The 45,320-nt window shown below is 41.1% G+C and carries 39 protein-coding genes and 1 tRNA gene (1 of these 40 only partly in view); 4 read left to right on the top strand and 36 right to left on the bottom strand.

Annotated elements, in window-relative coordinates; genetic code table 11:
• Window positions 1-444: 444 nt before the first annotated feature.
• The 21 genes from BMW61_RS11550 to BMW61_RS11450 form a co-directional block, all read right to left on the bottom strand.
• A tRNA-Ser gene (locus BMW61_RS11550) sits at window positions 445-532 on the bottom strand.
• A 111-nt stretch (window positions 533-643) separates the two neighbouring features.
• The gene (locus tag BMW61_RS11545; protein WP_022763028.1) at window positions 644-1,195 is read right to left on the bottom strand and encodes a Fe-S-containing hydro-lyase; all 552 of its coding nucleotides are present in this window, start codon (window positions 1,193-1,195) and stop codon (window positions 644-646) included.
• Between the two features lie 74 nt (window positions 1,196-1,269).
• The gene (locus BMW61_RS11540; RefSeq protein WP_091822041.1) at window positions 1,270-2,112 is read right to left on the bottom strand and encodes a fumarate hydratase; all 843 of its coding nucleotides are present in this window, start codon (window positions 2,110-2,112) and stop codon (window positions 1,270-1,272) included.
• A 46-nt stretch (window positions 2,113-2,158) separates the two neighbouring features.
• Window positions 2,159-2,569, bottom strand: a complete 411-nt coding sequence (locus BMW61_RS11535; RefSeq protein ID WP_022763026.1) for an HIT family protein — start codon at window positions 2,567-2,569, stop codon at window positions 2,159-2,161.
• 23 nt (window positions 2,570-2,592) lie between these two features.
• Window positions 2,593-3,594 carry an SCP2 sterol-binding domain-containing protein gene (locus tag BMW61_RS11530; protein ID WP_091822038.1) on the bottom strand — a complete coding sequence of 334 codons (1,002 nt, stop codon included), beginning with the start codon at window positions 3,592-3,594 and terminating at the stop codon, window positions 2,593-2,595.
• Window positions 3,595-3,674: 80 nt separating this feature from the next.
• Complete coding sequence (locus tag BMW61_RS11525) at window positions 3,675-5,099, bottom strand: DUF6382 domain-containing protein (protein WP_175475174.1); 1,425 nt, start codon at window positions 5,097-5,099, stop codon at window positions 3,675-3,677.
• Window positions 5,099-5,593 carry a TadE family protein gene (locus BMW61_RS21905; protein WP_175475173.1) on the bottom strand — a complete coding sequence of 165 codons (495 nt, stop codon included), beginning with the start codon at window positions 5,591-5,593 and terminating at the stop codon, window positions 5,099-5,101. Before BMW61_RS21905 ends, BMW61_RS11525 begins: the two co-directional genes overlap by 1 nt.
• Complete coding sequence (locus BMW61_RS11520; RefSeq protein ID WP_026498374.1) at window positions 5,580-6,053, bottom strand: prepilin peptidase; 474 nt, start codon at window positions 6,051-6,053, stop codon at window positions 5,580-5,582. The genes BMW61_RS21905 and BMW61_RS11520 overlap by 14 nt, the downstream gene beginning before the upstream one ends.
• A 12-nt stretch (window positions 6,054-6,065) precedes the next feature.
• Window positions 6,066-6,953 carry a hypothetical protein gene (locus BMW61_RS11515; RefSeq protein ID WP_139176284.1) on the bottom strand — a complete coding sequence of 296 codons (888 nt, stop codon included), beginning with the start codon at window positions 6,951-6,953 and terminating at the stop codon, window positions 6,066-6,068.
• Window positions 6,954-7,028: 75 nt separating this feature from the next.
• Window positions 7,029-8,474 (bottom strand): DUF5702 domain-containing protein, encoded by a 1,446-nt coding sequence (locus BMW61_RS11505; protein ID WP_139176283.1) that lies wholly within the window; start codon window positions 8,472-8,474, stop codon window positions 7,029-7,031.
• A complete protein-coding gene (locus BMW61_RS23055; RefSeq protein ID WP_330363785.1) occupies window positions 8,452-8,694 on the bottom strand; it encodes a Flp1 family type IVb pilin in 243 nt (80 codons plus the stop codon). The genes BMW61_RS11505 and BMW61_RS23055 overlap by 23 nt, the downstream gene beginning before the upstream one ends.
• 58 nt (window positions 8,695-8,752) lie before the next feature.
• On the bottom strand, window positions 8,753-10,237 hold the full coding sequence (locus BMW61_RS11495; protein ID WP_091822025.1) for an immunoglobulin-like domain-containing protein: 1,485 nt from the start codon (window positions 10,235-10,237) through the stop codon (window positions 8,753-8,755).
• Window positions 10,238-10,249: 12 nt separating this feature from the next.
• Window positions 10,250-10,975, bottom strand: coding sequence for a type II secretion system F family protein (locus BMW61_RS11490; RefSeq protein WP_022763016.1), 726 nt, complete (start codon window positions 10,973-10,975; stop codon window positions 10,250-10,252).
• Window positions 10,950-12,167, bottom strand: coding sequence for a CpaF family protein (locus tag BMW61_RS11485; RefSeq protein WP_044959054.1), 1,218 nt, complete (start codon window positions 12,165-12,167; stop codon window positions 10,950-10,952). The genes BMW61_RS11490 and BMW61_RS11485 overlap by 26 nt, the downstream gene beginning before the upstream one ends.
• Before the next feature lie 13 nt (window positions 12,168-12,180).
• Window positions 12,181-13,140 (bottom strand): P-loop NTPase family protein, encoded by a 960-nt coding sequence (locus BMW61_RS11480; protein WP_091822023.1) that lies wholly within the window; start codon window positions 13,138-13,140, stop codon window positions 12,181-12,183.
• A gap of 20 nt (window positions 13,141-13,160) precedes the next feature.
• Window positions 13,161-13,592 (bottom strand): prepilin peptidase, encoded by a 432-nt coding sequence (locus tag BMW61_RS11475; RefSeq protein WP_091822020.1) that lies wholly within the window; start codon window positions 13,590-13,592, stop codon window positions 13,161-13,163.
• Window positions 13,593-13,975: 383 nt separating this feature from the next.
• A complete protein-coding gene (locus tag BMW61_RS11470) occupies window positions 13,976-14,452 on the bottom strand; it encodes a flagellar export chaperone FliS (protein ID WP_091822017.1) in 477 nt (158 codons plus the stop codon).
• A 29-nt stretch (window positions 14,453-14,481) separates the two neighbouring features.
• On the bottom strand, window positions 14,482-16,110 hold the full coding sequence (locus BMW61_RS11465) for a flagellin N-terminal helical domain-containing protein (RefSeq protein WP_049946153.1): 1,629 nt from the start codon (window positions 16,108-16,110) through the stop codon (window positions 14,482-14,484).
• Between the two features lie 24 nt (window positions 16,111-16,134).
• Complete coding sequence (locus BMW61_RS11460; RefSeq protein ID WP_091822015.1) at window positions 16,135-19,254, bottom strand: DUF6240 domain-containing protein; 3,120 nt, start codon at window positions 19,252-19,254, stop codon at window positions 16,135-16,137.
• Window positions 19,255-19,345: 91 nt separating this feature from the next.
• The gene (gene glgB, locus BMW61_RS11455) at window positions 19,346-21,367 is read right to left on the bottom strand and encodes a 1,4-alpha-glucan branching protein GlgB (protein WP_022763009.1); all 2,022 of its coding nucleotides are present in this window, start codon (window positions 21,365-21,367) and stop codon (window positions 19,346-19,348) included.
• 56 nt (window positions 21,368-21,423) lie between these two features.
• Window positions 21,424-24,651: a hypothetical protein gene (locus tag BMW61_RS11450; RefSeq protein WP_022763008.1), complete on the bottom strand. Its 3,228-nt coding sequence runs from the start codon at window positions 24,649-24,651 to the stop codon at window positions 21,424-21,426.
• A 234-nt stretch (window positions 24,652-24,885) separates the two neighbouring features.
• Here BMW61_RS11450 and rsmA point away from each other — a divergent pair, with 234 nt between their 5' ends.
• Together rsmA and BMW61_RS11440 are read left to right on the top strand one after the other, a co-directional pair.
• Window positions 24,886-25,758: a 16S rRNA (adenine(1518)-N(6)/adenine(1519)-N(6))-dimethyltransferase RsmA gene (rsmA, locus tag BMW61_RS11445; RefSeq protein ID WP_091822012.1), complete on the top strand. Its 873-nt coding sequence runs from the start codon at window positions 24,886-24,888 to the stop codon at window positions 25,756-25,758.
• Entirely contained in the window at window positions 25,748-26,512 is a 765-nt protein-coding gene (locus BMW61_RS11440; RefSeq protein ID WP_091822010.1) for a TatD family hydrolase, read from the top strand. Before rsmA ends, BMW61_RS11440 begins: the two co-directional genes overlap by 11 nt.
• Before the next feature lie 43 nt (window positions 26,513-26,555).
• Here BMW61_RS11440 and nrdG read toward each other — a convergent pair whose 3' ends face one another.
• The 3 genes from nrdG to murI all read right to left on the bottom strand — a co-directional run bounded on the left by nrdG (window position 26,556) and on the right by murI (window position 30,362).
• On the bottom strand, window positions 26,556-27,095 hold the full coding sequence (gene nrdG / locus BMW61_RS11435) for an anaerobic ribonucleoside-triphosphate reductase activating protein (protein WP_022763005.1): 540 nt from the start codon (window positions 27,093-27,095) through the stop codon (window positions 26,556-26,558).
• Between the two features lie 78 nt (window positions 27,096-27,173).
• Complete coding sequence (nrdD, locus tag BMW61_RS11430) at window positions 27,174-29,390, bottom strand: anaerobic ribonucleoside-triphosphate reductase (protein ID WP_022763004.1); 2,217 nt, start codon at window positions 29,388-29,390, stop codon at window positions 27,174-27,176.
• A 141-nt stretch (window positions 29,391-29,531) separates the two neighbouring features.
• Window positions 29,532-30,362 carry a glutamate racemase gene (gene murI / locus BMW61_RS11425; protein WP_091822007.1) on the bottom strand — a complete coding sequence of 277 codons (831 nt, stop codon included), beginning with the start codon at window positions 30,360-30,362 and terminating at the stop codon, window positions 29,532-29,534.
• 31 nt (window positions 30,363-30,393) lie between these two features.
• On the opposite strand from murI, the gene BMW61_RS11420 reads away from it, so the two are divergent.
• Window positions 30,394-30,846: a hypothetical protein gene (locus BMW61_RS11420; RefSeq protein WP_091822004.1), complete on the top strand. Its 453-nt coding sequence runs from the start codon at window positions 30,394-30,396 to the stop codon at window positions 30,844-30,846.
• Here BMW61_RS11420 and BMW61_RS11415 read toward each other — a convergent pair.
• The 3 genes from BMW61_RS11415 to trmB all read right to left on the bottom strand — a co-directional run bounded on the left by BMW61_RS11415 (window position 30,837) and on the right by trmB (window position 32,800).
• On the bottom strand, window positions 30,837-31,661 hold the full coding sequence (locus BMW61_RS11415) for an SH3 domain-containing protein (RefSeq protein ID WP_091822001.1): 825 nt from the start codon (window positions 31,659-31,661) through the stop codon (window positions 30,837-30,839). The two genes, BMW61_RS11420 and BMW61_RS11415, sit on opposite strands and share 10 nt — an antisense overlap.
• Window positions 31,662-31,780: 119 nt before the next feature.
• Window positions 31,781-32,104 carry a thioredoxin gene (trxA, locus tag BMW61_RS11410; protein ID WP_022763000.1) on the bottom strand — a complete coding sequence of 108 codons (324 nt, stop codon included), beginning with the start codon at window positions 32,102-32,104 and terminating at the stop codon, window positions 31,781-31,783.
• Window positions 32,105-32,161: 57 nt separating this feature from the next.
• Window positions 32,162-32,800 carry a tRNA (guanosine(46)-N7)-methyltransferase TrmB gene (trmB, locus tag BMW61_RS11405; protein WP_022762999.1) on the bottom strand — a complete coding sequence of 213 codons (639 nt, stop codon included), beginning with the start codon at window positions 32,798-32,800 and terminating at the stop codon, window positions 32,162-32,164.
• A gap of 135 nt (window positions 32,801-32,935) precedes the next feature.
• Here trmB and BMW61_RS11400 point away from each other — a divergent pair, with 135 nt between their 5' ends.
• Window positions 32,936-34,357, top strand: coding sequence for a D-alanyl-D-alanine carboxypeptidase family protein (locus tag BMW61_RS11400; protein WP_091821999.1), 1,422 nt, complete (start codon window positions 32,936-32,938; stop codon window positions 34,355-34,357).
• On the opposite strand, the gene BMW61_RS11395 is transcribed toward BMW61_RS11400, so the two are convergent.
• From BMW61_RS11395 to BMW61_RS11355, 9 genes are all read right to left on the bottom strand, one after another.
• A complete protein-coding gene (locus BMW61_RS11395; protein WP_091821996.1) occupies window positions 34,352-35,305 on the bottom strand; it encodes a 3'-5' exonuclease in 954 nt (317 codons plus the stop codon). The genes BMW61_RS11400 and BMW61_RS11395 overlap by 6 nt on opposite strands.
• A 24-nt stretch (window positions 35,306-35,329) precedes the next feature.
• On the bottom strand, window positions 35,330-37,849 hold the full coding sequence (locus BMW61_RS11390; protein WP_091821994.1) for a clostripain-related cysteine peptidase: 2,520 nt from the start codon (window positions 37,847-37,849) through the stop codon (window positions 35,330-35,332).
• A gap of 25 nt (window positions 37,850-37,874) precedes the next feature.
• Window positions 37,875-38,969, bottom strand: a complete 1,095-nt coding sequence (locus BMW61_RS11385) for an NHL domain-containing protein (protein WP_091821990.1) — start codon at window positions 38,967-38,969, stop codon at window positions 37,875-37,877.
• Between the two features lie 58 nt (window positions 38,970-39,027).
• A complete protein-coding gene (locus tag BMW61_RS11380) occupies window positions 39,028-40,443 on the bottom strand; it encodes a CapA family protein (RefSeq protein WP_175475172.1) in 1,416 nt (471 codons plus the stop codon).
• An 8-nt stretch (window positions 40,444-40,451) separates the two neighbouring features.
• Window positions 40,452-42,788 (bottom strand): DUF3160 domain-containing protein, encoded by a 2,337-nt coding sequence (locus BMW61_RS11375; protein WP_091821984.1) that lies wholly within the window; start codon window positions 42,786-42,788, stop codon window positions 40,452-40,454.
• Between the two features lie 116 nt (window positions 42,789-42,904).
• Window positions 42,905-43,555, bottom strand: a complete 651-nt coding sequence (locus BMW61_RS22470; protein ID WP_242876711.1) for a CD3324 family protein — start codon at window positions 43,553-43,555, stop codon at window positions 42,905-42,907.
• A complete protein-coding gene (locus BMW61_RS11365) occupies window positions 43,552-44,262 on the bottom strand; it encodes a hypothetical protein (protein WP_091821982.1) in 711 nt (236 codons plus the stop codon). Before BMW61_RS11365 ends, BMW61_RS22470 begins: the two co-directional genes overlap by 4 nt.
• 134 nt (window positions 44,263-44,396) lie before the next feature.
• A complete protein-coding gene (locus BMW61_RS11360) occupies window positions 44,397-45,155 on the bottom strand; it encodes a class I SAM-dependent methyltransferase (protein ID WP_091821979.1) in 759 nt (252 codons plus the stop codon).
• Window positions 45,142-45,320 carry the 3' portion of a hypothetical protein gene (locus BMW61_RS11355; protein WP_091821976.1) on the bottom strand. 28 nt of this gene lie beyond the right edge of the window, so only the last 179 of its 207 coding nucleotides appear in the window; its start codon lies beyond the right edge, outside the window; its stop codon occupies window positions 45,142-45,144. Before BMW61_RS11355 ends, BMW61_RS11360 begins: the two co-directional genes overlap by 14 nt.

Below are 45,320 nucleotides of genomic sequence, written 5' to 3'. Positions count from 1 at the left end.
GGGTCTCAGCAATCAAGTTCTCTCTGGCCAGAACATTGCTTGGCTTTGTTCTGTCCGTTTTTACCTAAGTTAGGTTGTTTTGTTCTCTGAATATTCTTTTTGGAATTTTCAGGGTTGCATTACTATTTTATTGTCAAAGTGCTTTGTCTTGGCTTGTCAGCCGCAACTCTGATAGAATATCATGTTTGCAACTTCTTGTCAAGAACTTTTTTATTTTTTTGCTCTGGCTTGTGAAGCGCTGAATCCTTCCGGTCAGTCATCTGTCACTCGCAGCGAGCGAATATAAATATATCACCCGTCCCCCTATGTGTCAATTACTTTTTTTAATTTTTTTCAATTTTTATAAAAATTTCTCAAATAGCCGGATGTAATGGGGCTTTCCGTAAATTACAATTGAAAAAATGCAAACAAAAACCCCGGCAATATATTGCCGGGGTTTGCTAACGGAGAAAGAGGGATTTGAACCCTCGCACCGCGTGAACGGTCTACACCCTTAGCAGGGGCGCCTCTTCAGCCACTTGAGTATTTCTCCATGCCTGAAAACCTCTACCAAACGGTATTTGGTTGTCTGTTAACGATCATCTATATCATTAACGCAAAAGTTATTATACAAATTCAGCAGAGCATTGTCAACAAGTGTTTTTTATTCTCTGCAAAACTCCTTTATAGCAGTCTCATACAGATTATTTCCCTCTGAATCTATAACTACTATGGCAGGAAAGTTTTCGACACGTAGTTTGCGTATTGCTTCTGTGCCAAGATCATCATATGCTACAACCTCTGATTCAACAATTGCTTTAGATAGAAGCGCACCCGCGCCACCGATAGCAGCAAGATATATTGCTTTGTTACGCACAATAGCATCCAGTACTTCCTTGCTGCGTTTTCCTTTTCCTATCATGCCGCTTAATCCCATATCAAGAAGCTCCGGGGCATACTTGTCCATACGGCTGGCTGTTGTGGGCCCCGCTGATCCTATAGGTCTGCCTTCTCTGGCCGGTGAAGGTCCCATGTAATATATTACGTTTCCTTCTATATTTATAGGAAGAGCCTCTCCTCTATCCAGAGTTTCCTTCATTCTCTTGTGCGCAGCATCTCTCGCTGTATATATATCGCCGCTAATATATACCATATCTCCACTGCGGAGTTTAGAAATTGTGTCCTTATCAAATGGTGCAGTTATCTTATATTCCATATAACAGCCCTTTCAGAAATATAATTTGAATGAGTTTCTTCTATATATAGTGGTTTTTATTTAAAAAAGTATTTTTATACCACAACACTTCGATGTCTGTTGACATGGCAGCATATATTTACTGCCACAGGAAGTCCTGCGATGTGAGTCGGATATGTATTGATATTCACAGCAAGAGCAGTAACTGTTCCACCAAGTCCGCCGGGACCAATTCCGGTCTTGTTTATCCTGTCCAGTATCTCTTTTTCCATATCTGCCACATAAGGAATCTCTGAATGTTCGCCTGTTTTTCTGGTTAATGCTTCCTTTGCCATGATCGCACACTTTTCAAAGGTGCCACCTACTCCTACGCCTACCACCATGGGCGGACACGCATTAGGGCCCGCATCCTTTACAGCCTGAACAACAGCATCCTTGACACCTTCTTCGCCATCAGCGGGTTTTAGCATGAAAACCCTACTCATATTTTCACTTCCAAATCCCTTTGGCGCTATAGTTATTTCTACTTTATCTCCGGGCACAATATTATAGTGAATAACCGCAGGGGTATTATCTCCCGTATTCTCTCTGATAAGAGGATCCTTTACCACTGATTTTCTAAGGTATCCCTCAGTATATCCCTGTCTGACTCCTTCGTTTATGGCATCAGTAAGATCCCCACCCTCGAAGTGAACGTCCTGACCGATATTTATAAAAAACACTGCCATTCCCGTGTCCTGGCAAATGGGTATATTATCCTTTTCTGCAATTCTCAGATTCTCTTCAAGCTGAGAAAAAATCTTCTTTCCAAGATCAGATTCCTCAGCCTGTCCTGCCTTGCAGATAGCCTCCTTCATGTCTGGAGACAGCGTATAATTGGCATCTATGCAAAGCTCTTTTACAGCTTTGGTTATTTCTGATACATCTATAGTTCTCAATTCTTCCTCCGAATAGAACTTCTTAATATGAATAAGAAATTTGTCATCAAAACTTTATTGTTTCACAAAGCGCTTTTAATTCTTCTGCTGAAGGAGATGTGGGATTCCATAAAATATGCTGTCCATCATCCTTGTATCTGGGAATAACATGAAGATGAAAATGAGGTACTGTCTGGCCGGCTGCCTCTTTATTATTCTGTACGATATTTATTCCGTCAGCTCCCAGCTTTTCCATAAAATGTCCAGCCAGCTTTTTTGCAAGCTTCATTGCGTCTGCTGCTGTTTCTTCGGGAAGCTCAAAAATATCCGTATAATGATCCTTGGGCAAGATAAGACAATGCCCCTTTGTCGCAGGGCCATTATCCAGTATTACATTGAACTTATCATCCTCATAAATTGAATTTGTGGGAAACTCCCCGTTTGCAAGCTTACAAAAAATGCAATTTGAATCTTTCATAGTCATTTCTCCCTTATGATTAATTATTTAAACTCAAACAGCTGATCCATTGTTCGCAGCAGTTTGAAATCCCCTTTCATCTTCAGATTGCCTTCCATGAATGCTCTCTGGAAAGTTATTCTTCCTGATATAATCTGCTCAAAAACCGATGTATTCATTGACACATGTACATTACAGCCCGGTGCTTCTCCCGGTTTACATTCCATATCCTGGTTATCTATTTTGATGCAAATATCTTTGTCTTTTATCTGATCAAGAAGTGTAATCTGGTAAGCTGCGTGAATCCCAGGCATAGGCTTAAAATGACTTTTTAAGCTGCTGATAAAGTCTTCTGCGTGCTCCGCAGCATGGTCCTTATCCATTTTATCCCTGAAAATGCTGCTAAGTTCCTGAATGTCTTCCTTCTGTTTCTGGACATATTCTTCATTCGAAACATATCTTGAGAGCTGCTCAGTTTCCTGGGGAGTGAGATCCGTTATCTTAGTAATAGAGACTCTGTTCTTAACTGCCTGATTACTCGTTGGCAGCGTCTCCATCTTCTGATTCATATTCCTATATATATTTTCAGCTTTTTTCTCAATATAATTCTGGTAACTCTCAGTTCGCTCAAAAGCAGAAGTATCGGCAATATATCCGCAAATACCATCAAGGGGAACTCCTCCGAGTATCTCCCAAGCCGACGCAAGTTCCATCATTCCCTCACGTTCACCATGAGTAGTTGACATCACAATGGGAGCCATAGGAAGGCCCGCGATTTTGTCCTTATCACCATACAACCAGCATGCATCCAAAAACTGATGCATATATCCACCTACTCCAAACCATTCAACAGTTGAAGCAAGTAGTATTCCATCTGCATTTTTAAGAGTTCCGGGAAGCGCAGTGATACCGTTTTTCTGCTCAAAAAGATTAAACTGTTCCACCTGAACATTAAGTTCCTTGAATACCCCGGTCATTCTGGACAGGACCAGGAGAGTGGGATCATCTATGATTCCTCTGCCACCATAATAAATATTGATTTTCATACCATTATCTCCATGTAAGCTGAATCAAACTAACCTATATTGTACCATAAATCAGCGCTTTGAGACACCTGACCTCACCATCATCGATAAGCATAGACACACTTGCCAAAAGAGACTTCATCATCCTCAAAAAGCTCAACTTTTTCATTCGGCATAAGTCTTCTGCCGTTAACAAAAGTACCATTCGTTGAGTTTAAATCCTGTATCCACAGAGAATTTGTCTTGCGATCCTCTCTGAACAGTCTTGCATGCATTCGGGAAACCGATTTGTCCTTTATTACCGCATCCGCACAGGATGATAGCTTTCCGACAACCATTGGAAGTTTTTGAAGCCCTATATTATCAAGACCGGTTCCCTCCTCTGCGTAAAGTTTGTGAAGCTTTTCCTCAAAATCAAAGGAAAGCAAGACTGTTTCCTCATTTTCTTCATCCTCGTCGGTCTGCGCCAAAACATTATGCTCATACGCTCTTTTTCTTATATAACCTGCTTTATTATCTGCACTGTATAGAGGCATTTCTACCAAATCCGAGGGTGGAGCTTCTACGTTTTTATCCATATCAGTTGTACTCTCAGGCACTGGTTCTTTTACTTTGTTACCAAATACTTTTGTATTTTTTCTAAGCTGCAAAATAAAACAGGAAAGAGACATCATGACACTAATCATGAAAACGGCGATATCCAGTATGTTTTCCTCATACGTCAGGATATAAGCATATCTGAGGTACCACAAGGCTCCCGCTATAATGGCAAACAACATTGCCATCAGGAAATTCACTCCCAGCGGTAACATTATTTTTATCTTTTTCTCAGTTACTGATTTATCTTTTGCTTCCGCCTCATCTTCATCATCCTCGAAGTCCTCATCATCATTCATTTCAAAGCTCTCTTTTTTCTCATTCGCGTTTATTCTTGTCTCATAGATATCCTTAGACGTGTGTATTGTGGACATTTCTTCCATAAAGGCTTCCTCCGGTTCTGCTCGAACCGCTCTTTCCAGTACGCTGAAATCAATTCCGCTGGCATCACATATTGTATCCAGAAGTTCGAAAATCAGCTGTGAGCATCGTCCGTCCTCAAGATCAGCATATTCCATAAGTCCTTCAAAAAACGCATGATCTATGGTTTTTTCATGTACCGGATCATATATGAAATAGAATCTGCCTGTTGAAAAATCCTCAAAGACTGCCTCCGGAAGAAGTATAATATGGCTTGGATCAAGAAGAAAATCTCCCAGGTTCTTTGCGGTTATAACCATATCCGACAAAAACCGCTTAAGCTTTTCATAAGACATCTTTTTGCGATCATATCTGTTTTTTATGCTCTGCCTCGAATCAATTTCATAATATAAGTAGTAGCATTCATCAGTATTCCTCAGACTAAAAGGCAATAGGCCATCTATTTTGTTGTTTTCAAGCATCTTGTATTGGAAAATATTATCTTCATTAACTTCTGCCTCCAATATAAGATAATTGTGTTTTGCATCCTTATAATATTGAATATCCATTACGGTTTTCCTTTCTTTTTGTTTTTCTCTGCCGTTTGAGTGATAATGTCCTTCGCTCTCTTCATTTTCCGCATGGTTTTTGCAGGTGTTATGATCTTTACTCTTGCAGCAGCTTCGGATTTCCATATGTCGGGTATTTTTGAAAAGTAACCAAACAGGGCTCTGTGATTTGTGGTTATACTTCCGTCAATTCTTATGTCTTTACCTGAGACTGACGATTTTATTTCCGGTTTGCTGCTTCCAAAGTATCTGCTTCCGGTCTTTTCATCCGAATGGTCTGTCACATAATCACACGGCGATGAATAACCCTGTTTTTCATAGAGCAGATACGCTCTGAAACCCAAAATATACACGTCCTGTGATAGAACACATCGCCCATAGACCATAAACGCCATGTAAATGATCAAAACAATTCCAAAAATAGCTGCAGGAATTACAAGAGCTGCCTCTACTGTCATGTATGCCGGTAGTTCCAGCTTCTTATCTGAAGGCAAAGCTCATCACCCCCACTCCCACTGTTAGAAATGGCATAAAGGCCATCACACTTTTGCCGGATACTTTTTTCATAATAAGAAGAATTCCTCCGATGACGGCCGAAAATGTAAATGATATAAGTACAATAAGCATGGTATCCGTTATTCCAAACAATGGCCCAAGCGCCAGTACCGTTAATCCATCTCCTAGCCCAATCCCCTGCCTGGTGAAATAGCTTACTGTCAATAAAACGATTCCGGGAATAAGCGAGTATAAGAAATCCGCCGGCTGTGTAATTCCCTTTGACCACAAATAGATAAAACATAGTCCGGAAAGTGTCATTTGTACGGTCGGAATTGATAAAGGAATCTTTTTCTCCCTTATGTCCATGATTGTTGCGATCATCAAAATTATCAATGCAAAAACCTTAAAGAAAAGGCTTACTATTACCGTATTTTCAATAATTTCATAAAAATCCATACTATCTCCTTATCATCCGGCACATTCTTTGCAAGGACTTTTCCCTATTGCCTCCGAAAGTCGCACCGTTCTTATTGTTCTTTTAATACCACTGCAGTTTCTGTTTGAGTGGTATCTGCTTCCAAAATTGGTTATATACACCGAACTCCCTGCCTTTTTTCCACAGTATTCGCAAGGGTAATACTTTGCTCTGTCCGCATTTCTCTTTCCGCTGACTTCTGATTTTGAAATCTGTTTCACACTAAGCTTCAAATGTGAACAATCAAGGCTTTTGTGATAAACCGTTCCATGATCCGTTATATAAACAAGTTCATCCGTCTCATCATTCTTTTCATGACTTTCCCCCGGACTGTATCCGGTAAACGCATGTCCGTAAAACCTTCCTTCCACCGAAAAATCGGTAAACGCTGCTATTTTGAAAAGCGGATGCGCCTTATAGGTCGCAACAATATCAATTATGTCTCCATTGGAATAAAAGGTTGTTTCGCCAAGCTTAAGACCGGAGGCTCCACCGTTTATAGGACTGTGGTCCAGATATTCTTCCCCGAGATAGTTTTTTACCATCTTGCCTGCAACCGCCGCATTTAATGCTCCTGTCGCAGCTCCCAATGCAGAATCACCATCCTCTGATTTTGCAAAAGATCGTGTGGTGGCTTCGGTTATCATAAGTTGTCTGCCTGTTTGGTGGAGGGCTGCTTCCAAATCGCACTGGAATTTTAAAATGTCAAAGACGCCAAGCAGATTGACAAAGAAAAAGAGAAACAAGGGTAATACCAATGATGCTTCGATTGTGACAGAAGCAGCCAGCGACGGCCTTTTTCTATTTGCCCGAAGAAGCAAATCCTTTGTATTAAATTTTATTTTTGAGTTCTTCGAACGATTTTCATTTATTTTTCCCATATTTTATTTTTTCCATATTTTATTTTTTTATTTTCCTTATAAATGAAAAAGGCCATCGCCGGCCACTCCTGTTTATCAGTCAAACATTTCGTAGCCGTATATACGCTCTATTTCTATCTTTTTGTTATAAGCTCCCAAAATATCGAAATCGACGCTTATTATGTCTACACATCTATCCAGTGAAAAAGCCTCATTGCCACTGAGTTTTCTTATATTTATCTCAATGATATCCATAAGTCTCATGGTCTTTTTTTGTTTCTTTTCCAATATTAAAAGCATCTTCAGGTAATCTTCATAGCTTAGTCCCGATCCTCCGCCATTTTTCAGATGATCCCTGAACTCCAGCATATGTTCGAGGGAAAGATTCCAGCTATCCGCAGTCTTGATTAGTGGTACTTTGCCGCCGCTTAAGAGAATTCGAAGATCTGATATTGTTTCTGCGAACGTCCAGGCAAATATTATTGCCATCTTTATCGCCTCTTGAAGTTCGGGAAGGGTAAGAAGTACTGAAGCTGTTAGTGCCAATGCATCCGCTTCCGCAAGTTTTGCAGGATCGTTCATTATATATACATAATTCGCAGCCTCTTTTATAAGGAACAGTCTCTCCACGACCTTCTCAAGATTAGCGTAATCGCTGTCCTTGCCCGCCAATATGTATTCCAGTTCATATTTTAGGTGCGAATCATCTTTTTCAAGTCCGTAACATCCGCACTTTTCATGGAGATATCTCTCAAAAAGCATATCCGGTCCTGCTCCCGTTGCCACAGTTTCGTCAAGGCCGGTGCCTTTCAGTAGTTTTCTGTGTGAGGCTAAGGTAGATGAATCAATAGCAGCTGTAGAAATTACATTAATGTCAGGTGCTGCCAGCGAGAGAATTCCTACACTTTTTTGAGCCGTTACTCCTGCTGCCGGATTATCAACGTAATAGGTCTCATTTTCTCCGTTTCCGTCCAGATCAAGCTCCCTCGGGGTATTTATATCATTTGCATTACTCTGTGCCTCATTTTCCACATTCATTTCCTCGAACCCGGAATTTTTCAGCTGATCCGCATTATTCTGTATACTTTTTATCGCTGCCTCAACAGGTTCAGAACCCATGTAGGAGAGAATCTGTCTTTTTAACACAGCTCCGCCACCGTCCGTTGCAACCGAGTATCCGGTAATGTCAGCTGACGAAAGCCTGGCGGGCATCATTGTGCTTCTCCCGGTTACTAATCCCACCGGAGATAATTCAAAATTTTTAGAAAAATACTTCTCAATGTGATCCCTTGTATGAATTACAGAACCGTTTGTCCCTCCATAGGTTGTATCAATCAGAAGAAGTCCGTATTTTTCAAACAGCTCTCTGTTGTACTCTCCGAGAGCTGAGTTCATAGCAATATCTACCACCAGTTCAGATTTCATTCTCACTGCTCCGATCCTTGCACCCTGCAAGAGTGCAAGAATAAGAGCAAGGATTATTGTCAGTGACAACGAAAGATAAACCGTTATATAGGCATCAGCCTGTAACCTTTGCCGCATCCGAATTGATTGTTTTAAAGATCTCGGTAACAAGTCCGTCTATCTCCTTTTTGAAAATAATTACAAGCCCGATGAGAACAACAATAATCAGTATTACTTCCACCGTTCCCATCCCCGCTTCATCCAAAAGCAGTTCCTTAAGCTTGTCTTTTGCGCTGGAAACCACATATCTTAGTTTTGCCTCCAGCATGTCTTTCTTGTTTAAAATCAGTTCTTTCATTTTTCCTCCTTCATTTAATGAACTATATTTCAGTAACACCTTGTGGTGATTACCTTCGCTAAAATGACAGATATGCCGGTATCATAATTACCACCATAACTATCAGAAGCATGAGAATCATCGGAACAAGAAGTTTTGTTCCCGCCTCCTCTCCAAGCTTTCTTGCATAGGACATTCTCTCTATTGTTGCCTTATCTGACTCTTCCCTAAGAAGAGCCATCATCTCAGAATTTCCTTTCTTTAAATTTTGTGACAAAAGCGTCACAAGTCTTGCATATTGCTGCGAGCCGCATCTTACGCCGAGTCTCTCATATACATTTAATTCAGGAACTCCGCTCTCAAGCTCGTTGCAGCTTTTTAGTATTTCCTCATATAAAAAACTTCGTTTTCCGCCATCTTTAATATGGGCTTTATACTCGTTAGCAAACTTTTTCAATATTGCTCTTACAGACATGCCGCTTCCCATATACAACACCAGTCTTGATACAAAAGCCGGATATTCCAGAATCATTTGCCTTCTTCTGTACTCCACTTTCTTTGTAAGATCTCTGTCTCCGGCTATAAAAATCGTTGCCGCTGCTATAATTGAAAGCATAAGGATCATTATGCTGTTTTCGTCTGTAGCCTCTTTCCAGAAGAGTTTTATTCCTTCGACATTTGCAGGAAGCATAAATCTGTCTTTTGTCCGTGTTTCTTCCTCGGTTTTTTTGATGTTTCCTTCAATCTCCTGCTTAATGATTTCTTCATCGGTAAAGTCCCTTGGAACAACAGTGATCTCAAAATCGTTTTCCCATTCATAGTCGCGATACGTGATATTGGCAGTCAGTAAAACTCTGGATGTCTCAAAGAAAATGTCTTCATTCATTACCTTTCCGTCAGAGTGAATTACATCGATGTTGTCGGATTTCCATGAAATCTCAAACGGATATCCTTTGAGCTGCGAAGGAAGCTTCAGGTCGCTTTTCACATGTCTTAAGTCTTTATTTTCCAAGAGTATTTCTTGGGACAACGCCTTTAGCATTTCTTTATACAGTTCTTCCGATTCTTTCTCTGAATATTCTTTTTCTGCGATAGAGACGTTAAAAGCTCCAAGTTTTTCTCCCTCCTCATCCATGGCCACCAGCTGCGTTTTTCTGTCACCCTTCCCATAGTCGCTTCTTATAACCTCTCCCTCGCTATTAAGAGAAGTATTTCTCCTTGAGGAAAAGCAGGACAATAGCGATAGAAGCGATCCGAGAAATACAATTATCAGAACGACACTTATTTTCTTTATGTAGTAATCACTCAATCTTTTTTGTACATCTGCCTCTGAATCAAGCTTTTGCAGATTTTCTCTCACCCGGCGCCTTCCATGGGATTTAAGAAAAAGCCTGTTTTTTTCGACAAATCTCCTGAATATATAAGAGGCCGTCTTTAAAAAGATTTTTTCTATTCCCTCCGGTTTTTCCCCTTCGGTATCCGGTATTCTTTCGTCGAAGGATAATATCAGTAATAGTCCTATAAAAACCGGAATTACCATGTATATCACCATTAGTATTCTCATTAGTTTCTCCTGTCAGATCTCAATATCCACAATTTTCTGGGTCAGCAAATACGCAGCAATATATATGACGAGACAAACTGTCATGATGACTATCCCGAGCGGATTGCCATATAAAGCATCAAAAAACCCCGGATTGGTCAGCCCCACATAAGTCATTATTCCGAAAGGGACAACCTCCATTATCTGTGCCTCCATTCTCTTTGCGGCAATAAGGATATCAATTTCATTTTCAACATCCATTCTCTTTCCTATCAGATCTATGCATCTTTCTATGGTTTCAGTCATATTTCCGCCGCTTCTTTTGGCAACCGCAAACACAGCCGCAAATTCTTCAATGTCCTTATTATTACTGCGTCTCCCCAGTTCTCTAAGCATGACTTCTATGGTTACGCTGTTTTTTATTCCCTGTTCTATGCGCTGCAGTTCTCTGAAGATAGGTGCACTTTTCCCGTACAGAATTCTCATATCGTGTATTGCTTCCTTAAAAGAATTCTCTATGGAATATCCTGCCTTTTGAGCAGCCAAAACCGCCATCATGGCATCCTTAAACTGAATTCCGAGATCATGGTTTTCCTTTTTTATCTTTTGCTCTTTTTGAATAACAAACCATGGGATAGATAAAGGAAATATCAGAATTGATGCGATAAAACTGCCATAAAATAGTTTTCCTATCATTAGAAGAACCAGAATATTTCTACCTATAAGCGGTATATCAAAGGCTGTCACTTTTAAATCCAAGACCCGCCGCTTCCAGCTTTGATACATTTTCAAGTTCATTTTCACACCTCCATTCTCCTAATATCTTTCCTGTTTCATCCGTACCTGTTTCATAAAACTTGTACAATGTTCTTATTTCTATCTCTCCGGTCATTGGCACGGTCCTTCCTGTTAGTTCACAAACTTCAAGAACTTTCCTAGATTTATCGCGAAGTCTTCCCAGCTGCACAATGATGTCTATCCCCGATGCTATCTGCCCTCTTACAGCCGCAAGAGGAAGATCCATTCCCATAAGAAACATTGTCTCCAGACGTGAGAGCATGTCCCTTGCTGTATTTGCATGCCCCGTTGACATAGATATGTGTCCGGTATTCATAGCCTGAAGCATGTCAACACACTCATCTCCGCGGACCTCTCCTACCACTATTCTGTCAGGACGCATTCGGAGAGAGGATTTTATAAGGTCTCTGATAGTAATTGGCTTACACCCTTCTACATTTGAGTTTCTGGTCTCCATCCGGACTATGTTCGGGACATGATTTATCTGTAATTCAGCATTGTCCTCAATCGTTATCACTCTCTCGTCTTCAGGTATGCTGTCCGAAAGTGCATTTAAAAATGTTGTTTTACCGGATCCTGTCCCACCCGAAATAAAGATGTTATAGCCGGCCTTAACCAGAGTTTGCAGATATTCTGCAAGCTCTTTTTTAATTGAACCTATACTTATCAACTTATTAATTGTTATGGGATTGTCCGGGAACCTTCTGATTGTAAGGATTGGACCGTTAAGCGCCACAGGCGAAAGAACAACATTGACACGTGAACCGTTTTCAAGTCTGGCATCAACTATCGGCGATGCCTCATTTACTACTCTGTTGCATTTACTGACTATCTGTTGTATTACATCTTCAAGTTTTTGAAGAGATTCAAATTTCATTTCATGTCTGTATAATCTCCCGTTTTTCTCTATAAAAATATGGTCGACACCGTTAACCATGATCTCGGTTATCCCAGGATCATCTACCAGTAGCTGCAGAACATCAAGTTTTCTGATTGAATAAAAAAGTTCTTTTCGCAGCTGTATTTTTTCATCAAGCGAAAGCTGCTCTTTTCTGCATCCGTATATTATTCCTTTATCTATTCTCTCAAGCATTTCTTCGTCATCAACATCTCGTGAAAAATCCATTCCTTCAAGTATCTGATCACGAATCATTGTTTTAAGAGCCTCACGTTCCAAGGTTCTCACCTCCGATTCTGCTTATTCTATGTAAATTTCTCATGTCAAATTCCTCATCGGAGTGCAGCTCATTTAAAAATAATTCAATTCTCATATGTGCATTATAATCATCATTTGACAACATATAGACCTCATCACAAAGGCGAAGCATCTCAAACAGTTCTCTTACGCCCTCCGCGATATCCACTACGAGGCTGGTATATTTTCCTGTATCCTCTATCTGCTCAAAGAGCTTTTCATACTCTCTTCCGGTTATAAGTCGGCTCTGACATGCACTGGAAGAAGCCGGAACAAAATCAAGTTCTTTATCATGTCTTACTATTCTCTCCAGATAAATACCAAACTTATCGCCACCACACTCAGCAAAGTACATAAGATCCAGCAAAGTCTCGGAATATGTGTCACTCCTTATGATTTTATTAGTACAAAAGCTGTCTGTATTAATGTATAAAGCCTTTTCTTTTTCGCATAACCGCCTTGCAAAACCAATAGCCTCGCTGGTCTGATCAGTATTAGGTACCGGTGTATAAAAGCCTATTATTTTCATCTTCTTTCCGGTATCACCCTTTTTACTCTTTACAACTATTCCGGGGATGTCCAGACACATGCTGAGGATACTATCTGTGATATGCTCACTCTTTTGGTATTTATCCATGTATCTTATATCCACATCTTTTAGTCCATAGGACTTATCGCATTCCGCAAGATCCCGTTCGTTTTCCTTTAATACGATTATGTGTTGAAAACCGCTTACACTTTCTATATTGAACAGAGCCTCCGATATTAGAAGTAAAACATTCTGTGTCTCATCCCTAAAGCCTGATAAATGCTTCATATCCGTTATCTCAAAGATGTCAAATGGGATGCTGAGATTATCTCTTATAAAGCTGTCCAGTTTTTTACAATAATTCTTGTCCTTATCACATATTATTAAAATATTCTTATTCATAATTATTCATTTCCTCTTCATTAAGTGCATATAAGACCACCACCGCCTGTCACAAGAAAGACACTGATCATAATAGGGACGGCAAAGTGAATGGTGCAGTTATGATCCTTTTGGATAAAAATCTTCAGCACTCCGATCACAGCAGCTATGATAAATGCAATTATTATCGAACTCACAGTTTCTCCCGTGGTAAGAAACATTGAAAGAACCGCAAAAAGTTTCAGATCTCCGCCTCCTATGCCATGAACTATATATACCGGAACAAGAAACATAAGAGTCAGTAGCGCTTTTGCTATTGGTATAAATATAAGTTCCTGCATACCGCTGCCTGTTAAGCAAAAAGCAAATTTTGCCAAACATCCCATAAGGAGCCAGCTGTTAAATATTTTATTTTTCAATATATCTGTAATTGCCGATCCGGAGACCAGGCAATACAAAATCGGAATTGTCATAATTTCGTTTCAATCCTTTCTGAAAGAGTAATAAACATGCCGGTGTAAATGCGATTGCATTAAGGATGTACGTATAATTGATTTTGGAGAAAGCGATGAACGCCCGCACCGGCATATTTATGTTTATAAAATTCTGGACAGCGTTAAATTCCTATCCATTCCGTCGCTGTCGGTGACGATATTATCACCGAAAAATCAGCGGCGCAATACCGCTTCCGGCCTGAATTTTTCCTTCGATTTTTTTCTTAAGAAAGTTTTAATTTCGCTCGTGTGACATATAAACAGCCGAACTGACATCCCTTATTTTTGTCAGTTCGGCTGTTTGATTAATATATAGTAGAAAAAAATCGCCAAAATTGAATTATTAAATTTTCTTTAATTTCTCAGGCCATATATCCCCGTGATACCAGATCTCCGCTTATACTCTCTTGTAAACGCCCTTTTCCGTATGTAAGTCCCGCATAGACTTTTGGTACATTTGTCATTAGTGCGTCTTCTCTGTCCTCTTTTTCCAGCGAAAGATATGCTTCATGAAGTTTTTCAAAGGTTCCTGTTACATGGGAAAGCCCGTCTTTACTCAGCTTTCCTATAGATCTGATAATCTGTTTCTTCTCAAACAGGTACAGAGCAAGAAGATTATTTCCCAGTTCATAGTTCACATTCAGTGAATGAATCAATTCATCAATGCAGTTCATGGCTCTGCGGAGCCCTTCAATAAAGCCTGTTTTATCATCATATTCCAGACATTCTTCCGCTTCGCTGATATAGTCGAGTACCATTTCATACAGAATTGTTATCATCTGGGTTTTATTGGCTAACGTTATTCTTCTTGTATATGCATGTTTCTTTTCTTTTGTCATAGATATTCCCTCAAAAATTCACCATAAAATTACTGGAGAAGCTGCAAAACCTGTTGAGGTCTTTCATTAGCCTGTGCAAGCATGCTGGTTCCCGCCTGAGAAAGCACCTGCTGTGTGGAATATACGGTCATTTCCTCTGCCATATCCACATCCATTATTCTGGAATAAGCAGCAGTCATATTCTCGCTGGTTACATTGATATTGCTGATTGTATGATCCAGTCTGTTCTGATACGCACCCAGCCTGCTTCGAATATCAGAAACCTTCTGAATGGCATTGCCAATATCCTCAATTAACTGATCCGCACCGGTATGTGGAGCATTTCTTCCTCTTTCATCTCCGGCTTTCATGATGTCCTCTACCTTTGTTTCGTAATCATTTTGGGCTCTTGTTCGAAGGTCATCATAATTGGCCTGTGTAATTGCAATATCCAGATCTCTTTGTGCCTCAATCGCCGCCTGATTTGCAGGATTTGCTGCTATATCAGCTGCTGCCTTATCCTGAATCTTCTGAATCTGTTCAGCCTCAGCATCGTAATAATCCTTGATTGCATCCTGCGTTTTTCTGTATTCCTCAGATATCTTTCGTGCATCATCTCTATTTATGAAATAATATGATGAGCCATCTTCTATACCTTTGGTTTCATCTATAGCTTGTTTCGTACTGTCATAATATGTCATATCGATGATTCTTTGTTTTTCAGAATATGACATATAATCATCAGCATCTAAATAGTCTACAGCATCTATAAGGTCATCTTTAAAGGTCCTGCTAACATCTGCATATTCAATTCCCAAATTGCTCAGGGTTATCTTTGGAATTCTGATGTCAAGCGTCTGACCTTCGTTAGCACCAATCTGCATAGTCATGGCACCCTTTCTTGTGAGTTCCATGTCAATGCGTTCTCCCTCCAGTTTCTTATTTGCTTTTATTTCAATCTCTCTGCCATCCCTGGTGGCAATCTTAATAAGATCGCCATCTACAGTAACGTTGGCTTCCGACATATAGGTTATTTCTTTATCTCTGCCCTGGGAAAGGGTAATCCTTGTAACATCAATCTTAACCGATTCTGCTTTGTACCCGTCTTCATCAAGAAGTGTTACCTTACCTGTCTTTTCATCATAGTCGCAGTAAAGCCCTTCGATATAATAGTTTCCGCCGTCAATCAAATCACTATAACTGTTTATTGTTATGTCAGGATCGGTATCATCGTCAACAGTAGTATAGCCTCTGAAATCAAAGGTGCCATCAAGAAGAGTCTGCCCGTTAAACTGGGTAGCCTCTGATATTCTTGTTATTTCATCCTTCAACTGTACGATTTCATCCTGGATAATATCTAGATCTGTCTGACTGTTAGTTCCGTTTGCTGCCTGAACGGCAAGCACACTCATTCTTTGAAGAATGTCGTGAACTTCATGAAGAGTACCGTCAGCGGTCTGAATCACGGATACGCCGTCTCCTGAATTGCCGCCTGCTACACCAAGGCTCTTAATCTGTGCATTCATGCGCCTTGATATTGCAAGGCCGGACGGATTGTCCTTGGCGTTTGCAATTTTTAATCCACTTGAAAGTCTCTCAATGGATTCCGCCAGCTTGTTATCATTTGCAACAAGGGCATTGTTCGCAATCATTGCTGAAATATTGTAGTTAACCTGCATGATGACCTCCGATTCTGTATATTCCTATACTGCGTGTACAAAAATCTCTGCCATCCTTAGCAATGTGCGATTTTCGAAAACTCCGTTTTCCGATCCGGCTATCGCGCTTCCGGCTTCCTGTCTGCGATAGAATATTCCGATATTTGTACTATCTGTTAAAAGTTCGGGCTCTGCTTCTTTTAGCCCATCTATAAATCTTTGTCTAAGCTCTGTCATATATTCGGCCATTTCACCTGTATGCGGATATGCTGCAGCAAATGCGCCTTTTATCACGTTATCCTCAATTGTCATGGCCATTGAAATGTGTCCGTAATCTATAGTTTCAACTTCCGCTTCTACTTTTCTTCCATCAAGAGCTGTCTCTCTTAAAGTTACGTGCATGGATACGGTTCTTCCTTCCAGCTCAACCGGAATCTCAAAACTCTTCTGTCTTGCCATGTTTGTTGCTACCGTGAGTTGTTTTTGCATAAGATGAATGGTTCTGACATCTATGTATGTATCGGTTTCATTCATCAAAATATTATCCAGACTTTCCGATAGCTCAAGCATTTTCTCAACGTAAGCCTCTTCATAGTTGTCTTCATTAATGAGATCATCCAGCATTTTCTGCCTGGTTTCCTTAAATGCCAGCTTTGCAATTTTTTCTGCATGATCCCATACAGAGGTTTCCCTCCCCTTTCGTCCGGATTTAAGATTGAGATATGCCTGAACATTTTCTACATTTGCTTCAATACTATATCTTGCAAGTTCCTTAGCCATTTCTTCCGATATTTGTCCGGATGCTATTTTTCTTAAGTCTGAGGCTTTTTCGCTGTAGTATTTTTCGTCTGCTTCCGTTCCTTCCGGGGTTTCTTCTGCTTCTGTCAGTTTATCTGCAAGCTCGTCCAGAAGCATTTCTTCTTTTGCCTTCGCTGCATGAAGTTTCTCAGGTTCGAGGTTGTCATAAACCACATCCGCTTTTTCACTGTAATATATAAATGCTGTTTCTATCTGTGCTGATATGGATTTTGCCAGAGTTTTCTTTCCTTCCACTCCGCCGAATTTGTCATCAACCTTGAAATCCATTCCCTTCTTTTCAGTTCTGGATGAGCGGACCGCCGATAACAAATTTTCAAGAGTCATCTCGGCTCCGGTCTCCAATACCGCGCCTATAGCGGCATTATCTGTAACTTTGAGCGTATTAAAAAGTCTGTAAATGCCAATGAAAGATTCTCTCTCCTCAGGTGTTATTTCGGCATTTTTTTCAAGTTTATAAAGAAATCTGGCGTACTTTTCTTCCTGTTTTCCCGAATTCTTATCCTGATCTGACAGCTCGCTTGATAGTTGATCGAGCGTCATTTTCAGCGGATTATGTCCATCACGTATCATGTTGAGAACCGCTCCGGGTTTTAGCTTATTTATGGTACTCATAAGCTTTTCATCCATTGCTCTGACCCGCTCAATATTCTCTTCCGACACTTCCATCCGGTTATATCCGAGTATTCTGACTACTCTTCTGTTTTCCTCATTAATTTCCTGTCCAATGTCTTTAAGCAGGTCATCAACATTTCTGAAAGCCTTTTTGATATTATCTCCGAGATCTGCTCTTACTTCGGTTCCGACAGCTTCATATGTAGCACCTGCTTTTTCATAGCGATGCTGGATTGCCTTAGCATCATCATAGATTTCACCAAGACTCTCTTTCATTGAGAGATCATGTCTTCCAATGAATGCTATTGGCAATTCTTTAAATTCGGAGATTTTTGCGGTTGTTTCTTCAAACAGATTATATTTGGAAGGATCAGTCTCTCCGAAAAGCTCCCTGCTAAGAGAATCTATTTCTTTATCCAAAGCCTCTATAACCTTTGTTATCGGCTCTGTTTCCAGATTAAATCCTTTATCAAGAAGTCTTACATTTGCTGTAACTGTCATTTTTAGCCTGATTTCCTCAAGCTGTTTTCTGGCCTCAAGTACTTGGATTTTTTTCTCCGGCAGAAGATTATCTTCGACACTAATTCTTTTTTCTTCTGTTTTCTTCGTGCCTAGACCGCTATCTTCTTCAACTGTTCTCTCAGCTTCGGATAGATTTTTTATATTTATTTCTTTATCGTCCAGGAAGGCTCTTTCAATTGCCTTAGTGCTTATCCTGTCCACTGCTTTTTCAATTCGTACAGCTTTATCAATGGTGCTTTCCTGCTCATTTATATTACCCTTGGCTGCACCGTTCTTATTTACTATGGATATTGCTGCAGACTTTACTATTTCTTCCTGCGTCATTGGCAAAGTCAGGCTTTTAAGCTCATCTACCTTTTGAAGATTTTCTTTTGTCAGAGGAATCGACTCCTCTATCATCCACTTAGCTTCTTCAAGAACGCTTTTCTTCAATGGGTCAAAACCAGCCTCTTCAATTACCTTTTTTGCCTGCTGTTCCAAGGATTGCCATTCGATTTTCTCAGCTTTTTGGCCATAATACCCCTCTGCTTCAAGTGCAATGAACATTCCGGACTTTCTGTTTTGTCCGTTTGTCGCATGCTCAGCAAGATAGATATTTTCCATGGTGGGTTCAAGTTCATTTAATGTCATAAATTTGACCGCACCATCACTAAGAGCAGTTATTTCCTTCATATTGTCATAAACTGCCATTGTATCCGAAACATTATTCTCAGTAATGGGAATGTCATTCTCCTGAAAAGAAGAGATTATATCATTGGCAAAGGATCTGCTTCCTGTTATCTTCGTAAGTTCCTCGGCAGATATAGTATCCGTATAGCCTATAACTTCTGTCCCTGACATAGCAAGTGTAGCCTTGATTTTGTCGAGTATAGTCACAGTTTCTTCCGGTTTCATATCACTAAAATCAAAGCCTTCAGCAGCTGCTTTTGCAAAATCCTCTGAAGACATATTATTGGCCATTACCGACATATAATTATGACGAATAGCCGCATCTGTATTCTGCGCCTCCGTCATTATATCGTTTTGTGTTTTTCCGGCTTTAACAAGCCCTTGCTCATTGCTAAGGCTTCCTGCCAGGTCAACTGCTACCGCGCCCCTTGGCTGCGTGCTTTTTACATTTGAAAGAGTAAAATTTACTCCTGCATCCATGCTCTTTCTTGTACTATCAATATCGGATTCCATTCCATTAATAGCATTTAAATTCACGTTCATATATTTCTCCGATTTCAAGAAAAAGGTGATAAACACTCTTTGTGCTTATCACCTTTTATTTCGGATTATTTTCGAATTTCTTTAAGATTCGTTATTTTGTCTTTTTTGAAGAAGTAGTCTTCTTTGTAGTTTTTACAGCCCTTTTGGCAGTAACTGCCTTATTTGCCATCTTCTTCTCAGCTGTCTTTTTAGCCGTTTCTTTTACTTCCGGATTCTGGAAAACAAATACCTCAGCTCCATATGGAGGTAGTGTCATAGTTATACTGTAATCCTTGTAATCACAAAGTCCGGGCTCTGCCTTTATACTTGCGGGAACAGAACTTCCGCAGCCGGCATATTTCTTATCAGCACTATCCAGGATGTGCTTATAATTTCCGGCAAAAGGTACTCCAACCTTATAGTCTTTTATCTCCATAGGAGTAAAGTTCAAAACAAACAGAATGTTATCTTTTCCGTTTGAAGCTCTTCTATAAAAGCTATAGATACTGTGATCTGCATCATCAGCATTAATCCACTCAAATCCGCCCCAATCGTTATCCACTTCATAAAGAGCAGGATATTTTCTGTAGATCTCCAACAGGTCTCTCACATAGTCCTTCATACCTCTGTTGAGATCTTCCTGAAGAAGAAACCAGTCGAGCTCTCTCTTTTCACTCCACTCACGCTCTTGTCCAAAATCCTGTCCCATAAAGAGGAGCTTTTTACCACTGTGGCCGAACATGAAAGTGTATCCTACACGAAGATTCGCATATTTATCAACCTTATATCCGGGCATCTTCTCAACCATTGAGCATTTAAGATGAACAACCTCATCATGAGAAAGCGGAAGAATATAATTCTCGGCATTGTTATAGCTCATCGCAAAAGTCATCATGTGATGAGCACCTTTTCTGAAATAGGGATCAAGCTTCATGTACTCGCAGAAGTCATGCATCCATCCCATATTCCATTTAAAGCTGAAGTTAAGACCATCATCCTCAACAGGCGCAGTGATCTTAGGCCATGCCGTTGACTCCTCAGCTATCATCATAACATCAGGATATGTTCCTCTGATAACACTGTTAAGATGTTTAAAGAACTCAATAGCCTCATAGTTCTTATTTCCGCCATCCTTATTTGGAACCCACTGACCATCGCGTTTACCATAGTCAAGGTAAAGCATGGATGCCACAGCATCTACTCTGAGTCCATCTACATGGAACTCTTTTATCCAGAACAGCGCATTAGCTATAAGGAAATTCTTGACCTCATTTTTACCAAGATTAAAAATCTTGGTTCCCCAATCGGGATGTTCTCCCTTTCTCGGATCGGGATCTTCATAGATGCAGGTGCCATCAAAGCATCCAAGTCCGAATTCATCCGGACAGAAATGAGCCGGAACCCAATCGAGAATAACTCCGATGTTATTCTTATGAAGTAAATTAATGAGATACATGAAATCAGTAGGCTCACCGTAACGCGAAGTCGGTGCATAATAGCCTGTTACCTGATACCCCCATGAACCGTCAAAGGGATGCTCGGCAATTCCTATGAGCTCAATATGGGTATACTTCATCTCTTTGAGATATTCTACGATACGATCGGCAAATTCCCTGTAACTGTAAAAGCCATCCTCGGTACCGTCGGGATGCTTCATCCAGGAACCAATATGGCACTCATAAATAGCAATTGGCTGTTTGTTTATGTCCTTGCCTTTTTTGCCTTCATACCACTTATCATCGCTCCATTTGAATTTTGACAGATCTGTCGTTCTTGAAGCATTGCCGGGACGAAGCTCGGCATAATTAGCATATGGATCGGCCTTGTACAGCTTTCTTCCATCCGGAGTGTGAATCAAATACTTATACAGCTCACCGGTTCCTACACCGGGAATAAAAAGCTGATAAATACCCATATTTCCTATTTTTTCCATGGGATACATGCTCTCATCCCATCCGTTGAACGACCCAATAACATGTACTGCTGCGGCATTCGGTGCCCACACAGCAAAAAACATGCCCTTTACACCATTTTCCTCAGAGACGTGTGCCCCCAGCTTTTTGTAAATGTCGTAATGCGTTCCCTGTCCGAACAGGTACTCATCCGCATCTGAAATGAAAACAGTCTGACCCATATGTTATCCCCTTTTAGAAAAAATTTATGTAAAAATATTATAGCATAATAAAATCTTTAATGAAGAAAATCCTTCTCTCTTAAGATGATCATATCTTCACTGTCAAAGCGCTTTCTGAGCATTACGTCAAAGTAATGACCAATTGAATGCTTATCAGCATAGTAGATAGCATCATCAACCATTTCTTTAACTTCTGCAACTGTCACCTCATGGTCCAGTGTCTGTCGCTCTGAAATCTTTTGATGAAGGGCAAGTATTCCCAGATTATCGATAACATGCTCTTTTTCAAGTGCGTACTGCTCTGCATAAGCAACCAGAGAATCATCATCAAGTGCTTCTATGTCAACCCGGACATTGAAACATTTTTTGAGGTCCGGATATTTATCAAGCAGCCTGTCAATATCATCTCTTGTGTCTTCAATGACTAAAATATATCCCTTATTCTCACTCTGCAACTGCTTAAGAAGAGTAACTACCGTATCCTCCTTAAGATCAGCTGCTCTTCTGATAATAAGAGCACCATTGACTATCTTATCCAGAATTGAGCTGACAGAACTCTTATTCAGCTTAATCGCCGTAATCATAGCAACTTTTCCTGAGAAGTTTGAATCTGTCTGCTGTACTGCCTTTATCAGACCCTTTGCCAGATTCACGGTACCGGCGCCTTCCTCACCTGTAACTATCGCATTGTTTGTATATGCAGCCATGCTCAGGTTGTCGATTGCGCGTACTATCTGCCTTCTGGATCTCTTGTAATGAATATAAGGGCCAAAGAGTCCTTTCTCCTCAGGAGTCATTACACGTACTCTTTCTTCTATTCCTCTGTCTTCTTTTTCATCATCCTCAGCAGATTCAGGTTCATCTTGAATTTCTTTGGAAATGTTTTCTTTAGGAGTCTCTGCCTTTACGGGTACTTCTTCTTTTGTAGGCTCTTCCTCGGTTGCAGGCATTTCTTCCGACTCTTCAATGACTTCAGAAGCTTCCGGTATTTCTTCTTCAACAGGTTCTTCTTTTTTCTCGTATGTCAGTTCTTTGAGTCCTGCCTCGGCTCTCACGATCTCAGCAGATTCTATCTCTGTGGTTTCTCCAAGATCGATTTCTGCTGCCTCTTTTTCCTCGTCCTCGGACTCTTCCACCGGTTCCTCTGCTGCTTCAGGCTCTGAGACCTCTTCCTCGAGATCCTCTCCTGTAATCTGTACCATCGAAGTTGTATTCTGAAGATCATCTATGGGCGCAATCTCCTCTGAAGACGCCTCTGCAAAGGTATCCTCTTCTGAAGATGAAGCCTCTTTTTCTTTAGCAATTTCAACCTGCTCGGTTTCTTCCTGTGCAGGCTCTGATATTACCTCTTCAATAGGCTCTGTACCCTCATCTGTCACCGGCTCTTCTGTTGGGATTTCTTCAGGAATTTCTTCCTTTACAGTCTTCACAACAGGAGTAATTTCCTCATCCCCGGGTTTCAAAATTCCGGAAATTGCGGGTTCTTCCTTAGGTTTTTCCTCACCAAGTGCCGAGTTCAGAAGGTCCTTATCGAAATCTTTAAACAACTCACCTGTCTCGGACGCTGCAAGCTTCTTGACACTCTGATACTGCTTTTTCTGCTGCTCCTTCTTATATCTCTCCCAGTCACTCATGAACTCATTAATGCTGATCTGACCGGTGATCTGTTTCTCAACTTGCTTGGCATCATCAATAGCCATGCTGATCTGACCGTCATATTCCTGTGACAGCATGTTATCAAAGTGATTATTGATCTGATATCTGATATTCGGTTTTATTACCGCACCCGGAACCTCATCCTGAAGTGGCTCATCCATGAAAACAACACCTTTATACATAGTGTGATCATTCATGGTGGTCTGCGCGATATTTGCGGCAATTTCCTTATCTTTTAATTCCTCTGCTATAGGAGTCTTAGTCTGTACCGGTTCAGGAATCTGCTTCCTTACCTGCTCCATAGATTCCGTATTCCATACCTTTGTATCTGTGCTGGGTACAGGCTCAGTACTAATTTCCTCTTTTTGTTCCCCTACAGGCTCATCATTTTGTTCCACTGCAGATTCCTGCATCTGCGGAGCCTCTGTAACAGGTTCTACTGCAGCTCTCTCCTCCTGCACAGCCTCTGTGCCATATGTCTTGTCCTCATAGAAAAGCTCTGACATTGAAGGCTTCTCAATATCACCTGTAGTTTCAAACATATCTCCGGTATCAAGATTACCGGTTTCTTCCTCTTCTCTTATAACCTGCGGGCCATGCGCATCTGCAAAAAGCGCGGCATCAGGATTCTCCGTAAGTACTTCCTTCAGATTCTCAGCTATTTCCTTCTGAAGATCTACTGTGTTGTAAGTATCAACATTTACTGTCGGAACAGAAAATGGTTCATTTATCGGAGCCTCATAGATAGGCTCTTCTGCTACAGGCTCCTGAACGGGCTGCTCATATATAAGCGCTTGCTGAACAGGTGCCTCCACCGGCTGGCTCTCATAAACCGGCTGGTTGTAAAGCTGCTCTTCCTGTGTGGGCGCAGCTACATAGTTTTGCTGTGCCTGCGCCTGCAATTCCTCCTCAGATATATGCGGAAGCTCTCTCGTAGGAGCTTTTTTCCCATCAACAGCATCCATCCCCGGAACAGCCTCTTTGAACTCCGGTGCATGAATGTTTCCGCTTGTCTCTGCCTTATATTTTGCGTATACTGCCTTCTGTTCAGGAGAAAGAGGTTCATGAAGGGCTTTTAATTCAAGTGCTTTAATAACATAGCGTCCCTCTCTCATGTATAAGAAAAGCTCATCGCATTCCTCTATACATTCTGTTGTGAGGCCTACTCTATGATATAAATAAGCAAGCTCATATGCCCACTTTTCGTTATAATCATGCTTCTTATACTCCTCAAGCACAGCAATACGCTCTTCAAGACTAACTTCCTGAGCCTCGTAGAGCTTGTACTGGAGAATATATCTGGCGGTGTTCCTGGGTGCAAGTCTTACAAACTCCTTGTAATACTCAACTGCCTGAACAAATTCACCCATGGCAATAGCCAGTTCACACAGAGAATAAACTATCTCTCTCCTTGTAGGACTTCTGTCATATGCAAGGAGCAGGATATCTCTACTCTCCTCCAATCTTCTGTTTACCTTGTAAAGGTCACTGATTGCACAAAGCATACCGACACTCTTAACTCTCTTCCAGTCAATTGTGTCGGCAATCTTAACTGCATCTGCAAAACGCTGTGCTCTTATCAGCGATTTAATTTCTTCTGCCCGAATTTTATATTCTGTTTTATCCAAAATATTGTCCTCTAAAACTTTTTCATACTACATCTAGTAGAATTTTAGCATAGAGGTCTTTTGATGTCAAAAAATCACAGCTAAAAATCCGCGTATTTTCGCGGTTTTCCTCGCATTTGATTTTAAAATATGGCAAAATCTTTACTGAATTGATACAATTAATTAACAAAACCATTTGTTTCAGAGTTTTTCACTACTGAAATCCCAATATTTATGAATTCGGAGAATAAAAAAATGCCTACACTTGGATGTGCATCCGGAACAAAAGCAGTTTTAGAAAAATACAACTTAAGTATTCAGAAAAAATTCGGACAGAATTTCCTTATAGATGACTCTGTTCTGACAGGAACCGTAGAGGCTGCAGGTGTCACAAAAGATGATACTGTACTTGAAATCGGACCCGGCATCGGAACAATGACTCAGTATATTGCAGAGAGCGCAGGTAAAGTCATAGCCGTGGAAATAGACAAAATGCTTATTCCCATATTGGCGGATACACTTTCTGCTTATGATAATGTCAAAGTTATCAATCAGGATATACTAAAAGTTGATATAGAAAAAATTGTTCGTGAGGAAAACAGCGGAAAGCCCATTAAGGTCGTTGCTAATCTTCCTTACTACATCACAACTCCAATTTTAATGAGACTTCTTGAGAGTGAGCTACCAATAGACAGCATTACCGTCATGGTGCAGAAAGAAGTTGCGGACAGAATGGCTGAAAAGCCAGGGTCCAAAGATTACGGAGCTTTATCCCTTGCCGTGCAATATTACACTGAGCCTTCCATGGTTCAGGTAGTTCCACCCAGCTGTTTTATCCCTCAGCCCGGCGTTGATTCGGCAGTAATTCATTTAAAATGTCACAAAAATCCTCCCGTAGTGGTCACAGACTCAAAGTTTATGTTTTCAATAATCCGCGCCGCATTTTCCCAGAGAAGAAAAACCCTCTCCAACGGTGTTGCGAACGGGAATCTTGGACTCACAAGGGAGCAGGTAGTAGCTGCTCTCGAAAAAATGGGATTAAATCCTTCGGTTCGGGGCGAAAAGCTGTCTCTTTCCGAGTTTGCCGAGCTTTCGAACCTTTTGATCGGAGAAAGAAATGATTTTTGAAACACATGCACATTATGATGACGAAGCTTTCAACAGTGACAGAGATTCTCTTCTCTCATCCATGACTGAGAACGGAATCGGAACAATTGTAAATGCAACCGCATCAAAAAGAACTGTCGAGAAGTCCATTGAACTTACTAAGAAATATCCTTTTATCTACACCACAATCGGTGTTCACCCCAGTGACTGCGATGAAATGGATGAAGAAGAGCTCTCCTGGCTTGAAAGCCTGTGCTCCTATGAAAAAGCTGTCGCTGTAGGAGAAATCGGTCTTGATTATCACTATGATGAACCTTCAAGAGATATCCAGAAAAAATGGTTTGAAGCGCAGCTTGATATGGCCAAAAGGGTTAAACTCCCGGTAATAATTCACTCACGTGATGCGGCAAAAGACACCCTCGATATTATGAAAAGCATGAAAGCCGAGGAAATCGGCGGTGATATACATTGCTTCTCATATCCCGTTGAAATTGCAAAGGAATATCTGGGTATGGGATTTTATATAGGTGTCGGTGGTGTCATCACCTTTAAGAATGGAAAGAAGCTGCGTGAAGTTGTTGAATACGCCCCCATAGAGCAGATTGTCATAGAAACCGATTCGCCCTATCTTGCACCCGAACCCTATAGAGGAAAGCGCAATTCTTCCTTAAACCTTCCATTCGTTGCCGATAAGATTGCCGAAATTAAAGACTTGCCTTTGGATAAGGTTATTGAAATTACTGAATTAAATGCAAAGAAACTATATAACTTATAATTTAAAAAAAGCTGCCAAAGTGACAGCTTTTTTTCTTTATTTCTTAATTATCATTTTCTCCGAATTCACTGAGTACTACGCTGCCACTTTCTCTGGTAGCAGGAACATTAATGACTCTTTGATTTGAAGATCCTCTGAACCTCAGAGAAATATTTTTCAGCTCAAGTTTAAACTCACCATCCACAAGCACATCTATTATCGACAAAATCGGTTCCGTGTCTTCGCTGTGACAGCGCTTATTTTCCTCATCGGTTAGCTCTTCCCATAAATAACCGGAATATACCCATATCGATTTATTGGGAAACTCCCTCCTAACCCTTTCAATAAATGGTCTAAGCACTTTCTGATTTTGAATTTCCATTGGCTCACCGCCAAGAATTGTAAGACCGTTAACATAAGCCGGTTTTAGTGATTCGATTATCTCATCCTCCACTTCTTTCGTGAAAGGCTTACCGAAATTAAAATCCCAGGTTTCTTCATTAAAACAGCCCTTGCAATGATGAGTGCATCCCGAAACAAAAAGTGAGGTGCGGACACCTGTTCCGTTTGCAATATCTGTTGTTTTTATCTCTCCGTAATTCATAAATACTTTGTCCTTTAATAATTCTCAAAAAGGGGCTACCTATTGATAGCCCCTTTTAAACCCTTTTACATATATTCATCAAAGATGTAATACACGCTCTTTGATTTCCTGTGTTCTTCCCTGATTCCAGTACTGAGTTCCGATATAGCCGCATGTACGTCTTGCAACGTTCATCTTGGACTGATCGGTATTGCCACAGTTGGGGCATTTCCAGATCAGCTTGCCATCGGTATCGTTCTCAATCTGAATCTCTCCGTTGTATCCACAGCACTGGCAGTAATCACTCTTTGTATTGAGCTCTGCATACATGATGTTCTCATAAATATACTGCATCACTGCAAGGACAGCCTCGAGATTATTGTTCATATTGGGAACCTCTACATAACTGATAGCTCCTCCGGGTGAAAGTGCCTGGAATTCTGACTCAAACTTCAGTTTTGTGAAGGCATCTATCTTCTCGGTTACATGAACGTGATAGCTGTTTGTGATATAGTTCTTGTCTGTAACACCATCAATAATTCCAAAGCGTTTCTGAAGTGCTCTTGCAAACTTATAGGTTGTGGACTCAAGGGGTGTTCCGTATAAACTGAACGAAATATTTGTTTCCTTTCTCCACTTTGCGCACTTATCATTCATAAACTGCATTACTCTGAGTGCGAAGTCTTTTCCTGCAGCATCGGTGTGAGTTACGCCCTTCATGAACTTTGTGCATTCGCAAAGTCCTGCATATCCAAGAGAAATTGTTGAATAATTGCCATATAAGAGCTTATCGATTGTCTCACCCTTCTTAAGTCTTGCAAGTGCTCCAAACTGCCAAAGGATCGGAGCTACATCGGAAGGTGTTCCAAGAAGACGGTTGTGTCTGCACATAAGAGCCTTCTTACAGAGCTCTGTACGCTCCTCCATTATCTCCCAGAACTTCTCCTCGTCTCCGCCTGATGAGCAGGCTGCATCAACAAGGTTTATGGTTACTACGCCCTGATTAAAGCGTCCGTAATACTTATGATCACCCTCGGTATAGTTCTGCGCATTGGCAATATTACCCTTGTTGCACAGACCTTCGGCAAGGTCTTCACTGTCAACTGTGAGGAAGCTTCTGCATCCCATGCAGGGATAAACGTCACCGTTCTTATATTCCTTCATCTTCTTAGCGGAGATATAATCCGGAACCATTCTCTTTGCTGTACACTTGGCAGCAAGCTGTGTGAGATACCAATATGGTGTGCCCTCGTGAATATTGTCCTCATCAAGAACATAGATAAGCTTCGGGAATGCAGGAGTTATATAAACGCCTTTCTCATTCTTTACACCGACTATACGCTGTTTCAGCATCTCTTCGATAACAAGAGCAAGATCGTTTCTGAGCTGACCTTCAGGTACCTCATCAAGATACATGAATACTGTAATGAAAGGTGCCTGACCATTGGTGGTCATTAATGTGATTACCTGATACTGAATAACCTGAACACCGCGCTCTATCTCCTTGCGCACACGCATCTCGGCGATATCGTTTATCTGTTCATCAGTTGCATCCATACCAGCATCGATAAACTCCTGGCGAACTTCTCTTCTGAATTTCTGTCTACTTACATCAACAAACGGTACAAGGTGGGACAATGTAATACTCTGTCCGCCGTACTGAGAGCTTGCAATCTGTGCTATCGCCTGAGTTGCAATATTACATGCTGTGGAGAAGCTCTTGGGACGTTCGATCATTGTCTCGGAAATAACCGTTCCATTCTGAAGCATATCCTCAAGGTTTACAAGGCAGCAGTTGTGCATGTGCTGAGCAAAATAGTCGGAATCATGGAAATGAATAATTCCGTCCTTGTGTGCCTTAACTACGTCATCCGGAAGAAGGAATCTGCGTGTAATGTCACGGCTGACCTCTCCTGCCATATAATCTCTCTGAACACTGTTAACTGTGGGGTTCTTGTTGGAATTCTCCTGCTTAACCTCTTCGTTATTACACTCGATAAGAGACATAATCTGCTCGTCCGTTGTGTTTGACTTACGGACAAGGGCATGGCGATAACGATAAGTGATATATTTGCGGGCAACCTCAAACTTCCCGGACTCCATGAGGCCATCCTCAACCATATCCTGGATTTCTTCTACGTTTGCAGCCCTGGTAAGCCTGTTACACTTATCCTCTACCTGCGCCTCTATGCTCTTAATCTGATCTTCAGACAAGCTCTGATCGGGAGTTACTTCCTTATTTGCTTTCTCAATGGCAGCCAAAATCTTGGCACCATCAAAAGTAACCTCTTTACCGCTTCTCTTAATAATCTTCACTGGCGAACCCCCTATTTAAGTACATTTATATGGAAATACCTATATTTTTAGATAAATAGTAGCCACCCGAAACTATATCTTGTGGCTACAATTAAACTATAATACATTATATAGTATAAATCAAGTAACAATTTTCCGTTATCAAAACTTCCTTACAAATTCAAGCCTGTTCAGCATTCTAAGGTATTTTGACAATCTATCGTTATCCGTAATTTCGTCTCCCGACTCATAGTATGTGGTGTTGAAGCCAACCACAATATCTTGTGGTTCATTAAAAATGATCTCTTTATCTTCATCATTTTTAACTTCTAGCCCCATAACATCACCCAAATGATTAATTGTCCCGTGGTTTCCGTCTATCAGATGAATGCTGTCCCCCAGCAGTTCTCTGTAAAGAGGTTTAAAATAATTAAAATGTGTGCATCCAAGAACCAGCGCACTGTACTTTTCATAGGAAGCATTAACTGACAAAAAGCGGTTACTGATATAATCTCTTACCTCTTTTGTGTCGAATTCTTCTCTCTCCGCATATTTCACAAGCCCCGGCATCTCAAGTAAATCAGCCTTGTGCTGCAAATCCACTCTTGAAAGAAGTCTCTCAAGCTTTTTCTCTCTTATGGTAACGGGAGTAGCCATCACAAGAATTCTTTTACTGTCGTCACGACACTCCTCAACAGCCGGCTTCACTGCAGGCTCCATTCCAAGAATTGGAAGCTTGTACTTTTCCCTTACCATGGATGCACCCACACTGGTAGCTGTGTTGCAGGCAATCACTATGGCATCGACATCTTTGCTGATGAGAAATCTTACAATCTCATCAACATAGCCTTTTATCTCTTCCTCAGACTTTGTTCCATATGGTACATGCCTTGTGTCGGCATAAAATATGTATTCCTGATCCGGAAATCTGTGATAAGCCTCATTCAATACAGAAAGGCCTCCGACACCGGAATCAAAAATTCCTATTCGCATATCATTCCTCGTTGTTGTATCATTATTAATTATGAATGAATCCTACACATTTGAACTTCAAAAATTATATGATGATCCGCATGTAAGCCCTTTTATCCAGGAGGTTTGCGAGTATTACGCATCAAAAGCCGATTACGGCGATGGCTCCGACAGAGAAGAGATTGAACCTTCAGAAATAGTGGAACCCGTATATACTCTGTTTCTTCTTCAGCGAAGGGAAACCTTGCTGGATGAGCTCTCTTATATTCATAAAAAATATCCTCATCTGTTCGCCAGTGTTGAGGGGCTTTATGAGGATATCCTTATTCACATGGACATAAGACCTCTTGAATCCGAAACAGCTGCCCGCCTGTCACTTGCTCTTAATGAAAAAGTCTCGGCCGGGGCTATCACGGAGAAAATCGAAAATCTTTGTGACAGTTATGAGGATATACTTGAAGCACTGGATCCGTTCTACGGTTGGCTTCACGCCTTCTATTCCTGAACTGTCGCGTATTTCATGACACAAAAAAGGAGCTGATTATCATAGCTTACCTGCGCCCATTCTCCGTCATCACTAACAGCGACTCTGTCGAGTGTAGTTCCTTCCGGCACCTGAACAACGATAAAATCATCGCTGGCTGTACTGGGAGTGTTGCGCAGATTAAGGTCTGCCGTCGTAACTATCTTATCACCTGTCTTTGTGTATCCCGCGAGTTCACCTACCTGAACCTCAGTCTGCTCTTCATCAGGATCGGGTCTTAAATATTTATCATAAACCTTAGCCTTAAATATCATTCCAATAAGAGCAAGTATAATCAGTCCTGTAACTATCGAAGAGATTCTTACAATAATAAGCGGATCAACTCCGCCCTCATTATCGTCCTCTTCACGATAATCCTTACGTACCTTTTCCCGGTGGACCTTCTCTTTTCGCACTTTTTCTTTATGTATTTTCTCTTTTGGCACCTTTTCTTTTTTGACTTTTTCTTTTTTTACTCTCTCTTCTCGTACCTGCTCTTCCCGTTCCAGCTCTCTTGCCCTTTTTCTGATATATCCGGGCTTTTCTTTTGGACTCTCGGGTTCAACACTTACAGGTTCAAGGTCCTCATCATCAAGATAAAATTCAGGTGAGTCCTCAGCAAGACTCTCCCTTTCTCTATCCATTTCCGCCTGTCTTGATCTGTAGTACTCCTCCCTCTCATCAGCTGAAAGGAAATCCAGCGGATCCTGGATCTCTATATTTATCTCCTCTGTAAAGTATTCATCGTTTCTGTTTTTTCTTCTGTAATCGTTAAAATTTCTGATATTGTCCGCCATGACTTCTCCTTGGGAAATCCCTTGGTCAACATCTCCCCCTATAAATGAAAATATAAATCGGGTAGGCATCGCCTACCCGAAACTATAATAGCACATATTTGTTATAAGCAAAAATTTGATTATGATACAACCTTATCAATCATACTCTGAAGCTTAGCTTTACTCTGAGCTCCAACCGCCTGATCCACAAGTTCTCCGTCCTTAATAAATGCAAACATCGGGATAGACATAACGCCATATTTCTGAGCAATCTCAGGCTGCTCATCCACGTTTATCTTTCCAACCTTGAGCTCTCCGTCATATTCTTTAGCAAACTCATCGATCATGGGTGCCATCATCTTGCACGGGCCACACCAGTCAGCCATAAAGTCGATAAGAACCGGAAGCTTACTGTTGAGAACTTCTTCCTCAAAGTTGTCTGTTGTAAATGTGTACTCAGCCATCGTCCACCTCTTTCCGCGATATTGTGGTATCGCTTTGCGTAAATTAATGTAACAACCCTAGCGCTTAATAATATATTTGAAGATCGGATTCCCTTTAGCGGAAAACTTCTCCTCATATTCTGTCATTATATTGCCGTCGTTCATTACGGCATCATTATGAAGATCATAGGTCACAGCTTCGGCATGCCAGCCGGCCGTGTTCAGTTCCATCAAAGAAAAATCAAAAAGGTCTCTGTTGTCTGTTTTGAATTCCAATTGTCCGTCTTTTTTAAGAATGCGGTCATAACGCCGCAGGAAAGTGCTGGAGGTCAATCGTCTCTGAGCATGTCTCTCCTTGGGCCAGGGATCCGAGAAATTGAGATAAATTCTGTCTACCTCACCTTCCTCAAATACCTCATTAATGATCTCAGCTTCCATTCTTATGAATCTAACATTGGTAAGCTCAAGTTCAGTCTGCTTTTGTACTGCTCTTAAAAGTACACTGGAATATTTTTCTATTCCTACATAATTTATATCAGGATTGGCTGCTGCCATATCCATTATGAAGCGTCCCTTTCCCGTTCCGACTTCTATCCTTACGGGATTATCGTTTCCGAACACTTCCTTCCATTTTCCCTTATGCTCCTCCGGATTATCTATTGTGAAGGGGCTCTCTGCAATCCTTTCTCTGGATCCTGCTACATTTCTAAGCCGCATAAATTAAATTCTACCTTTCAATATAATAATTATAATACCAAATGCTACATATTGAAAAGTTTTTGCAGCTTCATCTTTGGTTTTATCCACTTTTAGTGTATCATAGATTAGCAGACTGTCGCTACAAGGAGTTTTATGAATTACAAAGGTTTTATAAATAAACTTAATATAATCATTTCCATGGTTCTTATATCTGTTCTGCTTACTCAGACCTGGTCTTTTTGCCATGCGGAGACAGACCTTGAGGCTGCGCAGAATGCACGAAAAGAGTTGCCCATACAAAGTAATGACACTCCGGGATGGCCTGCTGGTCCGCAAATAGGTGCAGAGGCTGCAATTCTGATGGATGCCAACACCGGGACAATTCTTTATGCAAAGAACATTCATGAAGAGCTCTACCCTGCAAGCACCACAAAGATAATGACTTGTCTTCTTGCGGTTGAAAATGCAGGACTTAATGACAGAGTTGATTTTTCCTATGAAGCTATACACTCCGTCCCCGCCGACGGTTCAAAAATCGGCATGGATGCAGGTGAATATCTGTCACTTGAAGAATGCCTTTACGGAATCATGGTTGGTAGTGCAAACGAAGTTGCAAATGCCGTTGCGGAGCATGTAAGCGGATCCATTGACGGCTTCATCGATCTTATGAATGAAAAAGCCGCTTCATTGGGATGCACAAATACTCACTTCTCAAATACTAACGGTCTTCAGGCTTCCGATCACTATACAAGCGCATATGATCTTGCTTTAATCTCCTCTGAGTTTTTCTCAAATGAGCTCCTCTGCAGAGTCGGTAATACGCCAAGATATCACTTTGAGCCAAGCGCCGGACAACCCGATGATTTTTATCTTAATAATAAACATAAACTGATATCCGGTGAAATGTCTTATCCCGGCATCATCGGCGGCAAAACTGGTTATACCGATCTGGCAAGAGAAACTCTTGTCACCTGTGCAGAGCGCGGTGGCATGAAGCTTGTCTGTGTCGTTTTTATGGAGGAATCTCCCTCACAGTTTACGGATACGGTAACTTTATTTGACTATGGTTTCAACAATTTTATAACAGTAAATATTAAAAGTGAAGAAAGCGGATATATCCCGAGGGATAACGCCTTTTTCTCATCCGGAAACGATATTTTCAAAGCCCCCACTTCTGTTCTTGAGTTTGGAAAATCGGATTATGTGATCCTTCCTGTTAATTCCTCACTCTCGGATGCCACATCAACAGTATCCTATGATAATGAAGATGGTTCATCAAATGTGATAGCCACCATTAATTACTCATTTAACGATGTACCTATAGGTTCCGGACATATTCTCGTCTCTCAGGCATCATCCTCTCAGGCAGCTTCTGAAGACAGAGACATTAAAACCATATATTTAAACATGAAACAGATCATTACATATTTTGCCTTTGCCGGCTTTTCATTAATTCTTCTTATCTATATATCTTCACTAATCAGCACTTATAGCTTTGGTGGAAGCAGAGAAGATCGTAAAAGACTTAACAGAAGAAAACGTGAAGCAAGGAAAAGAAGCGGTCCGAAATTATGAGTTTTTCTTATGGTCCGAAAGCCTGTTGAAGCTTTTCTTTTCGGATTTTGCCTTCATTTCCAGCATTTCTTTATCTGTAATAAATTTAAGAGTCTTAACCGCATAATACTTCTGGCTTTCCGCCTTTTTAACACGGACTTTAGCTCTCATATATCCATGCTCTTTGCAAAGCGATACGCTGTAAAAGTGTTTTCCGTTATTGGAAAACCATTTCACCTTCCGCTTTATGGGCTTATTACAGATATAGCACTTTGTCCCCATTACTTCGGGATCTGATAACAGTTCTTCCCTCGTCTTAAATTCTCTTGAAATATATTTTGCATAATGCTCAAAGATTATATGAACTTCCTGATCCTTGGTCTTGGGAGTCACATAATTATCAAATGAGTAGTTATAAAAGACCTTGCGACTCAGCTCACAGAATATTCTGGCTGTATAATCCGCATCCGACAAAGCTCTGTGGAAGGCCCCGTCCTTTTCCATTCCGAGGCTGTCTGTAGCATGCTCCAGCGATCTTCGCATTTTTCCGTCTTCATACTGAATGCTGAAAAGCTTCTGAACATCATAGAACGGAAGCGGCCTGTCTGAAAGTAGCGGGAGATCGTAAAAATCCATATTGCGCTGAAGCTCAGTAAGATCAAGAGGTCCCCAGGTACAAAATGTCGGTTCCTCACCGCACCACTCCAGGAATTCGGTAATAACAGTAACGAAATCATCACCCTTCTGAAGATCCTCCATTGATATATGGATAAGATCTTCTGTTATCTTATGCATCTTTTTATATACCTGCGGTCTTATGAGTCTGCTGAATTCACCTGTCCTGTTCATATTTTCATCGATACGAACCGCACCGATCTCAATAATCTCAAAGGGCAGGGATTTGCCGTTTCGCTCTTTTACTGTTTTCCCCTGATTCCACTCAAGGTCGAAGACAATGTAATTACCCATTCTTTACCTAAATCCTCATCAGCATTAATACTCTTTGGCAGGTGTCCAGTGTTCCTGACCATACATATCAGTGAATTTGAAGGTTACGAGAACGTTTCCATCTCCCACGGAAGTGTTTGCAATATGCAAATCCTTCATATCACCTTCAATAGTCAGGGTCTCTCCAAGATGATATTTATCCTGGAATACCTGATCATAATCATAAAAGTCACAAAGGAAATCTATTGTATCGCCTTTTACAAGTTCAGTGAGGTTCTTTGCTACAGTCTCAGTCTCTCCTTCGACATAGTCATAATTTACACCTGCAACATAGCCATCCTCGTTTTCAGAATCAAATACAAGAATAAGATTTGCCCTTACTCCGTTTACCTCACAGGGAACCCTTCCTGTTATAGCGTAGTTGTCTGAATCCCCCTGGGTATCCAGACGATAGTATGCAACCGGATGACCATCTATGGAAATCCAGGTTCTGTCTGAAGGAGCTACGGGATTTCCGTCTGCATCAATGTCGTAGGAATTATCAAGTCCGAGATCAATATATCCTGTGCCATCGTCATAGAACATATTTACATCAAGGTCTGAAACAAGCTCCCACTGCTCCGCGGACATCTGGATTACCGATTCCCCATCTGCATTTTCAGTCCACATGAGATTGTCTAAGTCAAAGTGATTCTCTGCGACATACTCAGCCATAGTCTCAACGTCAAGTCCTCTTCCAAAGAATGAGGAGTTGGATGCATCAAGCCCCGATACACCTGAAACACCATCTGACATCATGGCTCCGAATAATTGGATAAGCACATCTGCGCTGGAAACACTCTGTCCTTGCCCACTTACATCTCCGAAAAGGCTTCCTGCAGGAGAAGTTGTTCCGCCTGCTGCAACCTGACCGGCAACCTCCATGGATGCTGCCTTCTGAATACAATCAGCATAGCTGCTGTCCATTCCGATGGCTTCGTAGGTGTTGACCATGTTGTCCACCTTCGAAGTCTTTTTATAAGGAAAATAAATCGACAGTCCATAAGCATTTGTCATGCTCTGACTGGTTCTGTTGTACTTTACGCACCCTTTAAGTGCCTCGGCAAGCTCTTTTGACTCTTCCGTACCCATGTTTGTTGCAAGATGAATGAGATCCACCTGATCTATTCTTGAGGAAGCAGCAAATTCTCTGGCCTCGGATCTCGCATTTGAAACAAGCTTATATTCCTTATTGGATATTTTTTCCGACGTTTCTGTCGCAAAATCCTTTAACTCTCCGGGCACAGTATTCTGAAGCTCGGCGAGGTCAATCAGCGAAAGTGTCGTCTTCTGGCCTCTGCAGGTTTTTGCACATTCATCAGTGTAAGAATCAATTATAAGTTTAGCCAGATCAGGAGTTTCCATCGAAGGATTTTTGGAGTATTCATTTAACCAGGGTGTGTAAAACCAGCCAACACCGGGTTCTGTCTCCTCTGAGGCAATCATGTAATCCGCATAATTGGATGCAACAAGAGCCGTCTCAACTGTTGCCATAAGGCAGGCATCAAATCCGATAAAGTCATAGGTTATTCCGCTGTCCTTAAGGGCCTTGTTAATCTGAGACAAATCCATTGAGCCGTTTCGTGCGAATTTTTCATCATAACCGTAACCGCTGACCGAGCCGCCGCCGTGATCCCAGAAAATAAGATCATATCTGTCAGCTTTAAAGTTTTCGCTCGCCCATTTTACAAAATAAGTCAGATTAGCAGGATCTGTCATAGGCTTCTCGCCAAGGCCATCCTGCAAAAGAGCAAGTCCTCCCTTTTTAACCTGATATATCTGATTGGTTCTGCTGGAAATAAGGTTGTTCTGCCAGTTCTTACAACCACCCGTATAAACAATAATATTAATGTTATCGGAAAGATCCGCGCCCATCATTTCCTGAAGATCCTTCGTCGCCATAGCGCTTCTGGACTCAAGATCTGTTCCGCACATATACACCATAATTGTGGTGGTGTCTGTTCCGTCGCCTTTTAAAACAGTTCTCTTATCTCTGGAGCCATCAGCGACATCCTTGTTCAGATTACCTGTATTGGGAGTTTCACTCCACTGACTGCTTGCCTGACCGTAATATCCCGTGCCTCCGCCAAGAAGTGTTCCCAAAAGAGAACCCATCTGTGAGCTACCGGCACTGTTACTGCCACTCTGTGCAGATGTAGTGTCATTTTGCTGCGTTGTATTCTGTGTCCCCGAGGTAGTAGTTGTTGTCTGCGGGGTAGAATTAGTCTGTGACTGAGTATTCGTATAAGCAGTATCGTTTCCTCCGGAAAATCCTCCCATGAGACTTCCGATACCGCCACCGCCTCCAAGAAGTAATATCGCCAGAATAATTATTATGGAAAGAGGACTTCTGCCACCTCCGCTTCTCTGAGGTCCGCCTCCTCCTGTTGTTCCGGATCCGCCACCTTTTCCCGAATAACCATCAGAAGATCCTACAGGTCCTCCTCCAAGTCCGTCACCTCTTTTATAGACACCGGTTCCCCCTTCTTCAATGTTTTTCTTTCTCCTGATCGGTTGATCCGCCATACATTTTTTCCACCTTTCCTCTTGCTTACTCTATTACAAAGATTTTTTTGCCAAAACTGTCGGCAATATATAATCTTCCCCCTTGCATGCACATTCCCATCGGAGATACCAGTTCTGCATCAGGTATTTTTTCATCCTTTACTTCCACTGTTGTCACCTGACCATCACTGATTCTTCTTACTGCGCCGTTTACCGTATCAGCAACGAAAACAGTACCGTCATTTGCAACCGCAACAGCCTTGGGTGAAGAAAAAGTCGCTGCAGATGCATCCCCGTCCGTAAATCCCTCGGTTCCACTTCCGGCTACAACCTCTATATCCCCGGAGGATTTTTTTGAAGAAGCATCCGATACGTTAACTCTTAAAATTCTGTTATTCCCGGTCTCAGCAATATAGAGAAATCCGGAATTATATCCAAGTCCCATGGGACAGTTAAGATCATCAAGAAGAGTTATGATGTCTCCTCCTGATGTTATCACCTTGATACTATTGGCATGTGTATCTGAAACAAAGAGGTTTCCGTTCTCATCTGATGCCATGCCTGTCGGGAACTCAAAACTCTCCGAATCACCGGATGAATTCAGCACAGTTTCGACTTTATCTGCGCTTACTATACGAATAACTCCGTTGTCTGTATCCGATACAGCTATTCCGGCTCCATAAGCACTCACATCCCAGGGCAGTTTAAAAAGAGCCTGTGCAGGATCTGCATCATTATAGCCTCCCTGCGGTTTGTCATACGCATCTTTCTCACTGTCGGCACCGGCAAATATTTCTGCTCCGCTCTCAGTAACCTTCCATACACACTTTGAGTAGGAGTCCGTTACATAAAGGGCGCCTTCAAACACGCACATTCCACCGGGTTCAACGGTATCCGGAAGAGCATCAAGATTAAAATCAATGCTATTTTCATTCTGAATCCCACTTACTTTTTCCGAGGAATCAGATGAAGTTTCTTCGATATATGCCTCCTCAAATTCTTCTACGCTCTCTTCCTGTGCGGCTTTTTCCTGTTTTTCCTTAAAAAGGCCGCAGGCCACCATGGACACGGTAAATGTTGTTACCAAAAGTACAAGAAAAACGATTACCCACTTAAATCCTTTTTTCTTTTTTTTGTTCATAAGACTCCCCCACAAGAATCTATAATCACTACTATTATGAGTATATCACAAATAATGCCTATTTCCGCTGTACTACGGCATCTATTTCTTTAAGCTCATAATCCTTTATCCTTATTCCGTCAAAGGTGTGCTCTATAGTAAAATATGCCTCTCCTCCAAGTCTGGTAGCTTCATCCTGCTTCTGATCTGCACGGAAATTCCCAAGAGAATAGTACACAAGCGTCTCACCGCCATCCTCTCTTTCAAGTGTCTGAACGTATTGAAGTACGTGAGGATGTGTTCCTATTACCACATCTACTCCCGCATCACACAGAAGATAGGCAAATTCTCTCTGGTCATCACTTATACTTTTTGTGTATTCATCTCCCCAGTGAGCATAGACAACGATAAAATCCGCTTCCTTTTTCGCATCTTGTATATCACTTACACACTGTTCCTTATCCTTTTCCGTCTTCGGAATATAATGAACTGCGTAGGGATATTTTTCAGACATATCCATCCCGTTCGTTCCGTAGGTATAACTGAAAAGTGCAAACCTGATACCGTTTTTACTTATTATTTCATAAGGTCTGTATGCCTTGTCGCTGCTCCCCTGTATTCCAATGCAGGTTATGTCATTATTTTTATAAAATGAAGTCGTTACATCTATGCCGTAAATTCCCTTATCAAGAGCATGATTATTCCCGCATACCGCAATATCAAAGCCCGCATTTTTTATGGCTTCGCCAACCTCAATCGGTGATCCGAACTGCGGATACCCGGAAACAGCGGAGGGCTTATCCACCAGTATGGTCTCCGCTTGAATTGAAGCTATGTCGGCAGATTCTATCTCCTTTATAAAAGGCTCATAGAGAAAGCTGAAATCGCCGTGCTTATTGGTATACGCGTACTCATAAATACTCTTATGGATAATGTTGTCTCCGAAAGCCGCGAATTTCACCTCATTATCGATGTTCTTAAGGCCAAACGAGCTCCATATCCATAGAGTATTATCATTATTTCTGTCTTCTGTGAGGATTATCGCTTCATCTCTCTCAAGCAGTTTCATTCTGGTCACAAGTCTGCCTATATCCGATGCAAACCACTTGGAATCTATATCTCCGTCTTCCGAGATATCATATATGAAAATATGCTGAGAATAACTGATCTCATCCCCTGTAACCCAGAAGGGTTTTTCATTTCCGTAGCGTCCTCTCTTCCATAAAAGAAGAATCAGTTCCTCGTCACCGTTTCTGTCTATATCAGTAATAAAGGCATCCTGAATCTTTAATTCCTTTTTGTTTGTCCATAAAAGATTTCCGTCTCTGTCAGTCAGCGTAACCTTTTTTCTTTTTAGGTGACATTCGATTCCGGCATCTGACGTGAATTCCTTTTCCTGCCAGGAAACCCACGAGGGTAAGAGCAGCGCCCAATATATGCAGCAAATGGCTGCCGCTATTACAAGCAGCAGCCACACTGATTTTTTTGAACTCAAAATTTTTTTCATCTCTTCACGCGATAACTCATAGTCCACTGCGGTTTGTCAGGTGTGGATTCCGCTTCAACCCAGTTCCAATCATCATCCAGATATCCGCCGTTAAGTCTTCCTCTCCACTCTGAGTCTGTCATTCTATCCGAAATCGGTACCTCAAATTGATAGAAGCTGTAAACACTGCCTCGTCCGACATGAAGTTTTCCGTCAATAGGAAATACTACATATATACGGTCAGCTCCGCCGGTACCTACTTCGAGAACCGATCCGTTGGGATCAGTTGCGATATCAGCAACAATGGGACATGGTGCCTGGTAACTGTATGCAAGTCCCTCCACCGTATCTTTATTTACTTCAACCCAGAAATGCTCAAGGTTACCACCGTAGCATCTGATAAATTCGTAGTCCTCATCACTAAGGGATTCATTTTTCAGCTCTTTTTCGGAAATATCAAGAAGCTTTTTAGCCATATCGGAAAGCAGATCAAGGTCTTTTTCTGCGGAAGACTCAAGCATTCCCATATTTTTCAGTCCCTCTTTTGTTTTGTTTGAGAGGAATAAAAATCTGCTGTAGACAACGGGTTCAGGATCTACATAGCCCCTGTCGTCCGGAATGTCCTCATCATCCTCACCGCCGCCCATCTCTGCCATTATCTGCTTGGCATACAGAATGGTATCGTGCTTAAGCTCGGCATATGAACCTGCGAAGGTTTCCAGGTCTTTCTTTTCCCATTCGTCTGACAGCATGTATGAAGGATATCCTTCAGGCTTTTTCTCGAACAACGGTCTCAGCGTATTGAGCCATCCGGAATAAAGGCTTGCGTTCCAGAGCTCATTGTTGTCACCACTAAAGAAACCTTTAAGGACAGTGAGATTGTCGGTGTAATTCTTATAATCCGTTGCTCCATTCTCATCAAGAATTGAATAAGCAGTATCAGAACCAAGGACTGCTGCCGTATCAAGCGTATCCGGAAGATATCTGTTATCTCCGTTACTGTTTTCCTGGACATTTCGATATACAAGGCGCTGCATTATTGAAGCATCTATGGTAAATCTCTGTCCCATAAATCTGAAGGAAGGTATAACAACCTCTTCATCTTCGTAAGCGGGAACCGAATTAATCTGCGGAGGATCCAGTTTCTCTGCTGCCTTTACGACTTTATCCAATGATGAACTATCGGAAGATAAATCTGCTGCTGCCGGCATTTTTCCATAGCAGGTCTTTACAAGATCAGCAAAAACGTTATATCCCGGATCATCGGAAGCTCCTGCAAAGAAGCTTGTTACACTGTAGATATCAGCCCATTCCTCAGGCTTTTCATCTATCGCCATAGTCATGAGTACTGCGCTCTTAACTCTCTCTTCGGATTCAAGCTCAAACGGAATACGTCCATACCACATCATGGCTCTGAAGTATTTCTCCAGAATTTCATCTCCTTCGTAGTAACCCCTTACCTTGTACTGAGAATAATCCTCGTTAAGTTCAGTGAGTCCGCATACACTGATGCCGTCAGCCGACATGATCTTGTCATACTCGACGCTTACAATATCTTCGAAATTCTTATCACTTAAAGGAGCTTTATTATTCCCACCCTGAAGAAGGGATCCTATATAGAAAAAGGCGAGATTATTAAATGCTGCTTTTTCCCAGTCTGTTCCCTTTAATTCTTCATATTGTTTTTGAGTAATTTCAAGCATATTGTCAGTAAGGCTCATTAGCTTATCCGACAAAAACTTCTTTTCCGTATTTTTCATAAGGAATGCAAAATACAGGTGATAAGTATGCATCAGTGAATCCACTGTTACAAAGCTTGGGAAATAGTCGTAACGATTATCTTCATAAACATCAAAGAATTCATCTTCATTGCTTTCTGTCACAGCAAAAGAATTCTTTATCAGCATGTTTCTGAAATCCGTTACATTATTGTATTCGTCCTCATACTCAGTCTCAAAGAGTCCTGCAAAACGTTTATGATATTCTACATTTGAAAAATCTTCTGCCACGGAATATGCAGGGATGGACGGAACAAGGTTCTCGTCGTAATAGATTTCTTCCTTGTCTCCAAGTAGAGACAAATTGATGACATCATAATCAGATCCGCCTTCATCTTCCTGCGAATCTGTGGTTTCATCAGTCGTTTCTTCCGGCTCCTCATTTTTCACAGAAGCATCATCGTCGCTGCTCTCGGTTTTTTCATCAACAGCAGCCTCTGTTGTATCTTCTGAGTTCTTTGCTTTATCACCAAGATCAGTCTGGTCACTCACACTATTTCCCGGAGTGGTGCTACCCGCGCATCCTGATAAGACCATAGATAACGTCAATAATATAGTAACAACCTTTTTCTTCATACTAAAACCCTCATTAAAAACTGTATTGCGTTTTTGTTGCAACTATAAAAAGTATATCACATATTAAACAAATAGAAAAAACTGCTCAATTCATGCAACGGTGCAATTTTCATTTACTATCTCCGGAAATTCTTCCCAAAATTATTCCAGAAAAAACTGTATTCCCCATTTCTCGCAAAAACGAAGGCGTAATGAGAATTTCGTCTTGCCTGCTTCAAACAATTCAGATAGTCTTGCTGATATGGCACAGAAAAAACATGATTTTCATATAATACTATGAGCGGAAGATCAGAAAAGTCCTCTGCTCTTGAATATATCTGCTCATCATTTTCTGTGCCGATGAGCCTTAATGGAATTCTGACAAGCTCAGACATAAAATACTCTGAGTAATCGGGAGCATCTTTATCCATTGAGCTCAGATACATACGCACCCATTCTTCTCCAAGTCCCTGTGATGCGTAATTCTCTGCTGAGGTGATGGTGGGCGAAAACATCGGAAGATTCACTTTCTTTCCATATACCAGCTTTTTGATGGTTTCAGGTGAAAGATAGAATTCTTCTGCTATTTCCATGATAGAGTGTCCCGCAGAGTAGCGATTGCAGATCATGGCATTTCGCTTATTGAGTCTTTCTCTATAGCCGGATGCTTCGCCCCATCCCTTAGCGGATTCTTTCTTAGGAATATATATCACTTTCCCGCCCACATACTTTTGAACTTCCTCTAATAGTTTTTCAGGCAAAATGTTTTTGGCATTTTCGTATTTCATACAAGCTTATTCATTCTTTCTTCAAGAGCATTTATGGATTTTACGATTGAATTGCAGGATTCAAGGTCATCTATTGAAGCATGCCATCTGAGTGTAACAATTCCTTTGTAATAAGCCATGCACAAGAAACGCTCTTTGAAATTCTCAATTTTAATATTCTTTTTCTTTGCATATTCATAGAGCTTTTCCGGAACCAGAAGATATGGCTTATTGAGATCAAGGATTACAAAATCCATCAGATAATCCATTATTCCGGCTCTTCCCCAGTCAGCGCAGTAGGTCTTTCCGTCTTCTCCAACGATCATATTACAGAAGAATGTGTTGTTGTTGGCAAGAAATCTCTGACCTTCGCAAAACGGCGCATACTTAAGAGCTTTTGATGCGATCTCGTTGTAGTAATTCTCCTCAAGAAAAGTTGTTCCGAACATTTCCTTCCAGTTCTTCCAATAGCCATCCTCAGGATCACCGAGCATATCATCACGGATGAAAGCTTCAAGACTCTCAAATGGAGCTCTGTTGTTCTCATCAAACTCTCCGTAGCCTTCTACAGAAGATACATCGGTAGCTGCAATCTCAAAGATCATGTCAAAAAAGTTTTCATAACTCTTCTCAAATTCTTCAGGAGAAAGTTCACTTGCGCTTCTGCCCTTAGGGCTCATCTCTATTTTTTCCTTAGTAAGGTTTCTTATAAAAATATCTCTGTTCATGTTTTTGTCCTCATCTATTTGTCTTATGTAATGTTTGCCTTGTCTTTTGTATCAGCGCTTTTACAATTATGATGATATCAGCGTCTGTCCTGTAATCAAATAGAGAGAACCGTTATAACAGAACTATACCTAAATTACTCTTTTTTTATTGCGATAGCTGTGAACTCGCCGGGAAGCATATCATTCTCCCAGGACGGGTGTTCATCAAATCTTTCCAAAGTAAAGCCATTTCCTATTATGGAGTTGATGATTTCGCTGATTGTGTACTTCCGATACTGGCACTTTGGAATCTGCCTGCGAATTTCTTCATCATAGAATCTGGCATGTGCCATTTCTCCCTCAAAAATATCAGTAGAAAAATAGCTCATGGTAGGCTGCTGTAATCCAAGCGCATCAGAGATTTTGGTAAAAGGATGAAAATCGCTGCAGATCATCTTCCCACCTGGCTTTAGCAAGTCATGCATAACCTTCATAAAAGCATCAATGTCATGAAAATAGTGAAGGATTCCGCCTTCCATAAATACCACATCAAAGAAGCCTTCATATTTGCTCATGTCAATTTCCATGATGTCGCAGACTTCATATCCAATTGTGGTATCTGCTGCCTTGGCTGTTTCCATTGCATATTTCTTATTGGCTTCAGAAATATCAAAAACAGTTACCTCTGCTCCAAGAAGTGCCAGCGGAACGGCCTTCTTACCGCATGATCCGCATATATTGGCAACCTTAATTCCCTCATATGAATCAAAATAGTTTGCATAATGTTTGAGCATCTTTCCGGGATTTTCCTTATCCTTAGCTGCTCTCTCTTCCGGTGTCCCCGCATTTCTTACCCAGAAATCATATGCATCAAACTCCCAGGCTTTCTTGTGTTGTAAGCTATACTCTTCCAAATTCTTCACCCCTTTTTATAATTTCCCATAATTTATTTTTCTGTTCTATGCCGAACTTCAAAATCTTCCATAATGAATCGACCGCATAAGGTCCATAAACCTGCATATATGAAATATGCATCTGCTCAGCACCTTTAAATATCAGCTCAAACTCTTCTCTTGATA

It is taken from the genome of Butyrivibrio sp. ob235 (assembly GCF_900109475.1).
Lineage (GTDB): Bacteria > Bacillota > Clostridia > Lachnospirales > Lachnospiraceae > Butyrivibrio.
Note: the sequence above shows the minus strand (reverse complement) of the source record. Positions and strands in the feature narration are given on the sequence as shown.

Coding starts and splice junctions, on each gene's coding strand:
- nrdG (WP_022763005.1), bottom strand. CDS start 27,095: ATGAATTACGGAGAGATAAAAACAACAGATATTGCAAACGGAACAGGT.
- BMW61_RS11415 (WP_091822001.1), bottom strand. CDS start 31,661: ATGGCGGACAATATCAGAAATTTTAACGATTACAGAAGAAAAAACAGA.
- BMW61_RS11545 (WP_022763028.1), bottom strand. CDS start 1,195: ATGGAATATAAGATAACTGCACCATTTGATAAGGACACAATTTCTAAA.
- BMW61_RS11495 (WP_091822025.1), bottom strand. CDS start 10,237: ATGAGAATACTAATGGTGATATACATGGTAATTCCGGTTTTTATAGGA.
- BMW61_RS11505 (WP_139176283.1), bottom strand. CDS start 8,474: ATGCGGCAAAGGTTACAGGCTGATGCCTATATAACGGTTTATCTTTCG.
- BMW61_RS11535 (WP_022763026.1), bottom strand. CDS start 2,569: ATGAAAGATTCAAATTGCATTTTTTGTAAGCTTGCAAACGGGGAGTTT.
- glgB (WP_022763009.1), bottom strand. CDS start 21,367: ATGGGTCAGACTGTTTTCATTTCAGATGCGGATGAGTACCTGTTCGGA.
- trmB (WP_022762999.1), bottom strand. CDS start 32,800: ATGCGGCTTAGAAATGTAGCAGGATCCAGAGAAAGGATTGCAGAGAGC.
- BMW61_RS11365 (WP_091821982.1), bottom strand. CDS start 44,262: ATGAACAGAGATATTTTTATAAGAAACCTTACTAAGGAAAAAATAGAG.
- BMW61_RS11515 (WP_139176284.1), bottom strand. CDS start 6,953: ATGGGAAAAATAAATGAAAATCGTTCGAAGAACTCAAAAATAAAATTT.
- BMW61_RS11465 (WP_049946153.1), bottom strand. CDS start 16,110: ATGCAGGTTAACTACAATATTTCAGCAATGATTGCGAACAATGCCCTT.
- BMW61_RS11470 (WP_091822017.1), bottom strand. CDS start 14,452: ATGACAAAAGAAAAGAAACATGCATATACAAGAAGAATAACGTTAGCC.
- BMW61_RS11475 (WP_091822020.1), bottom strand. CDS start 13,592: ATGACAATTCCGATTTTGTATTGCCTGGTCTCCGGATCGGCAATTACA.
- BMW61_RS11485 (WP_044959054.1), bottom strand. CDS start 12,167: ATGATTCGTGATCAGATACTTGAAGGAATGGATTTTTCACGAGATGTT.
- BMW61_RS11375 (WP_091821984.1), bottom strand. CDS start 42,788: ATGAAGAAAAAGGTTGTTACTATATTATTGACGTTATCTATGGTCTTA.
- murI (WP_091822007.1), bottom strand. CDS start 30,362: ATGCGAATAGGAATTTTTGATTCCGGTGTCGGAGGCCTTTCTGTATTG.
- BMW61_RS11520 (WP_026498374.1), bottom strand. CDS start 6,053: ATGGATTTTTATGAAATTATTGAAAATACGGTAATAGTAAGCCTTTTC.
- BMW61_RS11395 (WP_091821996.1), bottom strand. CDS start 35,305: ATGGGTAATTACATTGTCTTCGACCTTGAGTGGAATCAGGGGAAAACA.
- BMW61_RS11525 (WP_175475174.1), bottom strand. CDS start 5,099: ATGGATATTCAATATTATAAGGATGCAAAACACAATTATCTTATATTG.
- BMW61_RS11420 (WP_091822004.1), top strand. CDS start 30,394: ATGAATGAATCCTACACATTTGAACTTCAAAAATTATATGATGATCCG.
- BMW61_RS11440 (WP_091822010.1), top strand. CDS start 25,748: ATGATTTTTGAAACACATGCACATTATGATGACGAAGCTTTCAACAGT.
- BMW61_RS11530 (WP_091822038.1), bottom strand. CDS start 3,594: ATGAAAATCAATATTTATTATGGTGGCAGAGGAATCATAGATGATCCC.
- BMW61_RS11460 (WP_091822015.1), bottom strand. CDS start 19,254: ATGAACGTGAATTTAAATGCTATTAATGGAATGGAATCCGATATTGAT.
- BMW61_RS22470 (WP_242876711.1), bottom strand. CDS start 43,555: ATGAAATACGAAAATGCCAAAAACATTTTGCCTGAAAAACTATTAGAG.
- BMW61_RS11480 (WP_091822023.1), bottom strand. CDS start 13,140: ATGAATAAGAATATTTTAATAATATGTGATAAGGACAAGAATTATTGT.
- BMW61_RS11400 (WP_091821999.1), top strand. CDS start 32,936: ATGAATTACAAAGGTTTTATAAATAAACTTAATATAATCATTTCCATG.
- rsmA (WP_091822012.1), top strand. CDS start 24,886: ATGCCTACACTTGGATGTGCATCCGGAACAAAAGCAGTTTTAGAAAAA.
- BMW61_RS11385 (WP_091821990.1), bottom strand. CDS start 38,969: ATGAACAAAAAAAAGAAAAAAGGATTTAAGTGGGTAATCGTTTTTCTT.
- BMW61_RS23055 (WP_330363785.1), bottom strand. CDS start 8,694: ATGAAAGAACTGATTTTAAACAAGAAAGACATGCTGGAGGCAAAACTA.
- trxA (WP_022763000.1), bottom strand. CDS start 32,104: ATGGCTGAGTACACATTTACAACAGACAACTTTGAGGAAGAAGTTCTC.
- BMW61_RS11390 (WP_091821994.1), bottom strand. CDS start 37,849: ATGGCGGATCAACCGATCAGGAGAAAGAAAAACATTGAAGAAGGGGGA.